Here is a 57671-nt window from a genome sequence, read left to right as displayed (position 1 = left end):
CGATTGCGAGAGCAGTAAAACGAGCAGACATCGAGGACAATATGGACCTAACACGGCTAGACTCCGTTGATACTGATACCATGAATCGCATCGAAAAGTATCACAACTCCTGGAAACTATTACAGGCGGAAGAAAACCCACAAGGTGAAACGTAGCCCACACGAGGCGTCAACCGAGTGCGGAGGGAATTACCGTCCGTTGCGTCGGCAGTGCGGGACGAGACACGGACGCCACGGGTCGGGCGACCCGTGGTACTTCACAGAGAACGGCGGGAGTTCCACTGGTCACCCGACCCGTGGTCGTTCACGTAGTAAACTCGTCGATACTCGACTGTCGATCCCCACGCAAATGTCGCATTATGCTCTCGCCAGCCACTCGAGCTAGCTTTGGCGGCACTGCATTGCCGATCCACCTCCCTATTCTGTGGATACCGACGTCCTCGACCGTTCCTCCCGGAGGGAGGAATTGGTACTCGTCCGGAAACGTTTGTAGAATCGCTCCCTCTCTCAGGCTCAATGCCCTGAGCTGGTCCTCGTCGTAATGTCCGAATCGACCGCTCCCGAAACTGTAAAACTGAGTAGTGATCGTGGGTGCGGGTTTGTCCGGTTGCATGCGACTGTACGGCGCCTTGAAACTGGCACCACTCTCCTTCGTATGGCAATCGGCAACGAGATCTTCACGCCCCTTCTCTACCCAGTCGGTCCAGTCGCCACCTGGTTCCGAGATTCGAATTCGGTCCAGGTTCTGCTTTCTGAGGTTCTGAGTGACGTGAAGTGGGTCGTCGGGATGGTGTTCACCGGCGTCAATCGCCGGAAGGTGTCCGATGAAACTTTCTGCCGTGATTTCTCGATCGACGTCGACCTCTGTCCGGCTCGGGGAGTCCATCTCGATGGGGCCGATTTTCGAGGCCAGTGTAATCCATCGCTTGCGCCGTTGTGGGACCCCATAGGCCAAACAGTCGATGTCCCTGTTCTCCGGTAGATTGACGTAATAACCGGCGTCTCGAAATGTTTCGATCAGTCCTTCGTACTCCGGATCTCGGCTCACACCGGGTACGTTCTCCATCGCGACGATATCCGGTTGAACCCGATCGACGATGGTGGCGAACGCTGAGACGAGCCCGGTTTTATCGTGCACTCCTTCTATGTTTCCCAAATTCGAGTACGGTTGACACGGAGGGCCACCGGCGAGCACCCGAACGTCTGTGTCGTCACTGTAGAGGTCTGCGACCCACTCGGGATTCTCAGTCGCGATTGTAGATAGATCCCGGCGGTAAAACTGCGCGTCGTTGTTACGGAAGTACGGAATCACACAGTAGAGATCCTCGTCAACTCCCGCTACGACGTCTATCCCGGCACGCTGGAGGCCGAGTGTAAACCCTCCGGCACCGCAAAAGAGGTCGACAGCTTCGACAGTCCCCACTCCCTCCGTAGAAGTGGGTTCAGAGCGGGGATCAGTGTAGGACACAAATACACCTCGAGTGCGAGACTAGAAAGTATTTCGAATTTTCTATAAGAGGATCCAGTGTGGTTCCGTCAGGGTCCGCCTAATTTCTGGATGATCAGATCCGAGCGACGGCGTCGAGATGTATTTAAGCGGCCTGTAGTTTTCCGGTTAGCTGAATCGAGGCGCTAAGCCCCCTTCCTCAGCGAGCGAAGCGAGCAGGGAGGGGATACACCGTCCCCAGAAATCAAAGATTTCTGGTGTGTGAAGATGCTTACGAGGAGACCTTCTCGTAAGTCAACTCCGGAGAGTCCCTGTCTGTCCGGCTACGTCGGCGATACACCATCGTTGGGCGAGATGTTCGAAACGGTGTCGTTGTAATATCGAATCGCGTCCTCCGAGATCGCGTCCCCCTCGAGGACAGTGAGTGCCCTCCCGTCCGCTCCGGGGTCGTACGGGTGTCGAACCGTCTTCGTATCGGGTTCGATACGGACGGCACCGTTGTCGAGGTCTGCGTGGTGGTTCGGGCAGAGAACTAGCATGTTCTCGAGCGTGTCCGCCCCGTCCTCGAAGAGTGGACGTAGGTGGTGGACTTCGGAGTAGCCGGTCCCATCTGGTTTCGCTCGTCTCGTCCCACACACCTGGCATCGATCCTTGTACATCTGCTTCAGCCCGCTCACGAGGCCTTCGTCTCGTTCCGTCCGATCGGCGACCGAACCGAAACGGCCCAGTTCGTCCTCGTAGTCGTCGGAGGTGAGTACAATCGAGTCAGGGTATTCGAGAAACTCTACTGCTACCTCGCCGGATGGTTCCCGATATTCGTCGATGTCGTGTTCGTGGTTCGACTCGGGCAGGCGACGGGTAGTGTCCAGTTCGTCGCTCCAGATTTCCTCGAAGTACGCGGGATCGTACTCGCGGTGCCGGAAGGGGCCGCCAGATGCCGTCGCGACGACGTCGAAGCCACGGAGGAGATCGTAGAACCCCTGTTTCTCGTGGTGAGCGCGAGCGTCGAACCTCGGCAGGACGTCTTCGACGAGTGAAATCGAGTGGTCGGCGAGAACCAACAGGTGTGGGAAGACGACGTCGAGGACGCGTCTAATAGCGTTCGCTCCGGTGAACACGAACCACAGCGAATTGTCCTTCGACGAGTCGCCATACGTGAGGTCGTACGTCCGACAGAAATTACGAAAACTGTCGATCATCGCCGGATCGACACCTCCCCGAGTGAGGCGTGCGGTGGGATACATCGAATACCCGATACGATTCTCCGATGATTCCGTGATAGTCGGTCGATATCGGCAAAGTCCGTCGAAGACGCCGGCGATGTACTCGGTTGAGGAGTTCGGAGTCAGACCCTCGGCGGGTAGCTCGGAGGGCGAGACCTCGTTCTCGTCGAGGTCGTACGCGTCTGTGAGTCTGCTGGGACTCCAGTGATTGATTCCGCGTGGTCGCCACTCGTATCGGAGTTCGTCACGCGTGAGGAGAAATCGGTACGCCTCTTCTGGATCCATAATATTGGTGTCGTACCGCTCGAAACCAGGCCCCGTCACGAACTCTAGTTCTCTGATCAGGCTGGTGGAGTGGCCACGTAGGAACTCTTCTAGATCGGCCAGGTCGCTTCGTTGTGAGAGAAGGAAGAACCCGTGTCCCCGCTCTCGATCCACCAGATCGTACGTGTAGTCCCGAGAGTCGAGGAAGGTCCCGACGACCGCTTCGCGCATCTCGGTCTCGTAGGGTTTGATCCGAAGCTGGGGACGAACCGTGAACGTGTCGTCTGGTTGCTCTGAGATGTTGAACCGGACACGTGCTGTCGAGTCGAGGAGGCCTGCTATGTACTCGGGATCGAGCGTAGACGCTCCTTTCTCGGTGTCCATGTGATAACCTTCCCAAACCAATGTGAAGAAAGTAGCGGCCCGTCGGGCGAGGCATTGTAACGAACGAGCCAACGTGCCAACGTCGCGCTCGGTCTCTTGTACCAGGTAGTCGGGGTGGACTGTCACGAAGTGAGGGTCGGCCAAGCGACGATACCTACTCGTTTGGGTCGTACCACTCCCAAATCCACGTACCTTCGTTCTGTCGAACGAGGTTGCGCTCTCCTGCTTCCCGGAGGACCGGGCGGATCGTCTTCTTCCACGCATTTCGGTACGACGGTCCGTCTATTGGCAACCGCTCCGAGACTTCGTTGACGATCTCGTGACCCGTCCCCCGCCACCCGCGTTTGAGGAGGAGCAACGCCTCGATCCCAGCTCGCTCTCTGTCGGTGATCTCTTCGAAATTACCGAGCGGTTCCCACGAGTCGGAGACTTTCTCGACGATCTCAGTGGCCCACTCGGGAGAGCCAACGTCTATATCCGACGCTCTGAGTGCTGCGTCCATCGACCCGAACCGGCTCACGTACGTGGTGGCCGAGTAGTCCGTGAGTTCGTCGACGTTCCGGGTCGTCGGTCGGTGCCCGATCTCGTCGGCGAGATCCTCGAGTGTGGTGAGCAACTCGTCGTCGTAGTCTCCCGGCTGACTCCACGCGTCCCCAAACTCGAGGTCGACAGAGGCCAGCACATCGTCCCACGTGCCGAAGGTGTCGACGTAGTCCGACGGCGAGAACCGGCCGTAATTTTCGACGTCCACTGGTCGCGGGGGGTGGCCGAACTCGCGTTCCAATCGCCGGAGGTCGTCGGCCAGTGCCATACGCCGTTCGATATCGTACTCGGGTCGAACACGGTCGTCGACGACGACCGCTTCGCCATAGTTACTGCCCCTCCTCTCGCTTCGGATTCTCTCACCCTCGTCGAGGTCTCCCGTCTGCTCGTCAGTTTTCGATCCGTCGACGCCCTCTCCCTCGTCAACTGTCTCAGACCTAGCGTCAACCTCGATCGCTTCGAGTTCAGGGAGTGAGTACTCACTCACCGAATCGATGACACTTGCGACTTCGACATCGGGGAGGACTGCCAACACACCGATGGTCGGGTGGACGGTTGGATTCGTCTCGGCTACTTTCTCGAAGAATCGCCTCGTTGCGGCCGACGAAGGATCGAGCGGAGCGGTGGAAGCATCTCCACTCGTCGATACTCCAGTGAGAATTTCACCGACCCTCTGCCACGGGTCGACACCGCTGACGAGGTGAGCGACCGGAACGTCACAGTACTCAGCGACCTCGACGAGGGTGAGTGGTCGCTCCGTCTCCGTGACGAGTTCAGTGATCGCGTCGACGAATTCGTCGTGCTCTGGCCTGTCGTCAGGAACCTTAGTTCGGGACAAGCGGTCCCTCTCGAGCCCCGATTCAACGATGATCTGCTGCCAGTTGCCCAGTGACTCAGTGTCGCTGCTCGCCATCGAGACGAGATCGTAGAATAGTGCCTCAGTCGGTGGGTCGCCGAGGAGGTCCGCAACGAGCTGAACCACGGCTACGACCTCCGAGGGACGAACCACCTGATCGGGATCGTCGGAGAGAGATTGTCCATCTACCTTGAAACCGGCTGCACGTAAGGCGTCTTTGAAGGACCCGAACGTGTACACGTACGAACCGAATGGGTAGCGGGACTCACTGATGACCGTCTCCTCTGTCGGGGGGTATAGCGCGTGGTCACTCAAGTCCTGAAGTTCATTCGTGAGCTTCTCTCTGTTCGTCTCGAGGAGTCGATCCGAGTAGTGGTTGGGAGGCGAGGCACTGTTGAGGCTGTGCTCTTCTTCGTCGTCTTTGGTGTGGTGTCGCTCGTCCAGACTTTCCCGGCCGTCTCCTCCGTCGTCACTTGCGCCGTCAGCTGACCCAGTGGTCTCCGTGTCGTCACCGGACGTGTTGGTGTCGTCAGTATCTAGTCCGTCGATCCTTTCGCGTGCGTCTGGAGAGAGTTTGACGTCACCCATCCCGACGATACGAGCTAGACCACTCATCGAGTCGTTGAGATATTTGTAGACATCCGGTGCTTTGTCGAACGCCCACCCCTCGGTCAGTTTGTCTACATCCACCGGGTCCTCGTCCTGGTACAGATCCAACAGTCGCTGAGCAGTCGTCTGGTCAACGCTGAAGGTGGACTGAACCCTTTCGACGATGTCGTCTGGTGAACGGTCGATATAGACACCGACGGACGAGTTTCGAGTCGTTGTCCCATCGTCGTTCACCGAGGACTTCTCGTCTGCACCCGGGCTCGGAGTGATCGGACGTGTGTCATCGGCATCACCGCCGCTAACATCGTCCGACCCCGACCCGCCGCCGTCGGCTTCGTTGTCGTCCGTCTCCACCTTTCCCCCAACTGGCTCTCTGCCAACGAGGCGACGTCCGAGGTCGGTCGTACAAACGTCTCCGACCTCATTTCGGGTTAGATAGTCGTCTAAATCACCTTTCAGGATTTGTGCTAACTCGATCGGTGAATCCAAGCCCCAGAGTTTGATCAGTTCGTCGTTCGGTATCGGTTCTCGTTCGGCGACCTCTTCGACGCGCTCGACCTCTTCGCTCGATAGATCGGTTCCGATATCGGTTTCGGTAGTCTCGGCCCGTTTTCCGTCGGTATTCATTTCGTTCTAAGTCGTGCCCATAGTCTTTCGATTCCTGTACGATACCACCTTCGCTTTCGTCTGGCCGAAACCGACTCTCGATTGGAACGATGTAACCGCTTGTCGGAAGACCGAACGATCACGTAGATAACCCCAACCGCGGCAGCGGATTGGAGGATCTAAGCCCGTTCGGACTTCATCTGGCGTTTCAACCGACTGACCACCTCGACGCTGTTGTCTTCGACCCAACCTTCAGCTGGCATCATCGAGAGGAGGGTCGACAACCGGTCGGGCATGACGTTGACGAGATCCTGCGACTCGTCGGCGAACTGGTCAACGACGGCGATCACGAGGGGTTTCGACATGTGGAACGCGTTGTCGAGGATACGGTTCGCGAGGAAGTTGAACTCGAAGACCTCTCTCGTCAGTTCGTACTCGTCGTCTACGTCGACAGGTGCCGTCGCTGGGTCTACGTGGGTGAGTTCTGCTAACCACCAGAGTCGACCGATGGCGTTCGTGTAGAGGTTGTTCCCCGTGGTCTCACCCAGGAACTTTTCGAACGCAGCGGTTCTGTTGTTTTCGAAGTCGAAGCGCCAGCGGTACCGGACGAAGTCGTCGAACTTCACCGCCGCGAGGTAGTACCAGATTCGCTCGTCCCGTGCTGTACGGCGGTCAATCCGGATATTCGCGTGGATGGTCGGGGCGAGGGCGGCGTCCATCTTCGCCTCGTACTGCGGGTAGTCGTCGTCGACGAATATTTCGTCGATCTTGGTCTGTATCGCACCGTAGTCAACGTCAGTCCCATCGACGGGCGTCGAGTGTCGCTCGAAGAGGTCGGGATCGACATCCCGCTCTCCCGCGATGAAGTCTTCGTCGATCTCGGAGACGCCCTGGTGTAGTAGTTTGCGTAGTTCGGTCATGATCGGATATTGTCGACGAGTTTCACCATGTCGTCGCTCAATTCGAGGTACTCTTGGATGGCGGTCGACGTCTTGTCCAGGAGTTGGGGCATACTCCCCTCACCCGCGAATTCGTCGTGTAATTGCCGCCCAGCCTCATCAGCAGAGTCGACGTCGTACATTTTCGTCACAACCTGCGAGAGGAGGTCGGTTTGCCAGTCGTGTTCTGAATCCCCGGTCTCGTCGACGTCTTCGGCGGTCCAGAGAACGAGTTCCGAGAGCGCAGGGAGGAGGATGGAGTCGGTGTAGACGTTCATGACACGGCCCAACTTCCCTCGCGGACCGCTGTTCAACGCGCTCGCGATCGAATCGTGGTCACGGTTCACGTACAATTTTGGGGAGTGGAGTTCCGTCTTGTCAACGACGTAGACGGCATCGTCGGGGAACCGATCGTCGTTGTCGCTCTCACCGAAACTCTTGAAGATCGGTGGGAGGAGTGGGCCAGACGTGTCCTCTGTCTCGTCGATGTGTATCTCCCACGACAGCCCGTCCGCGAGTTGGAGTCCGGCGTGGGTTCGGTAGTCGCCGGACGTGTTCGCATCGTCCGTACGGACGATCAGCGGAGTCAGTTCGACGGTTCCGAACACGTGTCGAGAGGAGAACGTGATCTCGAACTCGATGGTCCCCTTTTCGAAACTGTCTACTTCGATCGTCCGTCCCTCGCGGACGTGTGTGTACTTACACTCGACCGCGACGACGACCTCAGCTGGGGCGTCGGTCGGCCACTCCTTGGGAGGGAACACCGGTTCGAGATCGTCTTCGATCGTCAGCGTGCCCTCTAAGGTGAGCGTCTTCCAGTCAGCAGCCCAGTCCTCCAAGAAGACTTGGTTGCCGGCTTTGTCCACCTCGAAGGACTGGTCGTCGTCGTCCAGCGAGAACGTCTCTACGTCGATTGAGAGTGCCTCCGGTGCGTGACGGAGCGGTTCGTCGTCGAACCGCTCGCGACTCGTCTTTCGGCGACTTCGGGTCGCCATCAGGCTTCACCCCCCATTTCGACGTCTCCGTCGATACGCAGTTGTGACTTTCCGAGTCGACCACTGTAGGGGTCAAAGTCGCCGAACGACTCTGAGGTGCCCCCAATATCGATGCTCGTCGTACTCGCGTCACCCTCGATCACGACGACGCCGTCTTCGATCTCGTACGATGTACTCGTTTCGTGCGGATCTACCGACTCTATCGCTATCCCACCGGTCTTGTTGTTCTCCTCGCCGAGCGTGACGATCTCGACCGTTACGTGCCAACTGTCGAAATCGTCGTCTTTCGGGGCTACAGTGGCATCGAACATCCACCGCCCGTCGCGGAAAGTGAAGTCTGCCGAGGTGTCGAACGCCTCGGCGGAGGTGACGGACGTGGACGGAGACGAAGATCGGTTCCGTCCCGTGTCGGATCGGGGGATCTTGCGTTTCATCGAGTCGATCATCCCACCTTCTTCACTAACGTCTGTCGCGACGAGATCTTGGAGGCACTGTCGGAGCTTACTACTCGTAAGTGATTCTACAGTACCTGCACACCCCCACTCGTACGTCGATTGGAGTTTCGAGTTCTTGTACCCTTTCCACTCGTCGTGTGCGGCAGGTTCGGACGTCCTGAGGAATTCCTCGACTTGTCCGTCCGCTATCTCGAGAGAACGATCACCCCAGCCTCGCGCTTCGCCTGCGAGCAGGATTCCGTAGAAGGGGCTTCCGTAAGACGCCGCACCGCTTACGTTGATGTAGTCGACGACCATCCCAGCGCCTCTGAAGATGGCAACTTCGTTGAGTCGGGTTTCGTCGTCACCGGGGCTCGGACTCTTGGCGTAGACGCCCAACCGACCCTTCGGTTCGGTCTGTGTATCGTTGCCGATCTTCTTGTCGGGTAGATCGAACGTGATCTGTCCTTCGACGACGTTGCCACGACTCTCGAGATCGTCGTCTGGGGAGTCACGCTCCCTGAAACAGTCGACGAACGGTCGGACGACGTCGACCTCGTAGGGGTCGACGAGTGTTGGCTCGTCGTCGGGCCCCTCGAGGTACACTCGAAGGTTGCCACGCTCGATGGCGGGCCAGAAGTACTCGGCGACGGAGCGCCGGAACGTCTCGAGCAACTCGTCGACGTCGGCGAACTCCTCCGCTGTGGGATCGCGAAACCCGACGATAGTCGCCGTCGTCCCACTCACGTCGGCCACGTGTTCAGTGTACAGAGCCCGTGCACGCTCTCTCGCCTCGTCGCCCCACGCACTCACGTGTCGGGTGTCTGGGTCCTCAGGATCGCGCCGACCGTACCAGCCGTTGCCCGAGTAGAGTTGGTCACTCTCCTGGTCACGGTGGTCGGGTAAGAGTGTCCGCCCGACGAAGCGAGGTGGGTCGTAGTCTCCAGTGTCCTGAACTGGATAGGAGGTGAAGAGTACGGTCGACATCCCCGAGAATGCCCACAGCACGGTCTTCCCCACGCCGTGGCTCCCACCCTCGGTGGCGTCTTTGTTACTCCGTCCCATGTCGCGGACGAGGGCCGTGTAGTTCGTACCGTCTTCGGTCTCAAGACCGTCGAGACCCTGGGTGTTCCTGTCTTCGACGGAGAGGAGCAAGAGTTCGTCTTCCCTCTCTAAGTAGTCGAGGTACTGGTCCAGTTGTCTGTCGTCTTCTAGCTCTCCGGCAGCACGAAGGTGGTCGTAGAGGTCGACCTCGTCGTCCTCGGGTTCGCACTCGAGTTCGGCGAGGAAACGCTCTAACTCCTGTCCAGAGAGTTTTTCGAACCGGTAGTGTACTTCGACAGGTCCGTCAGCGTCTACGTTGAGTGCGTCGTTCGCGTTCTGGAGCGTCTCGCGAACGAACGTCGCCACGTCGTTCTCGAAGGCGTGTTTCGTGAGGATGTCGGCGTTCTGCTCGGCCTTGTCACCCATCTCCTCGAAGTACCACCCATCGGTCACAGACCTCCACCCCCCGAGTGACGGACGTACATCCGTAGAAGTCTACGCCGGAGTCGAATCGTTACCATGTTGTTTTCACTACTTAACTAGAGGCGTCACTCTTCAAACTATTGTCTGAATCCGTTCGATACCTTCGTCCTTCGTCTTACAGGTGAGATCGATCGAGTCCGGCCGCTCGTCTCCGTTGGTGACGTGCTTGGCGAACATCCGCAACCCCGTCCGGCGACGAAAAGGAAGGGATGGCGGCGTACACTGCCGAGACAGCGGTGAATCCACTCTACCCGGTCTTTGGTACTGGTCCGTTCGCCGTGCAAGGGCGAGCGTACTGGTGAATACGATCATCGTGAAAGTGCAGCTGAGGTTGACTGCCTTCGAACTGGGGTTCGAAACCAGATCCTTCAGAACGCCTCGCTGCCATACATTGAATCCTGTACGAAAAACGCCGTTAGGAGACGAACTCGAGGATTCGATCGAGTTGGTCTTCGAAATCCTCGCGACTTCGAGAGTCCATTTGATACGTCGAGAGCGACTGGTTGAACCGCCGTCCAACAGCGGAAATGGTCGTCCCGGATTCCGAGTGAAGGGTGTCCACGAAGGCGAGTGCAGCGGGCCGGCAACGATTGAATTCACTGTCTAGAACGTAATTTGCGACACGTTGCTTGTTGTACATCTTGTGAGTGCCGTAGTAGTGGTCTGTCGCTGGATCGTAGGTCAAGTGGGCTCCCCACCAAAGCCGAGCCATTTGATTCGAGTAAAGGTCACTTTGTTCGCCGAGGAGCTTCTCTTTGAGATCACCATGTCCGAGCCAACGAATCACGACGTAGTCGGGGAATTCGACGAGTGTGAGGTACTGCCAGACGCCAATCTGACCCGCGACACGCGGGGGTATCTTGTAATACTGGTGCACGAGTGGGGCGAGTACCGAGTCCATCGCCGATCGCTGCGTGTCGATATTTGGATCGAAGACCGTGGTGGCACGTTCGATTGCCTCCTCCAGCGAGTCTATGTCAGTACTAGCCTCCGGGACTGACTCGTATTCGACGTGGTCTTCCAAGTCGGTTCTCAGTGCGAGTACTTCGTCTCGAGAGGTGAATTCATCGTGCTCTTCTACCATATCGCGGCCGGCGTCTGTGAGTCGTGGAATGTCAGTCATGGTCTGAAGTCGGTGATGAATTTGTTGAGTTGTGAGGCTTGATCGAGATACAATTGAACGGCGACGTTGAGTTCGCGAATGAAACTCCGGAGTTCGTCGGGTTCAGACACAACCTCACCGAGATTCTCGACTGTCTCCTCGTACGAGGCGTCCTCGTAGAGGTACGGACCGATCTCTTTGATCAAGCCCTCCTGCCATTCGTACTGTGGTTCGTCGGATTCGGCGATCGTCGTTGCCGTATGAATGACGAGCTGTATCCAGGTCGACGTGCCTAATTCCGCCTTGATAACGTTCTTCAGATATGCATCGAAGCTGTAGAACGTCTTGGTTTCGAGTACGTCCACTATCGGCTGGTTGAGCATATTGACGAGAACCGCCGGCTCTCGTGGATTCTGCTTGAGCAGGTGGACTGCACCCTCTGGATAGTCGCCATCGGAGAAGTCTCTGTACAGGAACGGGAAGCCAGTGCCACTCTCCTCGGGTTCGTCTACGTGGACTTTCCAAACGTCACCACCTGCGATACGCATACCCCCTTTCGGCGCGAACGGTAACCCGCTGGAGACACCGTCCGTCGTAACGATTCGCGGAGTCAGTGTCACGGTATCGCGAAAGAGCTTTGCCTCGAGCTCTATCGGTTTCGTATACGTCCCAGCGGTTAGTGGCTCGTCCTCGACGACTTCTTGGTAACGCAGGTGTGTCGACTTCGATTCGACGACTACGACGAGTTTGGCATCGTACGGGGCGTCGCCCTCACACACGTGGTTCAAGTCTCGGTCAGAGATCGACAGCGACAGCGAGAGTTGTGCCCGCTCCCAGGGCTGGTACTTGTAGAGTGGTAGGGTTGGAGCGTCTGTCTCGGGCTCGGAGGGATCAGTTTCGTCGACGCTGTACTCGCTGATCTGGAGATCTATCGCGTCTTCTCGATAGCGATACGGGAGGTCGTCGGCGTTAGCAGATGCACGTCGGATATCGGTCGGCATACGAGTTATCCCTCCATGATTTCGGCACTGATTTTAACCTTCGTTTGGGTGGCTTCGCCGACATCGAAGAGTTTCTCCGGATCTCGAGAGAGCCCGTCTAGCTTTTTCGAATCTCCTTGGAATGCGACAACGTCGGCCGTCCCATCGGCTTCGAGATGGGCGATTCCGTCGGCATCGAGCGAATCCTTGGCCTCTCCTTCGACGACTTCGAATTCCTCGATCGGGATCGAATCACCCTCGTGTCCTTGACTGTCGAGTCGCAGGAGTTCGACCGTGAGTTTCCAGTCGCCGTGGTCTGGCTCCCTGGGGCCACCTTTAGCGAAGAATTGCCACTTATCGTCGTCGATCCAGACGTCGGGCCGAGTTTCCCACCTGAGGGCAGAGCCCTCGCCATTGACGGTATCTCGGCCGTCCATTATCGGGAGGATGTCGTCCATTCCCGGCACTTCGTCACCAGAATCGATATCTTCCTGAACGATGTCGTTGATCACTGCTTCGAGCCGCTCACCCTTCAACGCGTTAATCTCGGCCGTGATAGTCCCGATGTAATATTCGTTGAGATAGTCGTTGTTAGAGCCAACCCAGTCGTCGTGTTGTGTGGGTTCGGACCTCTTGAGGAATTTTTCGAGAGCCCTCTGTGCATCCGTTACGTCCTCGCCAGGAGAGGTCTGGGCTTCACCGGCAACCATCACCGCAGCGAAGTCTTTGCCGCGGTTGGCAGCTCGAGACATATCGACGTAGTCGACGATCATCTGTGCCCCGCGGAGTCTCGCTACGCGGTTGATCCCCAGTTCGTCGTCGTCGTCCGTTTCGAAATCAGTGCGGTCACTCGGGGTGAGATGACGTACAACGAGGTCAACAGCGGTTTGGTAGCCGCTGTGTGGATCCTCGTCCACAGTGTCTGGGTCTTCGCGTGGGATTTCGATCGGGACTCCTCGTTTCACGAAGCTGCCAGCGCCACTCAGTTCCGTATCGGTGATATCGAAGTATTCGCTGTAGCACTCGACGTACGGTTTGACACCGGGTGCATCGTCGAGTGTCGCCTCCGTTCGGGTACCGTCTGGAGTTTTTACGTGGACCTCCAGTTGGTCTCGCACCATTGCCGGCCAGAAGTATTTCACAGATGCGTGGCGGAACGAGGCGGCTAACTCTTCCATGTCGGGGTCGAATCCCTCGCCCGGAATGCGGAACCCCACGACGCCAATACTCGTACCGTAGTTGTCAGTAGGTCGGCTCACAGAGAGCGTGTCTGCGAGTCTCTCTGCGTCGTCGAGGTCGCCCCAGAGCGAGCTTGGACGACCGATGTCGTCGATGCGGTCGGGGTCGTCTCGACCATACCAGCCGTGATTCGTGTAGTGTGTCGTTTCTGCTTCGTCAGTGTGTGCTGGGACGATTGTACGCCCAACGAGCCGCGGCGGTTCGCTTCCACCATCGGAGGGCAAGGTGTCGGGGTGTGAATTGAACAGAACTGTCGAAAGCCCTGAAAAAGCCCAGAGAACTGTCTTGCCGAGGCCCTTGCTCCCGCCTGAACTGGATCCCGGTTTGTTCGTACTGCCGAAGTCTTTGACGAGAGAGGCGTACGGTTCCTTCGTGTCTGTTTCGCTTCCTCGGAGACCGGTCGTATGTTCGTCGTGAATGGTCAGGACGGTGAGACTGTCGCCGTCAAAGTGATTGAGAAACCGTTTGAGCCCGGGGTCACGGGCCTGGTCGTTTTCGATTGCGCGCTTTATGTGCCACCGGAGATCTTCCGGGCTGTCCCCGTGCTCGTCCCAGATGAGTGTCTCTAAGAATTCCTCGAGGTCGCTCCCTCTGAGTGTCGTAAAGTCGAACGTGACCTTGACAGGCTCTTCCCCGGGGATACCCTGGTCGTTCGCGTTTTGCAGGACTTCACGAACGAACGTTTCGAGAGTGCTGTCCAAGGCGCTCTCGGTGGGATTTTTGTGATATTCTGTTATTCCCGATTTCTGCTCTGGAAATTTCCAGATTGGAGTCGCCATTAGTGTGACGCTATTTCGCGGGCAGCTATGAATATATAACGGCGAGGATAAGACCACCTATATTAAACATCTTCCGTATTAACGGCCGAGAAGGTACGAGATCGGCAACCTCGACCTGTTGAACTCGGATATCGTTAGCACGAGAACGGCTCGGTTATCGGAAGAATTGACGGTTGTTTGATAGGAGGCTTGGATCAAAACGAGGTAGGGAATCAAACGAAGAACTTGAATCGAGGATGTTTAGACGCTGAGACATATTTGGAGTGTGTGGAAAATCTGATCGGATGACGAGGTGAGAGTCACTTTTTAGAACGTGCCGAAATGAATGTGGTGCCTATGTGACGAGACTCTCGTGATCTCTATTTGGAGAGCGTCTGGATATGAGGTTGTACTCAAGAACGTCGATTCTCGACCCTGCGACATCCTGAGTTGATCCGTCGACTTACCTACTCCAGATACGGTAGCCTCACAGTAATTCGGTTCCACCTACTTCGGTGACCTCGTAGCCGATCCCACGGGCCCCGACACGCCTCCGAGACACCAAGCCGAGTTCGCACATACGGCCGATGAGGCCAGATCGAATCGTACTCGCCTGTGCAGACGACCAATCGTCAGATAGTTCACCGACGCGTTCACTCAACGGGTCTGGACGGTCGACTCCCTCTACGATAGCATTCGCCACGAGTTCCATCGCCTCGTACTCGGCTGGATGTTCACTGGCGACGTGGTCGAGATAGAACTGCCGTTCATCGTTAGAGAGGGACGAGTCACTCGCGAGATCCTCGTCGAGGATGGGATTCTCTATTCGAGCAAATTCGAAGCCGGCTTCGGTGATGCCGAACTCTTCGGTGTCGGGATCAATATCGACGAACTGTAGATTCGGGGGGGCACCCGTGAGGTTCCTACTCGAGTCGATCTGACCGACGAAGTGAGTCTTGAATCGGTCTAACGAACGCTCGACTTTGTCTCCGGTCGGGAACGCAGCCGAGAACTTCTCTCCACGACCACGACCCTTCTCGTCGTCTATCTCCTCTAGCCGGAGACCGTACTCACGGGCCACTCTCGCCGTTTCGTTGCGGAACTGCTGGTACGAGACTCCGTCTGACTCGGTCTCGGCCAGGACGACTGCGAGCCGACGAACCGACAACTTCATCGGGAAGATACGGTTGTATTGGCCCCAGAGAGGCCCCATATCTATTCTCTCGGCGTCCGACGGGTCGACCGTAGTTACGTCGAAGTCGAACGTCGAGAGATCTTCGAGATTCGACCGGTCTTCGCTCCATTGTGTCGACTGGGTGAACGACGGTTGTTCGGTGGTTTGCTCGCGCTCGGGCGGGCCTCCTGCCTCTATGGCATCACCGAACGACATCAGGGTCTCTTGCTCGCTCGATTCCAACTTCAGCTGTGTGCGGAGCGCTCGCTCGAGGAACTCCTCGGGGCTCTCGTAGTTACCCTCTTGGACCGCCGAACGGATGTCATCGACGAGCTCTGGCGGGATATCGACGACGACGCGCATCCTACGAACACTCCCTGTAGATCTCTTCGACGATCTCTTTCAACTGAGGGTCCGAGAGGTGTTCTTCGCTCGTCACCGACCACTGGTGGCTCACCGACTTGGCGGTGTCCTCGACGATGTCGGCGTCCGGCTCGGCACTAGCGATACTGCACAAGACGCGCCCAGTACGGGGTCGTCGAAGGTCCATGCGGTCGAAAATCCGGTTCGACTTGTACGCTTCCTTGAGGATCTCCTCTGTCACCGAGTAGTCGTCACCGTCCCGACTGAACTCCGCCATGAACCACAACCGCGAGAACGCGTTCGTGTACAGGTCCTGTGTGGAGCCCAAGAACTTCTCGGTCATCGACCTGTGCGTACGGTTAGCCCCATCACGCGGCCACCGGTATCGCACGAAGTCCGGCCGCCATCCGATCGCGAGATAGTGCCAGATCCGTGGATCACCCGCCTCCCGGAGCGGGATATCGATGAACTCTCGAACGGCCGGGGCCACGGCGGCATCGATTGGTTCGTCACCGCGGTCGAAGTCACTCTCTGGCCCGATGACGTAGTCGATTACCTGTCCGAGTGCGCTGAGGTTCGCGGTCAGATCAGTGTCGGTTCGATACTCGGACAGCTTCTCGTCCGAGAATTCGAAGTCGTCATCTCTCATCAGCTCCTCGGTGACGAGGAGCGAGGCGTCGTCGCTGAGTCGGTAAAGTGTGTCTTGGCTCATAGGCTGAGTTCTAGTACGCGTTCGAGGTCTTCGTGTGGTGTTCGACGTCGCTGTACCGTAGTGGCGATCTGGTTGACGGTCTCCGACAGTGTGCCGGTTTCTAACATCTCCTCGACCTCGTCTGGCGACTTCTCTTCGAACAACTCGTCGCACACTTCGGTCAACATCCGTCTCTGCCAGGGGTACTTCATCTCACTGTGGACGACGTAGAGTTCTGCAGCTTCGAGGACGAACTGCGTCATGATCTGCGTACCCAGTAGATCGACCACCAACTGGCGGACCCTCCCACGTGCGTGTTGGCCCTTGTCCTCGAAGAGTGGAGGAACGAAGCCGTGATCCGAGTTGATGTACAGTTTCGGCTTGGCTTCGTCGCTCAGATCCAGGTACCACATATTCCCGTCGTTGGCTGGGAAGGGTGCATCCGTGAACGACGTTGGAATCGTCGGCAGTTCGTTCGATCGACCGCTGGTCGGCGGGTCTACGTCTACTGTGCCAATCGGGCCGTGAGCGAGTTTTCGGCCAGCTCGTTCGGCGAACGGTGGACCGCTGTGACCTGTGGGCTGACTTCTGAGCGGTTTCGTCCGTACCAGCAGGGGAGTCAGTTCGAGACGGCCCCGGAGATCGTCGTACTTCAGTTCAACCGAGTCTGTGTACTCCCCCGGCGAGAGGGGTGCGTTCTCGATCACGCTCTCGAACCGGTGGTGGTTCGTCGGGCAGTATCCCACGACGACCAGTGCACCGTTGTGAGGGGAGATGCGGGGAAGACTCTCTCGAGGGTACTCTTCGAGACGGATATGCTCACAGTGAGTTCACTCGTCTCCCACTCTTCGTCCTCGTCCGTGAGGTCCAATTCTATCGTATCACCGAGTGACAGTGTTGTCCCGCTGCCGAGTGTACACTCAACGTAGTCGAACTCGAGGCTCTCTCCGGCGTATCTGTAGGGACGGGTATCGACTCGTTTGCTCCCACGGTCGCTGCTCATGCCGAACCACCACCCGTCAGGTCGTACTGGAAGTCCAACCGTGTTCGCCCGGCCAGGATTTCGTCACCGACAGAGTCCGAAGACAGTTCGAACCTCGCACTCGTCGTATCCTGGTCGAACTCGAACGTGATCTCACCGTCGTCCACACTCCTCCCCTCCTGTTGCGGTGAGCTACCGTCCGCGACGTCGATCTGGTCTATCGTCTTGTTCGATCCGTCGACTTCGTCGATCGAGACCGTCACGCTCCACGGGCCAGACGGGGCAGTGTCGAGTTCCAGCTCACCCTCGTACTGGTGGGCCCCATCGAACCAGCTGTCGACCCACACGACGTCGAACGGTAACGAGCCACCACCACCACCACCGCCTCCGCCTCCTTCTCTAGTAGAGCCGTGTTCGTCTTCGAAGAACGGGAACTCCGACCCTAAGGTGCCGACGCGTTCGTCGTCGTCTGTCTTCGCTGCGCCCAGAATTTGCTGGAGTGTCCGTTTGACGTCGGTCTTCAGGAACGAGACGATCCGCTGTGACGGATTGTCGTCCTCGTATGCGTTCGCCAACTTCTGCGTGGGTTTCTCCCACGTGTCGTGTGCCTCCGGTTCGGCATCGCGGAAGAAGGACTCGATGGCTCGGTCTGCAGCGTCGGGCAGGTCGTCCGCTTCCAGACCTACCTCGTGTTTGGCCCCTCCTGCGAGTAGAAGAGCGTGGAAGTCCTTTCCGGTCGTCCGGGAGACGGAGCCGTAGTTCCGATACTTCACTACGTGTCGTGCCCCGCGGAACATCGCGACTTTGTTTCGGTGCTTGCTGAGGTCGGTGTCGTCGTCGGCCAGCCTGACGACTAGTACGAGCTCTCCCGTTGTGCCAGGCTCAGATTCCGTCGGTGGCACCTCGAACTCCACCGTCTCTACGGCAACGGTCCCCGGTTCCCCGAAATCGGGGTCCGGGTTCTCCCGGGACTCGTACCCTTTCACGTACGGGGCAGCCCTGTCGACACCCTCGGGTTCGACAGTGCGGGGAGACGTGTCGCTCGGACCTTGCACGGTGACGTCGATTCCGTCGTCGACGATGAGCGGCCAGTAGTACCTCGCCGCGGCCTCGTAGAGCCCGTCGACGATCTCTTCCGGGTCTCTCGTCGCTCGCGTCGGCTCTCTGAACCCGACGATGAGGGCCGTTGTTCCGCGTTCGTCGGGACGGTCGACACGAAGCGTCTCGGCCAGGCCATCGGGAATCTTATTCATCGCGACCGGTCGGTCGTGACCACTGTCGTGGATACCGATCCACCCACCACCCTTGTACTCCTGGCCGCCCAGTTCGTGATCGGGGAGATCCAGCCGTCCGACGAGTTTCGGGTCGTCGCCTTCTGGTTGGCTGTGGAACAGGACCAATTTGAACCCGGAGAAGGCCCACAGTACCGAGGCGCCTACTCCGTGGACGCCACCGCCCTGTTTCTTGGTCGAGTCCCCGAAGTCCTTGACTAGTGATGCGTAGTTCGTCCCACGACTATCCTCGTTCCCTTCGAGCCCGACGGCGTTCACGTCTTCTACGCCGAGGATCCACAGTTTACCCCCGTCAATTTGGTCGATCATCTTCTGGACGCCCAGTTTCTCGTCGTCATCTGCTACTGCCTCGAGGTGGGGTTTGAGAGTGGGCCAGTCGATCGCGTCTTTGAAGTCGTCCAGCTCCCCTCCCTCCTCCAGTATCTCGAGGAAGAAGTTGATCCCTGGCTTCTCTCCGTCTTGTCGTGCGTCGTAGACGTTTTGGATTAATTCGCGGGGGAGTGTCTCGAGCACCGAATCCAACGCGAAGTCGGTCTGAGGCAACCCGACGAACGAGTCCTCGGACTTCAGCTCTTTGAACGCCGCGTGTAGTTGTCCTGTTCCCATGTGTATGTGCGTGTTCTATGTGTATGGGGGGCGAATATATAAGGTTTTCTTCAGTGGCGCACGCTAACCGATTCGGCCATCAGGTCGGACAACGTTGGGATAAACGCCACCTAATCTACTAGCTTCCGGCGCTCATCACCCAACTCGTGCGAAGATGGTATTTACTTCTCGCACGCTCGTTCCTGTGTGTGATGTGTGTATGGATACGACCGCGTGTGCATAGGGTTACAGAACATCGAGGAGAAAGCCAACGACTGAAGTCGTGTGGAGGATGTCAAGGTGTAACCGTCGTACGATCCACGTGGTTCCCTCCTGGTCGACGTACCGTCGTCAGTCGTCAACGATGAGCTCTCCGTCACCCACGTTCTCGTCACGGTTCCGCCCTCGCCCCGGTGTCGAAGAGCGAGTTTTTTGGACGAATTCCCGTACCCTGTTCGAGGGCGCCCTAATCTCCTATGCAGGACCGACGATCGAAGTTCGAGGCGTTTCGACGCCCACCTTCTCGCAGATACTCCTTCCGGCTAACTCGGCGAGTCGAGGTGGGACTGCGTTCCCGATCAGCCGACCGAGATTATTGATCCCCACGTCGTCCCACTCGTCGTAAAAGTCGTAGTCCTGAGGGAACGTCTGTAGGAGGGCACCCTCGAGGATGGAGAGCGCGCGATCCTGATCGGTGTCGTAGTGGCCGAAGCGGCCGCTCCCGTAGTTGTAGAACTGCGTGGTGATCGTCGGAGCTGGTTCGTCTGGTCGCAGTCGACTGTAAGGTGTCTTGTACGACCGACCGCTATCTCGTTTGTGGCAGTCCGCGAGTAGGTGATCGAGACCGTTCTCTTCCCAAACACTCCAGTCTTGGCCGGGTTCTATGTTTCGTATTCGCTCGAGGTTCGTGTCTGATAGATCTCGAGCCCTGTGTAGCTCTAACTCAGGATGAGCCTCGCCTGCATCGATCGGAGGGAGGTGACCGATCGTTTCACGTACCGTTGGATATTCATCCTCGTCTTCGTATATCGGACTCGGTAGTTCGATCGCCCCCTCTTTCGACGCAATGAGTACCCACCGCTTCCGTTTCTGTGGGATCCCGTACTCTGGACAGTAGACGTTCTTGTTCTGATCGGAGTTCAGTGCGTACCCCAATTCCTCGAGACGTTCTTCGAATTCTTCGTAGATCCCGTCGTTGCGTACCTGCAGCACGTTCTCGGTGACGAGGACGTCCGGTTCGACGTACTCCACGATCTTCTGTACCGAGTTGAGAAGGCCCCACTTGTCGTGGTCCTCTCGGCCACCGGCTCTCGAGTGTCCCATCGTAGAGTACGGCTGGCACGGGGCACAAGCAGCCAGTACGGTCAAGTCGGACTGGAAAGGGTACATTCTCGCGACTCGCTCGGGATTGTGTGCAAGTGCCTCGACGTCTGCATCTACGAACTCTGCGTTAGTATTCTCCGTATAAGGATAGCGACCCGCTCGCGCGTTATCGATGCCTGTCGTTACGTCGATTCCGGCGCGTTCGAGACCATGTGTCATACCACCAGCACCACAGAAGAGATCGACTGCGGATATATTCATAGCAGCCACTTTCGCCAGGAGCTACATTAAGGTAGTGACAACGGAGACGAGTGGACGATAGTGGGAAGTATCATATGGCTCGAGGCTACAACTCACGAGATAGATTCAGACGGCTACTTCGAATACACATATATGACAACAGTGAAAAATGTTCCTGACACCGTTTCTGAGTGGTTCTTCTTCAGTGGTGGACCAGGTGCGCCGCGGTACGGTGACGACCCGACGAAACACGCTGTGGACCACGACACGGAGAGTTTCGTCAGGGAAGTGATCCAGAACGCCAACGACCAGCGACTCGACAACGACGAGCCTGTCGAGATCCGATTTCGCTTTCTCACTCTCACCGGAGATGAACGCGAAGGTTTTCTGAAAAGGATCGGTTGGGAGACGGGTCTGCGTGACCGTCTCCAGACCGTCTCGGATAGAGATACAGGGAGAGGTTACGATCGATTTCTGGAACGACTCGCCGATTCCGACGCCGAACTCCGTTTACTGGTGATCGAAGACCGAAATACGACTGGCCTCACGGGACGATGGTCCGAGGACTCGAATTACGCCGCGCTCGTGCGTGACGAGCTCTACAGTAGCAAGCAGGGAGATACTGCTGGTGGGTCGTACGGACTCGGTAAATCTGTCTTGTGGACGTTCTCCGGTGCTTCGACAGTACTGTTCAACTCGTCACCAGTCACCACTCCCGACGAAGTGGTCCCGCCCCGATTCGTAGGCCGAACGAAACTCCCGACCCACGAACTCGGAGACGTGACCTACCAGGGCGCGGGATGGTTCTGCAATCCACTGGAAACTGACGAGGGGATCCGTCCTGCGTCGATCTGGGGAGCGGACGCAGTGAATCTGGCTAATCGACTCTACCTGGAGCGGCCAGAGGGGAGCGGCACCAGTATCATGGTCGTCGGGTACCGGGATCCGACCCGGGACACCAGACCGGAGATCGAAGATCTGGCAGACGAGTTCGTAGAGGCCGCAGTCAAGTACTTCTGGCCGGCAATGCAGAGAGGAGATCTGCGTGTCACGATCGAGACGCCGGAAGACGAGTTCGAGGCGAGTGTCGAGAACGTACCCGCTATCCAACCCTTCGTGGAGTGCTTCGAGCAGAGGAACGAGGGCCAGGGTACCTTGGACCAACCCGGAGACGTCGCCGGTGTAGACGTCCCGATGAACCTTCCAGCTCGAGCAGACGAGACCGAGACTCCGGACGGGAGTGTCAGACTCGCAGCCCGTCTCGCCTCACCTGCCGACGACGGCACCTATCTCAACAAAGTCGCTCTCTTTCGGGGAGCGGGAATGGTCGTCAAATATCACGACCAAAGCCGTGTTGCATTCGGAGATCGAGACTTCCACGCCGTACTCGCGTGTGGTGAGGCACGACACGACGGTTTATCGACGAGAGCAGACCAGGAGATCGACCGTTTCCTCCGCTACGCAGAACCACCCGAACACGACGAGTGGATCTCCACCGAAAACCTACGCGAAAAGTACAGGCGAGGGTTCCGAACAGCACTGGACGACATGTTCGGTACGCTCCGTGATGGGCTTCGACACCTGATCGCTCGGAGCGACGGTAGTGGGGAGTCACTCTCTCGACGAGTGCGCAAACGATTTCCTATCCACGACGTCAGGAACCACCGCCGATCCGTCAGCGAGCCCACTACAGTCTTCGACATCGACAGCACCTCGTCGTTCGAGGACGGCCGGTGGACCTTCGAGGGCCGAATCGAGGTCACCGAAGACGAGTTCGAAGGGTGGAGTGTCGACATCTCGATGAAAGGGGTCGGTGAAGACGGCGGGACCTACGGGCAGGTGCCGATCGAATCGGTCTGGACGTCCGACGACGCCGTCACGAAAGAGTACGAAGATGGAATTGCCAGACTCGTAGCAGAGAACGGGGCTGCAGAGATCGACTTCGAGGGCGAATCTTACCCGGTCGGGGACGGAGACTCTTCGACAGTTACGGTGGGAGAAACGCGGTTAGACATTCGAGCCGAACTAAGAACTCGGAGAGGTGAGTGACCGTGGAGCGATTGTCACAACGTTACCGTACGACTTCACTCCCCCACGCCTATCTCGGCAACGGGTTGAGTTTCGAACTCGACGAATACTCGATTGACGGGAGTGAAAAACGGTCCTTGGAGCTCAAGGCAGGTCAGACGACGATCCCGATTCCACCGGACGAAGACCGAGACGAGTGGGAGACGGTAGAACTGTTCGGTTCAGTGGAGCTGACGGAGTCTACCGTCGAGAGCCTCTTTCCACCGGATGAGAGATCTGCGCCGCCTGCGAGGCTGTTCGTGGTGATCCAGTGCCACGAGACGATTTACCGCGACAAAGTAGTGGTACGAGAACCACCAGTAGAGCCACAGAGCTACGGTTTCGGGATCGAACTCGACCGTGACGAATTCCGGGACAAGGTGGAACTCCGGCCACATCTCGTACGGACAGAGTCGACGGATCACGACGGGAAGTACGCGACAGAAGAGCATCTACGCGTGGCGAGTGGAAAGACGTTCACTGCGTTGGTGGACCCCATTGAAGACGAGGGAGAAGCGTGGATCGACGGTGAAGAGGTCAGTTTCTCTCAGACACCTCACCTCCCCGATGGTGAGAAAATCTACTACCTCGACTTCCGAAACGAAGCACGGCCGAAACTGTGGCTCAACACGGACTACCCTCGTATCACGGACATCCTCCAATCGGAGGGGTCCGTCGGCGCAGAACCTCGTATGCGAGACGTGCTTCTGGACCAGATCGCTAACCCCGTGTGGACCCAACTCATATTACGCGCAGGGTGTGCAGTCGACGACAGCGGAGAGGTAGAACATCAGTGGCAACAGACCGTCCTCGAGTCGTTCGCCCGTGATATTTACGAGACCGACGATACCACGGAAGCAGCACTCGCGCTCCGCCGGGACGTTCGTGATCCGGACTCGCTCCCAGAAGTGATGTCACGTATCGACCGTGAACTGCAAGATTACCTCGAACCAAGGACTCAACTGATCAATCTCATGGAAGAGGGCCTCAAGATCTAAAATGACCGATCGTATACTCCACCGGTTGACCGAGGACGGACGGCGCCTAGTAGGCGAGCCGTTCTTGAGAGGCGAAGAAGAGATCGACGAGGAAGAGCTCTCGGGGTACGTCGAGCCGATGCCGGGAGAACCGACCGCCGACTTAGATACTCTCGACGAGAAGGTCGAGACTGTCGTCGACGAACACTCCCGGTTCGACACTTCGATGGACAAAGCACTCGCAGAGGACATTCACCGGTGTCTAGATTTGAGCTATCGAACCGCGGGTGATCCGGGTCTCTGGCACTGGCTGGCAATCTGCCAGCACCCCGAGTTCGTTTGGCAGCGGTGGGAGTACCGTTCGGAGAAGGCGATGCGGGAGAAGTTCCTAGGCGCGGGGTCGGACCTATATTCGAACGCGTTGCATCGACTGTGGTGGATCGCCGAACTCACCTACGACGAGGAGACAGACGATTACTCGCTGACGGAGAGCGTCTTCTCCAACCAGACGATCGTCAACAAGGTGTTCGACAGGTGGTTCGCTCGGTACGACCCCGCAGTTGTAGCAGTCTGTGAGGTGCTCAAGGACGAGCCATCTTCAGTAATCGACGAGGCGACCAATCAGTTCAATCACTCGCTGACGAGTGTGCAACTCGAGGGACTGACTCAGGCCGACGTCGAGCAGATGATGCGTGAGATCGTCTGGGACGTGCGGTAGGGTTCGAGATAGGCAACCCGATTGGCGCCGCTCGAGGTGGCTACTCGCCCTCGGTGCTCGAACGGTAGTACGAACAGTACTCGTTCGCGAAACAACTTGCACAACGTGGTGAACGCTTCGTACAGACGAGAGCCGAAGTCGAGCAGTGCGAGGTTGTAGGTGCGAGCGACACTCCCGTCTTCGGGCAGCATCTCGGTAGCGAATTCCCGTCGCTCGCTCTCTTTCTCCGGGAACTCTTCTCTGAAGACTCTATCGTAGACCCTCACTACGTTCCGGTCCGCGATCACACGTGGTTGATCCAGAGCGAAACAGAGCGTCGCATTCGCGACGTAGGGGCCAACTCGAGGGAGCTCCAGTAACTCGTCTTCGTCTGCCGGGAGTGTGTCTACTCGATCGGCTATCCTTGTGAGTGCCTCGGCGCGCATCCGCTGAAATCCCAAAGGTTCAATTACCTCCTCTATCTCGTCTTGAGGGGCTTCTTCCAGTCTCTCGATAGTAGGGTACTTCGAGAGAAAATCGGGATAGACACTCCTTACGTTCTCGGCTGGTGTCTGCGTGAGAAAGAACTCGGCAACGAACACCTCGTACAGAGTCCTATCTGGTTCCCGCCACGGAAAATCACGGAGGTTGTCCTCGGCCCACTGTAGGATCCCCTGCCGAAAGCGTTCACGAGTCGGATCAGCCACAACTCAAATTCAGATTGGAACCCTATTGAATTTGTCTCTGCATTGTAGGCTACCGCAATTATCGAGAATCAGCCCTACGCTACGTACAACAACCGCTTGTGTTAGAAGCCACACTATGCACGATATCGAGAGTGCTGGACGCCCGCCGTGTACACAGGACGGATATCAGCTGAGGATGATTTCGAGAAACGTGTTGTTGGCGGCGGTAGCATTAACTCCTGACCGGCAGATTCGTAAGAACGATGAGTGGGAGCGACATTGAAAATCACATGTCTGTTGAGGATCCCGACGTATTTGCTGTCGATCTCTTCTGCGGTGCTGGGGGATTCACCGAGGGTCTCGAACGAGCCGGCATCGACGTTGTCGCAGGTGTCGACGTTGATCCAGACTGTGAGGCCCCGTACGAAGCTAACCACGACGCAGAATTCTATCACAAGGACCTGAAGCAGGTCGCACGCGACGAACCTGGGTGGGTCGGTGAGTTGTTCGACGAGTCTGCGGACGTTCACGTCATCGCCGGTGGACCACCGTGTCAACCCTACTCGACTCTCGTCGATTCGGAGGTTCCCCACGAGAAGGCGGGTCTCGTCACCGCATTCGCCGAAATCGTGAACGAGGTGCAACCGGACATCGTCGCCATGGAGAACGTTTATGGCGTTCGAGACGACGGCGAGTACCACGACCTCGTCGATACGCTCGAGAACGCTGGCTACTACTTCAACGAGATCGACGAACGAGGTGTCTATTGTCCGGAATATGGAATCCCACAACAACGAAAACGGTGGATAACGCTCGCATCGAGAGCGGGCCCTATCGAACTCAATCCGCCAAAGAGAGCTAACGTCGATCCGGAGTCTGACCTTACGGTAGCAGATCGTATAGACCATCTCCCGCCGATCGAAGCCGGTGAACAGCACGAAGACGATCCGTTACACAGAGCTCGCAATTTGGAGGAGAAGAACATCGAACGAATCGAGATCTCGAAGCCCGGTGGCGATTGGACGGACTGGGAGGCCCAGGGACGGGGAGACCCAGTAGCCGATTGCCACCAAAAGGACAGTGGGATCACGTACAAGGCACCGTACAGTCGCATGGAAGGTGACGAGCCAGCACCGACGATCACCACGCAGTTCTACAACTACGGGAGCGGCCGCTTCGGCCACTACGACACCGATCAAGATCGTGCCCTAAGTATTCGTGAGGGCGCGATTCTACAGACGTTCCCAGACGATTACCAGTTCTTGAACGGGAAAGATGCTGACGAGATTGGTCTCAACAAACTCGGTCAGTGGATCGGGAACGCCGTACCGCCGAAACTTGCGGAGGTTGTGGGTGGGAGTATCCTCCGACACGCGAAAGGCGAACGACAGATGACAGTATCGGAATACGTGGATTGATCGTCTCCTGACCGTTTTATCGGAGACGGTGGAGTCGAGAAACTGCTGGATTTGCTAGACCGAAAACACGGGTTGCTCCTCCTCGAGCATCACCTCGCGGACGTCATCGCCCGGGTTGAGATCGGGCGACCAGATCCTTGTATGCGAGCTCGTAGCTACAGCCAGCTTAGTCAGTGACGCCTTGGATGCCGGCCATGCCCCATCGTTGCGGTCGTCGACGGAACCACTTCCACTAGGGTTCGTCTATAACCAGCGGCCAGGCTTACGTCACGACCATCCACGCCAGCCTTCAACCCCACCAAGGGTACATCTGAAACTACAGTCGGTACATGAGCACGAACGCCGCGATAGGGCTTCAACCTCACGTGGGGTTCGTCTGGAACACGAGCATGTGTGAGTTGCGCCGAGTAGAGGTAAACTAGGAAATGTCGCTAGGCGAGAAATCTTCTTCGAACAGCTCTTCAATAGGCGTTTTCCCCTCCATCTTCTCAGCATCGTAGTACTCGATTCGCTCGCGCTCGTGGCGGGGTATGGGCTCGCCGTCGTCATCGAGGAAGTGGAGACTCTGTTTCGAAGAGATCACTGCAAACGGATCGATAGACTTGTCCTCCTCGTAGGGGACAAGATCGGTGAACGTTTTCTCCAGGAACGTCTCGTCAAGTGGTGCGTCGACTTCACGCGTGATCAGTCCACCGAATGCGACGATACTCCGGTGACTCTCGAACTCCTCGTGGTAGCTCGCAACAGTTGCTGCGATTGCCAGCGACATCGCGATCTCTGTCAACTCACCCACAGTGAAGCGCATCGTGTGCGCTGGATTGCTGTCCAGGTGCCTGCGCTCAATCTCAAGTCGCGCAGCGGAATCGTATTCCTCGATCTCGTGAAGAAGCGGGATGATCTCTGCGAACTCGTCGGCACCGAATAACACATCCTCTGGGTCGATGTGTGGAGGGAGGTCGCTTGGATCGGCATTGAACGCAGTGATCTCGACGATGACGTAACCAGAGTCCGTCTCGGTTCCAAAATCCGTTACTGTGAGTTGGGGGCGCGACATAGTATACCGCACGGATATACTGTTCAAAAACTTACTGGAAGTGACCACAAACTGAGGGCGGGCCCAGCCGCTCTTCTGGCCGTACATCACCTTAAGCACCCTTCTCGGTGTGCTGGATACGAGCCCAACGCTCGTCATCGTTGTTGCGGGTGCCACTTCAACCTCACGAGAGTTCGTCTGGAACCAAGAGCTCGGAGACCGTGTCGAGATCCATCACGTGGCTTCAACCCCACGAGGGTGCATCTGGAACGAATCTACCTCCGCCGAACTCGGGCTGGCCCAGGCTTCAACTCCCCGAGGGTGCATCTGGAACTTACTTCAACGCCAAGTGACTCAACGGCTCGACGATTGGTTTGTGGAGACCCGATATTTTGTGCCAGCAATCGAGTAACGTACTTTGAAGTACGATACTTTAGAGTATGATTATGAGAAGTACTATATTCGAGGATACGGTATTGGAGACTATGCCTGGGTTCGTGAACCGAACGGAGGAACTCTCGCGCCTTCACAACCTCTACGAGTCGGATGAGGCGGAGTTGGCAGTGATTTTCGGGCGACGACGACTCGGGAAAACCGAACTCGTCAAGCAGTCTCTCAAAGGATGCGACGAGGCCATCGTCTATCAGGCGAAGCAAAAAACGAGTGCGTTACAGCTCCAGCAGTTCGTTGAGGTCGCTTCGGACGTGGACCCAGGGATTACGCGGATCCGCGAAGAGTGGGAGTCTATCCTCGGGTATCTCGCAGATCAGGACGCGATCGTCGTCCTCGACGAGTTTCCGTATTTGGTTGAACAAGACGAAAGCCTCCCCTCCGTTCTGCAAGCGATGTTCGATCACGAACTCGACGACTCCAGTGCGACGTTCGTCATCGTCGGTTCGTCGATCAGTATGATGGAGGAAGCCGCGCTGCTGGGAAACAGTCCACTTTACGGTCGTTCGTCACTAAAACTAGATGTTAGACAGCTTCCGTTCGATGCGGCGATGGAGTTCTTCTCGGGGAGCTACACCGCTAACGAGCAGGTGTTCACCTGGGGCGTCTTCGGTGGCGTTCCGTACTATCTCGAAGAAGTGGATCCGACGGGGAGCCTCGGAGAGAACATTCAACGGACGATCCTCTCCCGGCACGGGACGCTGCACGACGAACCGGACTACGTTCTCCGAATGGAACTCACGGAGCCGACACGATACTTTTCAATTCTGGAAGCGATCGCAGGCGGAAGTACGAGTCGAAACGAGATCTCTGGAGCGACGGGTATCGATTACAATCAACTATCAAAATATTTGAATCGACTTTCTCGGTTGCGACTGGTCGAGCAACACGTTCCGATTACCGAACGAAAGGAGCGGACCAAGCGAAGCCGCTATCGCATCCGTGACCAGTTCTTCCGATTCTGGTTCCACTTCGTCTACGGGAGCGGTGACAGGTACGAGGATTTCGGAGACGACGCGTACGAGATGCTCATCGAACCGGAACTGGCGAATTTCGTAAGCGACTCGTTCGAAGATCTCTGCGGTTCCGCTCTTCGAACGCTGTATCAAGAGTATACGATCACGGACGTCGGTCAGTGGTGGTATCAGGAGCACGAGGTCGACGTCGTGGGTCTGACGAACGAGGACGCGTTGATCGCTGGAGAGTGCAAATTCCAGCGGTCACCGTTGGATTACGACGCGTTCTCGAAGCTTCGAACTCACGTGGATGAACTTCGATGGGCGCCATCCGGTGGTGGAGAACGGAAGCACGAATACGCGTTGTTCTCTCGAAGCGGCTTTACCCAGACCGTAGAGGACGCTGCCGAGGAACGAGACGATCTGCGGTTGTTCACCGTGGACGAAGTCGTAACAGCGCTGAAATCATAGCTGCATGCCGCTGCATTCGTGCCTCTACGAGGCAATAATCTCTAAATACCTTCGTCGTGATTCCGTTTTCGTGTTTTTGCTCTACTGGCGCAGTGAATTTCGAGGACTCGGGTACTGAGTGCGTGGTTGAGTCACACCATCTTCCGGAGACGGCTGACTTTCTAAGTATGATGGAGGGACCAGGGACTCGTATGTGCGATGGTGGCGGCAACGAAATTGTCGATATCCTACTGGAGTGGTACGCTGACAATGGACGCCACGATCTCCCGTGGCGTGATCCGAATACATGCTCCAACAGACGACCGTGGAACAAGTTCTCGGCGTTTATCCCGCCCGACTAACCAGCTGAGCTCCCCGAGTCAGCTGCTCGGGAGTGGCAACACTGTTTAACAGCGCAAGAACCTGTGCAATTCCTCACGTCTATTCGATAGCTACGCCCATGAAGGTTCGATATCGACCCTTTTCAGGTGAGAAGAACTACGAGCCGACGGAGATGTGACCCAAAACTAGCCCATCCTCCGAAACTCTGTGAATTCGATCGGGATGGAAAGCATATCGCGTCATAGAGTTTATTACCCGAACACACTATCTCCGCCGTTTTGGCGTGGGTTTAGCAGACTCTGCCAGTCAGCCGAACCCACAAATTAATAAGAGATTCAACTAATACGCTAAGCAAGCTGAAAATGTCACTCTTAGAATCGCACTACCGGACCGCGAGAAGGCTTCTAGCCAATTTCTTCTTCAGTACGGTCACGAGCAGTCGACACTCACAGAGAACGCTCCAATGAGCCAATTAGATGCCGATCAGGAGAGGGAGACCGATGTGGTTCGGGCACCTTCATTCGACGACATTCGATGGACGTCGTGTTCGCTCAAGGACTTCACAGACCTGTACTGGGAGGAGATCGCCCCATGCCTCGAGGCAGAGGGGATCGATCCGACGTGCGAGAAGCCGGCCCATAAGTGGTTTCGGGATCACGACGCACGGGCGTTCCTCGCAGCTCTCCGACGCCATCACGACCGTTCCTTCGGGGAGTTCTGGAAAGAGGATCTCGGGCTTGGTAATGATGACGAGGGCTACTCGTGGGCAACCGCAGACGAAGCAACAATCGACGCTCTCGAAGAGTTCCTCGACCGCCGAAAATCCCGATACAGTCTGGCGGAGTCATCCGTCGACGCGCTCCGAACGCGGCTGAACCTCTACGTCCGTGCCTACAGGAAAGCGAACGACACAGACGACCTACTCACACCGATTCAACGGGATCGAGAGACACCAGCCTACGAAGCCGTTGACGCGTGTTATGCAGCGTTCGACTGGTTGAACGAGGGAGCAGAACACGAATACAGCGGCCAGACCCTGCAGCGTGTGCGACGGGTCGTCGACGCCTGGTACCAGCATCTTGTGGGACGTCGGATTGCCTCGATAAATCCGGCGAGCGGTCTCTACGACGAATTCAAATGGGAAGCCGAAGAGTCCTCGACCCCAGCTCTTTCAGCAGACCATATTCGGAAACTGATGCAGGAGGCAACGTCGACGCGAGAGCAGCTGTTACAGTGGCATTAGCGGGCTGGGGACTTCGAGCAAGCGAGGTCGCCGCACTCCATATCTCGCAGTTCCATCGTAACGTCCCTGCAGACGACGTCCCCTTCATCGCGTTCGAGAACCGCAAGAACGGACCTGGTGAAGTGTCTCTACTCTTCGGGTTAGACCTGCTCGACTCCCGAATCGATGAGCTAGCGGACGATGAGACGTGGACAGGGTACCTGTTTCCATCTTCACAGGGGAAAACACCACACGTAACGCGGGATACGATCCGGAACTGGTTCCAGACTCTTGCATCGAAGGCGGGTCTCCCTGACCGAATCGAAGAAGAACGGCCGAGTCCGCAGCTCTGTCGTCGTTTTTGGTACGATACCTATACAACGGTCCTCAAGGGCGTTCTCGAGGGTGTCGACGAAATCGCTTCAGAGCAAGGTAGTAGCGATCCTCGGGTGGTTATGCAAAATTATCTTTCCGATTCGCGGTCTCGTCAAGTGCGCAGAGAGTTCATGCAGGAACAGTTGAAGGCAGCCTTCAGAGGGAGATAATCGCTTCTGATACTCTCGACCAATAAGTCTCTGCTGGGATATTGAATTAGTGAGCCGTGAATTGATGAATCAGTGATTCAGTGATTCAGTGATTCCTCGAACCCACGAATAGTGGAAGGTGAGTGAATGGATCGAGGACCCTCGGGAGGAGTAAATGCTATAGCAAACCCCTACTGGCCATTAGTCCATGAAGTTGTGACTCAGGGAATCAATGATTCTATGATATCTTGAATAACAGAATCATAGACTATTTGATTCCAGGATAGCTGCAGCACTATAGCAGTATCACTGAATCAATGATTCAATGAACCGATGAAGCAGTGATTAAGGGACTACATGATATCTTGAACAGCTGAATCACAGAATCACTGATTCCAAGAATCGAATAACCATTCACTGGATTCACCGAGTCCATGAATCACTGAATCAGTGACTCAACAATTCCCAGAGATCGTGAATAACTGATTCACAGAGCATCTGACTTTGAAAATCCAATAGCTTACGCCAAACTTATTGATTCCATGAATCAGTGAGATTGTGGATCGAGAAAGGCGTGGAGCCATAGATCGAGAGCTCAGCAATCTCCAGGGATACAGATCGGGGAGTAAATGAGTACGTGATGTAATGAGTTCAGGAAGCCATGGATCACTGAATCAATGAATCAGTGAGGTACGTCCAGTTCCCGAATTTACGGCATACAGCACCTGTATCCACGACATACAACAGAAGAGGCAGAGCTGAAACGTAGCGAAATGTCTGACGTGGATTTATGAGTCATTGATTCAATGATCCAATCATGTCCGAATTACCTCGCGGATGGGGTGTTACGCCATCGACTGGCATCCCGACGATTGCCTTCGGGAATCAGAAAGGTGGAACCGGAAAAACAACGGCGACGATTAACAGCGCAGCGGCGCTGGGCACTCGTGGCCACGATGTCCTTGCAATCGATATGGACCCACAGGCCGACATGACGAAGGGACTTGGGTTGGGGCCGGGCGACGAGAACGACCCCTCGAGTCCGAAGAATGACCTTCCAAACACGCTTGTTACCGATGATTCGAACCTCCTGGACGTTCTCGTCGACAATCCGCGTACGCACGATACGAGCCTTTCAGAGATCGTGATTGAAGCCGACGAGTACGACCACCTGAACTTCGACCTCGTTCCGAGCCACAAGGACATGGGTCTTGCTCGAGATTGGATGGACGATGCGAACGCCCGTCTCTCATTGAAACTCGCCCTCGAGGGACTGGTTGAGGACGGATTCGATTACGATTACATCCTCATCGACTGTCCGCCTGACCTCTCGGTCTTGACGGACGCAGCGTTCATCGCAGCGCAAAACGTCTTCCTGGCTGCACAGACCCAGGCTACGTCACGTGATGCCCTAGACGACCTGTGGGATCAACTGGAATCGATAGAGGACAACCAGCAAATAGAGATCGCAATCGTCGGACTTCTGGCGAATATGTACCGGGACGACGGTCAGTCACAGAAATTCCTGGATGAATTCGACGAGTCCTTCGCATCGATGGCCCCGGTTTTCAAACTCCCGATGCGAGTGGCAATCCAGCGCGCCTGGGACAATGGGCAAGATATTTTCGAATGGGAGGACGCGAACGACCAACAGGTAGAGCGCGACCTCTTCGTAGAGGTTGCAGAGACCATGGAACGGGCATTTGACAAACCGCAGGTGGAGGTGTAAATATGCCTCGAGGAATGGATGAGCGATTCGAGGATCCATCAGATGAAGAAGATGATGGTGTTACTGAGGAAGAGACCACGAGGACGTCGGAATCAGAAGGACAAGAGCGCGAAGTAATTGCGGCATCCGAACAAGAATCGAAGCAGGAGGAGACCGCTTCCACGGCAAAGACAGACTCCTCAGCAAGTGAGATAGAAGAAACAGACGACGAACCGCTGAACATCCGCAAGGATTGGGATTCAGCCACGATCTATGTTGAACCTGAGCAAAGCGAGGACATCGAGATCACGTTCACCCGCCTGAAAAAGCAGCTCAAGCGAGAGGACATCACTCTGGAGAAGAACAAACACTTCTACCGCGGCGTCTTCGAAGTGGCATTCGGCGAGCATCGAGACGAAACGAAGGAAAAAATACGCGAACTCGCGAAGCAAGACGTCGATCAGTGAATCAATGATTCGTTGAATTTTGAGTGCCATATTGATGCAGCGTCGGCTAAAAATCCCCAACATACCCTTTCCTATCCCTTTGGAGGAGATAAACCGTAATTCACTATACTATCGAGCCGTTCGCTGAACGAAACCGACTTCTGAGATGATACGGCTTAAAGAGAACTCGAAGAAAGTCTGTGTAGCCGTAGGCTGCAATTGATTATAAGTCCACTGCCAAAACTGAGGAAGCCAAGTCGAAGATGTTCATCGCGGCTACTTGGCGTTGACAATCTCAATGCGGCCAGGTTCACGGTGTCCTTGACCTTTCGCCCCGCTGGAGCACGTGGCCGACTCGTCCATCCTGACGAGGATGTCACTGATGAACTCATCTCTTTGAACGAACTGATGAAGTCACTAACACGAAAATAACCCACTGGTATCGAACATTACTGGAATTGCTCGATCAGTGCGGGGACCACGTCGAAGAGGTCGTCGTGAATCGCGTAATCGGCGATGTCCATGATCGGCGCGTTCGGGTCCGTGTTGATCGCCACGATGGTATCGGAGCCCTTCATCCCGGCGACGTGCTGCACCGCCCCGGAGATGCCGATGGCGATGTAGACGTCGGGCGTGACGACCTTCCCGGACTGGCCGACCTGGCGGTTGGCGGGCAGCCAGCCCGCGTCGACGATCGGTCGCGACGACGAGAGCGTCGCGTCGAGCGCCTCCACCAGCTCGCGGATCAGGTCCAGGTTCTCCTCCTCCTCGATCCCGCGGCCGATCGAGACCAGCAGGTCTGCCTCGCTGATGTCGACGTCGCCGCCGGCGACCTCCTCGAATCCCGTCACCGTCGAGCCGATGGCGTCCTCGTCGATGTCGGCGTCGAAGGCCTCGACGGTGGCGTCACCCGCCGCCTCGGTGGGTTCCCACTCGGCGCCGCGGATGGTGACCGCGACCTGGTCTGCGTCGACCTCGGTGGTCGTCTCGACCTTCCCGCCGTACATCTCGCGCGTGCCGACGAGCGTGTCGCCCTCGGTCGCGAGACCGACGGCGTCGGTGACGAGCGGAACGTCGAGTCGCGTGGCGACCGCGGGCGCGTAGTCCAGCCCGTTGACGCTGTTGGGCATCACCAGGTAGCCGGACTCGAGTTCGCCCGCCAGCTGGGTGACCGCCTGGGTGTAGACGTCGTGGTTGAACTCCTCGCCGTAGGCGACAGTGTGGACGGTGTCGACGCCCTCGAGGTTCAGCGCGTCGGCGAAGGTCTCGACGTCGCCGCCGACGACGGCCACGTGGAGGTCGCCGCCGGTTTCGCCGGCGAGTTCGGTGCCCGCGGTGACGACCTCGCGACTGACGTCGCGGAGGTCGCCCTGGCGGTGCTCGGCGACGGCCAGAATATCGCTCATTGGGCCACCCCCTTCTCCCGCAGGAGATCAGCGAGTTGCGCGGCCGTCTCGTCGGCGCCGCCCTCGAAGACGGTGGTGTCGCTCTCGCTCTCGGGTTCGTACATCGCGGTCAGTCGGAGGTCGCCCGCGACGGCGTCGGCCTCGACGCCCAGGTCGGCGAGCGTCTGGTGGTCGAGTTCCTTGCGCTGGGCCATCCGGATGCCCCGGAGACTGGCGTAGCGGGGCTCGTTGATCCCCGTCTGGATCGTCAGCACCGCGGGGACGTCGATCTCGGTCAGCTCCTCGATGCCGCCCTCGAGCTCGCGGTGGACCGACGCGGTCTCGTCTCCGGCCTCCAGATCGAGCTGGTTGACGACGGCGCCCCACTGGTAACCGACGGCTTCGGCGAGGGCGACGCCCGTCGCACCGAAGCTGTCGTCGCCCGACTGGACGCCCGTCAGGACGAGGTCGGGGTCCTCGGCTTCGACGACCGCCTCGAGGATGGCGATCTTCGCGCCGACGTCGAGGAGGTCGACGTCCTCGAGGGCGTCGTCCCAGACGCGGATGGCGCGGTCGGCACCCTTCGCGAGCGCCTGGCGGATGGTCTGTTCGGTCTCCTCGTCGCCGATGGTGACGGTGACGACCTCGTCGACGACGCCGTCTTCCTCGAGCTGGACGGCCTCCTCGATGGCGTAGTCGTCCCACTCGTTGAGATCGGCGCCGAGATACCGCTCGTCGATGGTCGTCCCGTCGATTTCGAACTCGTCTTCGACGGTGGCAACCTCCTTGACCGGTACGAGTACCTTCATCATCGTTGGTTGTGCTCCCCGGGCGTAAGTGTTTGCGAAACCGGGAGTATTCACCAGGCGCTACAACGTTTTGATAACTTCTGCTGTTTCGTCAGCCATAGAGGCTGTTTTTCTTGTGTCAAATTTTCTATTTGGTTAATATTCACCGGTATAAACGTCTCCATCAGATTCTAATCTTCTATTTCGTATTATTTCATATCAAATATGACTTCGACTCGAAAACTGCAATTTCTACGTACTGTTATTATATCAGTTAAATTGGGCCTCTTTCCTGTCGCGAGCGACGGCTGCAGAGCGGTATGAGAGACGACCGAGCGATCAGGATCTGGTCGTGACGCTACCACCGCCCTCGGGTAACGGGATCGATGGACCGAGGCGGACCGCCATCAGTACTGGCCCTCGAACCTGACGACCACGACCGTCCGAACCGGTCGTTGACGCAGCGAATCGGTCTATCGGCGATCAGTTGATCAGTCGATATGCTCCTCGAGTCGAGGGATGACTTCGTCGCGCAATCGATCCATCTGCGCGTGATCGTAGTTGAATGGGGTGAAAATGAACCGATCAACCCGGGGAAGTTCGGAGACATTCTTTGCGATCCTGTCGGCGACTTCCTCGGCGGATCCGATCGGATACGTCCGCTTTGCCTCCTGGTACGTTCCGTCGAACCAGCCGGAAACGGCCTCGTAGCACTCCTCACGTTCCGCGTCCTCGTCTTCCATCACGTACGGCCATACCGAGTAGATAATCTCGATCTCCTCGGGATCGCGATTGCTGTCGCGAGCGCCGTCCACAATCCGTTCCCAGGCTCGTCCCAATTTCTCGGCGTCGATCATCTCCTTTGCCTCGGTCGAGTACACGAGCGGTGCCCAGCCGTCGCCGAGACGGCCGATACGGCGGAGAACTCGATCGATTACCGGAGTGAACTCGTCGACCTCGGGACCGAACGAGCCGAACCAGATAGGCGGATGCGGATCCTGTACCGGTTTCGGGTCGATCGACACATCCTCGAACGACCAAATGTCGCCGTCATGATCGACGTGATCTTCCGTCCAGAGGCGTTTTAACACCTCAACCCCTTCCTCAAGCCGCTTCCCGCGTTCTCGACGAGGGACCCCAAGCGCTTCGAACTCGTGAGCGTTCCAGCCAGCACCGACGGCGAACACCAACCGACCGTTGGAGGCGATGTCCATCGCCGCGAACTGCTTCGCCACCTGGATCGGATTGCGATACGGCAGGATGTACACCAGCGGTCCCAGCTGGACGGAGTCGGTGTGCGCCGCGTACGTGGTCAGTGCTGTCGTCACCTCGTAGGCAGTCGTCTCGTAGATCGGCGGCACCTTCGAGAGCATCCGATCGACAGCGTGGACGGAGTCGAATCCCCGTTCTTCCGCGCGGACGACCCACTCGACGATCTCGTCAAACGATTCCTCGGCCGAGATCCAGTTGTGCGGACGAATGCCGTGTTTCGTACTGTCGTTACTCATGAACACACCGTCGTACTGCTAGTATTTATTACCACCTCCAACCTGATCCGATCGATCCACGGAGCAGTGTGCGCAATCGACGAGCTGGACGTGACTGAGGCGAAGAATTATTGAATCGACTGTCACAGTATGGGGCATGCCACACATAGGCGTAGACATCGGTGGGACGTTCACCGACACCGTACTCGTCGACGGGGACGCCGTTCACACGGTCAAAACGCCGACGACCGAGGACCTCGTCTGCGGGGTCGTCGCCGGCGTTGACGCGACGACGACCCGAGCCGGAATCGAACCCGAAACGATCGAGAGTTTCAATCATGGGAGCACCGTGGCGGTCAACACGCTCATCGAGGGAACCGGCGCGAAGACGGCTATCGTTACGTCCGACGGGTTTCGGGATGTCTTCGAGATCGGCGAAGCGTACCGGGACGCGTCGCTGCTGTACGACCCGCGCGGCGAGCACCACCCGCCGCTCGTCCGCAGGCGATTCCGGTTCGAAGTGACCGAGCGGACGGCTGCCGACGGCTCTATCGTGACGCCGCTCAACGAGGACGCGGTCGCGGACGTGGCAGCCGCGCTTCGCGAGCGCGACGTCGAGAGCGCGGCCGTCTGCTTCCTCCACGCGTACGCCAACCCGAAACACGAGCGACGCGCTCGCGAGATTCTGGCCGACCACGCGCCCGAGATAGACGTCAGTCTCTCCACGGACGTCTCCCCCGAGATACGGGAGTACACGAGGACCGCCACCACTGCCGCGGACGCCTACGTCAAGCCGGCCGTGAGTACGTACCTCTCGCGGCTCGTCGACGCGCTTGGGACGGCGGGCGTCGAGGGAACTATCAATATCATGAAGTCAGATGGCGGTCTCGCGCAGCCGACCGTTGCCTCGCGGCGACCGATCACGCAGGTCATCTCCGGTCCCGTCGCGGGCGTGAAAGCGTCCCAGTCCGTGGCCGCGACCGCCGATTTGGGCGACGTGATAACGTTCGACATGGGTGGCACGTCGGCCGACGTCGCCCTCATCAAGGACGGCGCTCCGGTCGAGGAATCACGCCGCATGGTGCGCGGTCTCAAGATCAACGGTCCGTTTGTGAACATCAACACCGTCGGCGCGGGCGGGGGATCGATCGCCTGGCTCAACGACGTCAACGCACTCAAGGTCGGACCACGGTCCGCGGGTGCGCGCCCGGGGCCGGCCTGCTACCGGCGGGGCGGCACCGAACCGACCGTCACCGACGCAAACCTCGTACTCGGCGTCCTCAACCCATCGAACTTCGCGGGCGGCGAGGTCGCCCTTGACGTGGACGCCGCGCGGGAGAGTCTGTCAACGGTCGCGGAGCAGCTGAGCATGAGCGTCAATGAGACGGCGGTCGCAGTTCGCGAGGTCATCGACAGCAAACTCGCGAGCGCGATCCGCGTCGTCACCGTCCAGGAGGGGAACGATCCGCGCGAATTCGCGCTCATGGCCTTCGGCGGTGCAGGCCCGGCCCACGCCTGCGACATCGCGACCGAGCTCGGTATCGACAGGGTAGTGTTCCCGTCGAACTCCGGACTGTTCTCCGCTACGGGGCTGCTCGAGTCGGACATTCGCCACGAGTACGTCCGATCGCTGGTGACAACGATCGAAGACGCCGATCCGGACGCCATCACGGACGCCGTGGAGCGCCTCCTCGAACGCGCGCGAGACGAACTTGACACCGAGGGCGTGCCCCCGGCGGGCCGATCGTTCGAACTGTCGTTCGACGTGATGTACGAGGGGCAGGCTCACTACCTGACGATCCCAGTGTCCTCAACGTCGGTCGACCGATCGGTGCTCGCCGAACTCGAGACGTCGTTTGAGCGCGCTCACGACGACCGCTACGGCTTCCGGGACGACGCCAATCCGATCGAACTCGTCAATCTCCGGCTAACCGCGGCCGGCGCAGTGGGGGCCTGTGCAGGCGCCAACCGCGATGCCGGGACCGGCGGCGACGCTAACGGGGGAGACGCGGCCGACGCACGACTGGGCGAGCGCGAGGTTCGCGTGGACGTCGACGAGACGGTCGACGCCCCCTTCTACGAGTGGGAGTCGCTCGGCACTGGCGCCTCGGTGTCCGGACCGGCGATCGTCGAAGCGCGGAACACGACTGCGTGGATCGCCCCGTCGTTCGATGCGACGGTCGACGACGATGGCCACCTCGTCGCCCGGAGGGCTGAGCGATGACCGACGTCGATCCGGTCACCGTCGAGGTCGTCCGGAATCAGCTGCTGGACGTTGCAAGGGAGATGCAGGCGACGGTGATGAACGCGGCATACTCTCCGCTCTGGCAGGAAGCCGGCGACCTCTCGTGTGCGCTGCTGGGTCCAAACCTGGAGATCGTCGGACAGGGCGAACGCGTCATCCCGTTGCACGTCGCCACGATGGTCGACTCGACGACCGCCGCAATCGAGCGCACCGGCGGTCTCGACTCCTCCAAGAGGGGGACGTCCTCGTTCAGAACGACCCGTACTCCGGCAACAACCACCTCCCCGACTTCCTGCTGGCCGCTCCGGTGTTCGTCGACGATCTACTCATCGGCTTCTCGGCGGTTCGGGGACACTGGGTCGACGTCGGCGGCACCGCGCCGACGAGCTACGCGATCGACGCCGGCCACATAATCAAGGAAGGACTCAGAGTGCCCCCCGGAAAGCTGTACGCTGCCGGGGAGCGCAACGACGCGCTCTACGAGACGATACTCGCCAACGTCCGCGGACGTGACGAACGCGCGGGTGACATGAACGCCCAGTTGGCCGGCGTCCGTCGAGGCCGAAAGCGCCTTACCGAGATCGCCGAGACCCACGGCGTCGAGGCGACAATCGCCGCGATGGACCAGATTCTCGCGAACGAGGAGTCGCGGATGCGAAGCCGAATCGCCGACCTGCCGGACGGCAAGTACGCCGCGGAGGACTACATGGACGGCGACGGCGTCACCGACCGGCAACTTCCGATTCGCGCGACCCTGACTGTCGAAAGTGACGAACTGACGGTCGACTTCGCCGGCACGGCGGACCGGGTCGAGGGGGGGATTAACACCTCGATGTCGTGTACAAAGACGGCCACCTACTACGCGTTTAAGGTGACGCTCGATCCAGGAGCGCCCGGCACGACCGGGGCCTTTCGACCGATCGACGTCGTCGCCCCGTCCGGGTGTCTCGTCGACGCGAAGTATCCTGCGCCGGTTGTCGCCGGCAACCACGAAACGACGTACCGGATCTACGATGTCGTCGTCCGAGCGATTGCCGAGATTGATCCCGAACTCGCGTTCGGTGCCGGCGAGGGGAGCACCAACGTCCTCAATTACCAGGCCGTTGATGACGAGTCGCTCAACTACACCGTCATGGCTGGGGGGATGGGCGCGCTGCCCGATCGTGACGGGATTGACGCGATCCGCAACGGCGTCGGCAACACCGGTCTCCAGCCGATCGAACGGATCGAGCAGGACTACGAGTACGTGACCGTCGAGTCGCTCACCATCGCCGAGGACACGGGCGGCCCCGGACGGTACCGAGGCGGCTGTGCCGCACGTCGGGTCCTGCGCTTCGATCGAGAGACCGAGATCATTCTGGCCGCCGAGCGGGACACCACGCAACCGTACGGTCTCGACGGTGGGCGACCCGGTGCCGCCGCTGAGTACCGCCACGTCGACGTCGATGGCGTGGAACGGTTGATTCCGTCGAAGACGACGCTGACCGTCCGGCCGGGGGAAAAGATCGTCATTCAACCCGCCGGCGGAGGCGGGTTCGGTGATCCAACCGAGCGCGACGCGGACGCGGTCCTCGCGGACGTTCTCGACGGCTACGTCGACGCGGACACCGCACGCGAGGCGTACGGCGTCGTCGTTGATCCCGACGCGAAAACCGTCGAAGCAATTGCGGCTGAACACGAAGACGCGGAGACCCCCGACGGTCGACGTGAAACTGCCGGATCGTCCGGTGACGAGTAAGCGACGGGTTCGGTCAACATTCTTTACCGGTGCGTACGAATCGCGACCATGGGAGACGCCGACGCGCTCAGACGCCTCCATCTCGCTCAGGAACCGCAAGTTGAAGACATACCGGGGCCGAACTCGAGGCGTCTCATCGAGCGCCAGCAACGGGTGGAGAGCGGTGCCGTGCTCTATCCGAACCGGGTGCCGATCGCCCTCGACGAGGCGAAGGGGGCGACGATTCGGGACGCTGACGGCAACGTCTTCCTGACTTCTTCGCGGGTGTCGGGGTGGCGAACGTGGGCCACTCGAACCCGCGGGTCGTTGAGGCGGCGGCCGAACAGACCGAACGACTCGTGCACACGCTCGACTTTCCGACGGAGACGCGTCTGGCGTTCGTCGAGAAGCTGACGGCGATCGCGCCGGGGAATCTCCGCGACGACGGGACGGTGATGTTCGGTGGCCCGACCGGCAGCAACGCAGTTGAGGCGACGATCAAACTCGCGAAACACGCGACCGGGAATCGCGGGCTGTTGACGTTCACCGGGGACTTCCACGGTTCGACGTCGGGTGGGCTGAGCCTGTCGGCCAAGCGCAGCGCCAAGCGGGAGTACGCGCCGTTGCTGCCGGACGTCACGCACCTACCGCACCCGCGGACGCTGGCGATGGACGGGTCGATTGAGGACGCGGTCGACGCGTCGCTGGCCGCCGTCCGCGAGGCGATCGAGGACCCGTACGGCGGGATGGCCGATCCGGCGGGCATCTGGGTTGAACCGATACAGGGCGAGGGCGGCGTTCAGCCCGCCCCGAGGGATTCCTCGACGGACTAGCCGAGATCGCCGCGGAGAACGACGTCCCGCTCGTCGTCGACGAGGTGCAGACCGGATTCGGTCGCACCGGAAAGTGGTTCGCCAGCGACTGGTACGACGTCTCTCCCGACGCGATGCCGGTGGCCAAGGCCGCCGGCGGGAGTCTGCCGCTCTCCGCGACCGTGTACGACGAGCGCATCGACACGGTGGAGCCGGGCGCCCACACCGGAACGTTCCGCGGCTACCTCCCTGCGATGGCCGCCGGACTCGCTGCGATCGAATTCGTCGAGGAGCACGACCTGCTCAGCCATGTCGTCCGGACCGGCGACCTAATCCGCAGTCGGCTGGCGGAGTGCGCGAGTGAGCACGACGCCGTCGTCGACGTCCGGGGGAAGGGGCTGTTCATCGGCGTCGAGTTCGCGGGCACGGGCGATCGAACCGCGGGAGAGGTCGTCCGCACGGTACAGACCGCCGCGCTGGAGCGCGGCGTTGTCATTTGGACCGCCGGTCGGCGTGGTGACGTCGTTCGCCTGTTGCCGCCGCTGGTCATCACCGAACAGCAGGCGGAGGTCGGCGTCGAGCTCATCGTTGAGGCGATCGACGACGTGCTCGGCTGACCGGACTGGCTTACGGGACGCTCCCATTACTGCGGCGGGAGCCGACTCACTCGACGTGTACGATTTCTCCTCCGGCCACCCGAACGACCTCCGCGACGAAGTTGTCAAGGTCGTCGACGGTTCGCAGACCTACCTCCGAATCGAACGCCTCCGATACCGTCGTCTCGTCGTCGAACTCCAGTATCGCGACGCCGTCGTATCGGCTGTCTCCGGGGTCGTCCGGTACAATCGTCGCGTACCGTTGCAGGCCCGGTAATTGGCTGTCGAGCGGTACGTGTTCGTCCATCCAGTGTTCAACGAACTCCTCCTGAGTCAGATCGTCTTTTTTGACGAGTGAAACTGACGAGCGTTACCATGGCTCAAAGAAGTTCGATCTCTATAACTATAATTGTTCGTCGAAACGTTACTCGTCGAGGTCCTCGTGGGCCTCGATGCGTCGGCGCCATTCCTCGGGCAGCGGACGCGACGACCCGGTTTCTGGGTCGACCGCGACCTGTACCGTCTCGGCGGTTGCGGTGACGCCGTCTTCGTCCCTGATTTCGTATGCCATCGTCATACTCGACTCGCCGAGGTCATCGACGCGCATGGCGACGGTCACGTCTCCGCCGCCTTCGATTGGACGCCGATAGTCCATTGTCAGTGTTGCGAGGACCGTCGAAACCTCCTCGAGTCGTACGTCGAGGATGTCGGCGAAGTATTCCATCCGTGCGTGCTCGGTGTACGTGGCGAATACTGCGTTGTTGACCATCCCCATCGGGTCCATGTCGCGATACCGGACCGGGTGGCTGATTTCGTACGAATAATTACCCATACAGGCCGACTCGGACGGGATCGAAATAATCCTACCGCCTGTCCTAATGCTATCGACCGTCCGATTATCGTACGCTCGTCGAATCAGATCACGCCGTTCTCGGCGAGGGACTCGATTGTTTCCGGCGAGTAGCCGAGGTCCCGGAGGTACCGCTCCGTCGACGCGCCGATCGCCTCCGGCGCCGATGGGTCGTCGAGGTCGCCCGAGAACTGGACGGGGTACGCGACAGACGGTAACTCCTCTCCAGCACGGTCGCCTGGGAGCCACTGCAGCAGTTCACGGTGTTCAACGTGCGGGTCGTTCCACAGTTCGAGGGTGTCGTACACTGGCCCGACGGGGACGCCGTGGTCGCGGAGTCGTTCCACCCACTCCGTCGTGGACCGGCGTTCGAAGATCGGTTCGAGATGTTCGTACAGCGCATCCTGGCTGGCGCTCCGATCCGCGTTCGTCGCGAAGCGCGGATCATCGATCAATTCCTCGTGATCGATCGCCCGACAGAACCGCGGCCAGAGGCTTTCGGCGGCGACGCAGACGACCACGTGGGAGTCGGCCGTCTCGAACCGGCGATACGGCGCGAACTCCTCGTGGGCGGTTCCGGTGCGCGGATACGGTTCGTCCAAGACGACGCTCCTCGCCGCCCGCGGACCGAGCCAAGAGATCATCGCGTCGAGCATCGAGACCTCGATTCGTTCGCCGCCGACGTCGCCGACGTCGCGGGCGTACAGCGCCGCGAGGATCGACTGGACGGCGAACATCGCCGGAGCCACGTCGCCCATCGGAACGTTGCTCCGGACCGGCGGCCCATTCGGCTCCCCGGTGACGCTCATCGCACCGCCCATCGCCTGGACGACCATGTCGAACGCGGGCGTGTCGGCGTACGGTGAATCCTCGCCGAAGCCAGTGATCGTACAGTAGACGACGTCGTCGTTGACGTCGTGAACCGAGTCGTAGTCGATCCCGAAGTGCTCGGTGACGCCGGGTTTGAAGTTCTCCAGGACGATGTCGACTTCAGCGGCCAGTTCGAGGAAGATATTGCTTCCCTCGTCAGTCGCGAGATCGAGCGTGAGACACTGCTTGTTCCGGTTGAGCGAGGCGAAGTACGCGCTCTCGCCGTCGACAAACGGACCGAACTCCCTAGTCAACTCGCCACGGCCGGGCTGTTCGACCTTGACCACTTCCGCGCCGAGGTCGCCGAGGTACATCGACGCGAGCGGACCGGCGATCATCCGGGTCGCGTCCAGCACGCGGACACCCTCGAGGAACGTCATGCACCGACGTATCGATTCCAGCCACATAGCGTTTTGTGCCGCGTACCGGATCGGATTCGACGCGCTGCTGGTTTAGCGTCGAATCCGCGATTCGCGATATCTACCGATCGGCAGACGCGTCGGGATCGTCACCGGCGCTAAGGTTTTAAATACTACTGCTCTAATTGATCTGCCATGCGCCCGCTCAAGGACCTCGTCGTCCTCGATTCTACGCAGGCCCTATTTGGGCCACTGGCGACGCAAATCCTCGGTGACCTAGGAGCTGAAGTGATCAAAATCGAGCGACCGTCGACCGGCGATCTGACCAGGAACTTCGCGACGCGGTATGGAGACTACTCTGCGTACTTCACGAGCCTTAACCGAAACAAGAAGAGCATCACGCTCAATATGACGACGGAGCGCGGACAGTCGGTGCTCCACGAACTCGCCGCCGATGCGGACGTGTTCGTCCACAACTTCAGTCCCGGAAAGGCGGAGACGTTCGACGCGAAATACGAGACTCTCGCGGCGGAAAACGAGGAACTGATCTACTGTTCGCTCTCGGGCTACGGCGAAGACAGTCCGTACGCTGATCGGAAGCTGTTCGACATCATCGCACAAGGGGAGTCTGGGCTGATGAGTGTCACCGGAACCGAAGACGGCGAACCGGTTCGCATCGGGGTCTCGATCGCCGACATCTCCGGGGCAATGACCGCCACCTACGCCATCCTGACGGCACTGTACCACCGGGAACGGACCGGTGAAGGGCAGTATATCGACATCGCCCTCTTCGACACCGCCTTCTCCTATATGCTCTACCACGTGACGAACTACTTCGCGACGGGGGAGACGCCAGGGATGCTGGGAACGAAGCACCCGAACCTCGCCCCGTATCAGGCCGTCGAGACGGCCGACGACTACCTCGTAGTCGGCGTCGTCAGCGAGAGCCTCTGGCCGAAGTTCTGCCGGGCGGTCGATCGCGAGGAGTGGATCGATCACTCACAGTTCGGCACGTTCGGCGGCCGGACCGAGAACCGGGAGGCGTTCGATCGAGAACTCGAGGCGCTGTTCGCCGAGCGACCGGCCGAGGAGTGGATCGATCGACTCCAGGACGCCGGTGTCCCGTGTACGCCCGTCAACGACGTCGAGGACGTGGTGAACGATCCCCACGTCGACGCGCGCAACATGATCGAGGAGATAGAACACCCCGACGGCGATCGGCTCAAGCTGCCGGGTATCCCAGTAAAGTTCTCGGATCTGGAGGTCGACGTTCGCCTCCCGCCGCCGAAACTCGGCGAACACACGACGGAGGTGCTTGGCGATCGACTCGGATACGACGAGGAGGATCTCGACGAGCTGGCCAAGCGAGATATCATATAGTCGACGCCGGTCGAAACGGGGGGGGTCACAGGTAGTCGGCCGACTCCGTCCAGGATGTCGGATAGTTGTGCTCGAGACCGGGCGTGAAGTACGTCGGGACGTCGCGGTCGATCACAGCGTCAACCAGGAACGGCACGTCGGAGTCGAGACCCTCGCGGACGGCGCTGGCGACTTCCTCCGAGCGTTCAACCCGGCGCCCCGCTGCGCCGCAGGACTCGGCGAAGGCGACCCAGTCCGGGTTGTAGAGATCGTCCTCGTTCCCGAACGATCCCCATTCGTGGGCCTCGCCCCAGATGTTGCGCTGGCCCTTCCGCTCGATGTTGGGGCCGTAGTTGTTCAAAAGTACCCACGTTACCGGGATGTCGTGTTCGACAGCGAGGGGGATCACACTCATATTCTGTGTAAGCGCGCCGTCGCCGACGAGACAGACTGCCTCACGGTCTGGCGCGGCGAGCTTTCCGCCGAGCACCGCTCCTGCACCCCACCCCATTTGGAGCATTCCACCGTTGAAGAAGTACGTGTCTTCTTCGTAGACGCGGGCGAACGGCTCAGCGTACTGGATCACGTCGCCGACGTCAACGAACAAAAGGTCGTCGTCCGCCATCGTCTCCTTCGTGTCGTGTACCAGCCGGTGGGGGTGGACTGGCGATCCCTCGTGACTCGTCGTCTCGGCGACCCAGCCGTCCCAATCGGCCTTCCAGGTGGCCGTTTGTTCGCGCCAGTCGTCCGTCCCGACCGTCTTGACCCCGTCGGCGGCGAGTCGATCACGGAACTGTTCCGCGAATGAGGTGGCGTCACTGACGATGCCGACCTCAACCGGGACGCTTTTGCCGATTTCGTTCGAGTCGATATCCGCGTGAATCACCTTCGTTGGTGGGACGTTGTACACCGCGCCCTTCTCGTATCCCATCGTGTTCCCGTCCGAGAACCGGCAGCCGATCGCGAGGATGACGTCGGTGTCGCGCGTCGCCTGGAGCGAACACTCCCAGCCGGACCGGCCGACCGGGCCAAGACAGAGGTCGTGGTCCTCGGGGAACGCCCCCTTCCCCATGTGGGTGGTCACGAACGGAATCTCGAACGCCTCGACGAGATCTATAAACTCGTTGGTACCGCCGGAGAGCCTGACACCGCCGCCCGCGATCGCGAGCGGCCGATCGGCCTCGGCGAGGACGTCGGCCGCCTTCGAGAGCGACTCCGCTGCCGGCTCTGGACGGGAGTCGGCCCGGGAGTCCGCGGGGTCCGGCACGTTGACCTCGACCTCGGTGTTCTGGACGTCGTAGGGAAGCACGATAGCTGTCGGACCGGGCCGCCCCTCGAGGGCGGTCTTGAACGCCCGATCGAGGAAGTCCACTGCCGTATCGGGCCGGTAGCCGTTCCAGGTCCGCTTCGTCACCTCCTCATACACGTCAAGCAATCCTTCCTGATTGTGGTAATCGAGCGCCTCGAAGGCCAGCTTTCCTTTGTGCTGGGTCGACACGCCGCCGCTGACGACAACGGTTGCGGTTGAGTCGTGTATGAGGTTCGCGACGCCCGGGAGGGCGTTCAACGCGCCGGGTCCCTTCGTGACGACCACTGGTGCGATCTTCCCGGAGACGCGGAAGTAGCCGTCGGCCATGTGCGCGGCCTGAGCTTCGTGTTTCACCTGGATTCCCTCCGCCGAACAGTCGCGAAGGCCGTCGAGGAGAGGCCAGACCGATCCGCCGTGGTACCCGAAGTAGTACTCAACGCCGCGTCGTTCGAAGTACTCGCTCACCTGATCTGCAACTCGCTGTGTCATGAGGACTCGTACGACAATCGCTCTCATACACCATAACTTCGTGGGACTAACCAGCACCGTCGCAGGCCTGGTTCGCCGTCGGCAGGTCCGGATAGACGACTTTTATGTCGCTGACCTTCCTCTATCCTGGTATGTGGTACGATCTCACACAGCCGTTTCACGGCGAGATGCCCCACTCGGCGATGCTCCCCGAACCGGAATTCGAGACGGTGTTCGACGTTAAGAAGGACGGTATCAACGTCCAGTGTTACTGCGCGCCGACCCACGTCGGCACGCACGTTGACGCGCCGTTGCACTTCGATCCAGACGGACGGACGATCGACGAATTACCGATCGAACGATTCCACGGAGAGGGGGTCGTCCTCGACGTGCGACAAGACGAAGCCCGCGAAATCCAGCTCGAGGAGTTGCAAGCCGCCGAGGGCGAGGTTCAGGCGGGCGACACCGTCGTCCTCTACACTGGCTGGTATCACAAGTACGGCGACGACGACTACGATCCCTACCCATGGCTCGCACCCGAGGTCGCCGACTGGCTGCTCGAAAAGGAAGCGGGGATGCTTTGTGTCGACACGGTCAGTCCGGACATCTCCTACTCGATCCGGCCTGACGACTGGGACGAATACCCGATCCACAAACCCCTTCTACAAAACGATGTCCTCATCGCTGAACACCTAACGAACCTCGAACCACTGCTTGGCGAACGGATCGAGATCCGAGCGTATCCATCGAAGATCAGGGGCGGCGATGGTGCCCCAGCGCGAATCGTCGCTCGGCCGATCTGACACCCGATTGAGCTGGCTCCCTAACCGACCTGACGCCGCCCAGGTGTACGGCGGAAGGCACGCCTCGTCCGCAGGAAACGAGAACGGCAGACAACCAGTGAAGATGGATCACTCGACGACCCGTAGATTCGGTCCGTTGACCGGCACAATTCTTATAGCCGTCTGACCGAATTGCCACCGCATGGACCGGATCACCGGTCTGGATCACGTCGGTATCGCTGTCCGTGATCTGGACGAAGCCGTCGAAACGTTCGGGAAACTCCTTGGTGAGGACGCCGAGTCCCACCGCATCGATCCTGGCTATGAGTACGACGAAGACGGAAATCTCGTCGAGGAGATGCGCTTCGCGTATCTCGAAACCGGAAACGGCGTGCAGATCGAACTCCTGGAACCGGGCGAGGTCGGCTCCGGAGCGATTGGCAGCTACATCCAGAAGTTCGGCGAAGGACTCCATCACATCAGTTTCTGGATCTCACCGAAGAGCGAGTTCGGCGAACTGTTCGCGACCCTCTCTGAACTCGGATTCACGACCGTCGGCGATCGACCCTGGCGATCCGATCCCGAGGCCGATCGCGACAACGTCTACACGTACATCCACCCCAGTTCCGCTCACGGGACGCTCATCGAACTCATCACACCGTTCACATTCGAGGACGGTGAGATGAAAAGCGCTGACACCGCCGAGGAAGCCGACCCCGGTCCCTGGACGGACTCAGACGAGTAGGCGTTCGATCTTCCCCGGGAGGTGCTCCCGAATCAATGCTTCCGGTAAGTACTTCTGGACTTCTTTCCGCTCTCGGTGTGTTCGATCTCGTCGACAAACTCGTACGATCGAGGCCGCTTGTAGGCCGCGAGATCGGCCTCGTCCCGGCAGAAGGCGTCAAGTTCGTCCGCGGTCACGTCGCCGTCCGGGTCAACGAAGGCCGCGACGCGTTCCCCACTCGTCGTCACGTTCGCCGACGACGACCGCTTCGTAGACGGCTCGGTGCCTCTCAAGAATCTCTTCGACCTCCGCCGGTGCGATCAGTTCGCCGCCGCTGATGATGACGTCGTCGACACGGCCAGTGATCTTCAGGTAGCCGTCATCGTTCACGAAGCCCAGGTCGTTCGTATAGTACCACCCTTCGCGAAACGCCTCGCTCGTGGCAGTGGCGTTCTGGAAGTACTTGTCGAACAGCTGGTCCGACTCGATAATCACCTCACCCTCTTCGCCTCGCGGAACGGTCCGAGAGGGATCAGCTTGACCGTCAACGTCAAGGTCAATGACGCGAATCCGCGTACCGAGGGTGGGCTTGCCAACCGTCCCGGCCTGCTCAGTGAGCGCATCGGAACGGAGGACCGTGATGAATCCGCCCTCCGAGGAGCCGTAGGAATTGATCACATTCGGGGTGAGTTCGGACTGGAACTCTCGTGCCCGATCTTCGAGCATCACTTCCCCGGTGTGGTACCAGCACTCGATCGACGACAGGTCGTACGCGTCGACGTCTCCCTGTTCGATCATTCGCCTGCTCACCGTCGGAATGCCGACTACGTGAGTCACGCCATGGCGATCGATCGTATCGAGCGACAGATCGGGGTCCGCGTACGCCGAGGAGACAACGAGCCCGCGCCGACCGTCAACGACGAACGGAGCGCCGCGTCCAAGCCACCGCCGTGAAAGTACGGGAGTTGGGAGAGAACGACGCTGTCGGGATCGATGTCGAAGGAGATGATCGCCGCGAGCGTCCGCTCCCGGGCCGACGAGACCGTGTGTACGACCCCCTTCGGGCGGCCGGTCGTCCCGCTGGTGTAAATGAGGTACGTCGGCTCGTCGGGCCCCTGATCGATCGGCGGCGGCCGCTCGGTCGATCCCGATTCCAGGACCGTCTCGTAGGATTCCGCCTCGCCGGAGCCACCTACCCTGATCGGCGCCCTCTCACGAATCGAGTCGTTTGCGGCAGGCTCTACGGTGTCGGCGAACGCCGCGTCGTAGATTACGGCTGCAACGTTGGCGTCGTCGAGGATAGTTTGGACCTCTCCAGCGGAGAGACGATAGTTGATCGGAACTGCGACGAGACCGAGTTTGTGACAGGCGTACATCGTCACCAGGAACTCGACGGTGTTGTGTAGTGCCATCGCGACGCGATCACTCGGCCGCAGTCCTCGTTCTCGGAGGCCATTCGCCAACCGGTTGACCTGCTCGTCGAACTCACCATAGCTCAGCGTTTCGTCGGCGTCGACCGATCGGATCGCTGTCTCATCGGTCCGCAGGTCCGCATTCTCCTCGAGGAACGCGCGCTGTGGTAACACCATTACTGGAAAAAGGTGCGTAGATTACTAAACTGTGGGGGTAGCGTCGGTCTGCATATGTCGATCGTTCGACGCGCAAAACGACGCACAGGCCGCAATTGTACGGCAGCCTCCGGAACTATACACAGTGAGCCTCGACGGTGAACCGCGACACTATGTATCTTCCCGCACGAACGACTAAGAACGTTCGTTGACAACGTCGGAGTATGACGCGCGAACAGCTGTATCTTGAGGACATCGAGATCGGCTCGGTCTGGAACGGGCCGTCACAAACGATCTCCGAATCCCACTTCCGGGACTTTGCCGGATTGACGGGTGATTTCAACCCAATCCACATAGACGAAGAGTACGCAAGCGAGACGCAGTTCGGACGTCGGGTGGCCCACGGAATGCTGATCACTTCGCTTACCGTCGTCGGAGCGACCGATCTCTCCCCGCATCTGCACGAGTCGATGATCGCCTTCCTAAGTCAGAAGTCGACGTTTCATGAGCCAGTGTTCATCGGCGATACTGTCTTCCCGCAGTTGACAGTCACGAACGTCGAACCCAAGGCGGGGACGGGAATCGTCACTCTGAAATCGGAAGTGCACAACCAGGACGACGATCTCATCTTAGACGGAGAGTTGCGATTGCTTGTCGAGTCACGTTCCGGTCGGTAACCTGCCGGCATTACTCGACTTTTGGTCGTAAGATCTGGACCGAACAGCAGGTTTAATATAGTGGTAGAGGTGTTAGCATACCATGCTAGGAGTGAAAAGCCCATGATCAGTGTTATCGCAAACTGGCTACTGCTGAGTGCACTGTACGCGCTTATCGCAATCGGGTTCACGATGATCTTCGGCGTTGGGAATGCGATCAACCTGTTTCACGGTGCCTCAATCACGATCGGCGCGTACGCCGCACACTACTCGTACGCGTCGGGGGTACCGGTAGCAGTAGCATTATTGATCGGGCTGGCCGTTCCAGGGGTCGTAAACGCTGCATTATACCTCGGGATGATCAGACCGATTCAGAAGAAACCGATCGTAATCATGGTGATGACACTCATTCTCGCGGTCGTCGTCGAGCACATCGTTTTGATCTCGATCGGAAGTTCACCACGAGTCGTACCTGCGCTGATCCCCGGAACGACGGAGATTCTGGGTGCGAGAGTCCAGATCAACCGGATCATCGTATTCGTCCTCTCCTGGGTTATCATCGGCGGGTTAATGGTGTTCATCAAGTATACTGCTCGGGAGGGCGATCACTGCCACGAGCATGGACACGAAGGGTGCCGCCGTCGTGGGGATAAACAGCGGGCGGATGTTCCTCTCTGTTTGGATTCTCGCAGGCGTTCTTGCGGGTGTTGCGGGGGTGTTCCTCGCTTCGTTCCAGACGGCGACCTACAACATGGGACTTACGCCACTGATTCTCGCGTTCGCCATCGTCGTCATCGGTGGTCTCGGATCGATCAAGGGCAGCATTATTGGCGCATACCTAATTGGTGGAGTTGAGACAGCGATGGTCTCCTTCGTCAGCCCGCGGCTCAACGGATTGGGAGGGATGGTCATCCTCGTTCTTGTGATCATGTTCAAACCGAAGGGAATGTTCGGGCGTGAACTCATCATGGAGGAAGAATAATGAGCGACACAGCGAGGACGTCAAGTATGATGCACCGACTTTCAGAATTTCCCTTGCCGCTCCGGCGAAAGATCGGCGTGGTACTGTTCGTAGTAATCGGACTACTGCCGTTCGTCTTCGATACGATCACGGTGTTACGAATGACCGGTGCCCTGTATCTCGCCACGTTCGCGATGACCTGGGACTTCCAGTCCGGTTACACCGGAGAGATCAGTTTCGGCCATGCGTTCTTCTTCGCGGTCGGGGGATACACGTCGGGAATTATGAACCTTCACTACGGGCTCGATCCGGTACTGGCGATTCCAATCGGAATGGTGGCCGCGACTCTCGGCGGCCTGCTACTCGGCATCCCGACACTGCGGGTTCATGGACCGTACCTCTCGCTCGTGACGATGGCAGCACCGCTAATCTTGCTGCAGGTATTCATCTACTTCAGCGACTTCACCGGCGGCGAAGTCGGTCTCACCGGTACAGAAAACATCACGTCTGAGCCGATGGTCAACTACTACATCGCGTTCGCCCTGTTCGCCGCCATGTTCGCGCTGTTTTACGCGATCACCCGTTCCGATACTGGGGAAATCCTCACCGCGATTCGCGAAGACGAGGACGCGGTCGTCGCCGCGGGTATCAACCCAGCGAAGTACAAAATCTACTCGTTCGTGCTCTCCGGGACGGTAGGCGGTCTCGCCGGAGCGCTGTTGGTACACAGCAACGTCGGATCCGCAACGCCGGGTCAGTTACTGGAGCTGTCGGTTAACATCAACATCATCACAGCCACGGTCATCGGCGGCATGGGAACAATCATCGGTGCCGCTGGCGGCGGCATCTTCTTCTTCATGCTTCGCGAACAACTCGCGAACGTGGGGACGACGATCCCGACGACCGACGTCGCGATCTCTCACATTGATCTTGTCCTCTTCTACTCGATGGCCGTACTAATCATGTTCTACCAGCCGCAAGGGTTCATTCCATGGTTGATCGAACGCGGACGGAAACTCATCGGAGCAGACGAAGAGAGCGTGTCGGACGAGAACGATTCGCCGCTGCGCCAGTCCATGGACAAGTTGCGTAACGGATTCCAGGATGCGTTCAACAGAGGTGGTGAGAAATGAAATCAGACACGTCTCAAACCAAATCAGCAGTCGATTCCGAGAGCTACTCGTCCGAGGACGGGCTGCTCGTGTTGCAGAACCTCACCAAACGGTTCGGCGGGCTCGTCGCAGTCAGCGACCTCTCGTTCCACGTCGAAGAGGGTGAAATCCTCGGCTTCATCGGTCCCAACGGAGCCGGGAAGTCAACGACGTTCAACTGCGTGACGAAGATGTTCCCGGCCACGGAGGGAACCGTCTGGTACGACGGCGAGAACATCACCGACCTGCCAGCCCACGAGATCGTTAATCGGGGGATCAGCCGCACCTTCCAGTCGTTTCGACCGCTCAACGATCGGACCGTTCTGGAGAACGTGATGCTGCCGCTGTCGACGGACAAGCTGTTCACGGTCTCCGGGCTGTTAGGCCAGACGCAAGACCGAGCGATCGAACTCTGTGAGCGGGTCGGACTCAACGACCGTATCGACCAGGAGCCCAGCGAATTGCCCCACGCCGAGATGATCCGCCTCGAACTGGCGCGGGCGTTGGCGAACGATCCGGATCTGATTCTGATCGACGAACCCTTCGCAGGGTTGACCAGTACGGAGGTCGCAGAGCTCTCTCACTGTTTTCGGAACTCCGGGACGAAGGATACACTCTCGTCGTCATCGACCACAACATGCGGGGGCTACTCACGTTGGTCGATCGGGTGATCGTCATTCGATTCGGGGCGAAGATCGCAGAAGGAACGCCTGAAGAGATCAGAGAGAACGAAGAAGTCCAGAACGCGTACCTCGGATCGCAGGGATAATCCGGTCGCTGATTTTCCTCTCGCTTCCAGCGGAGAGTTTTATACCGTCAAGGAGAAAGCACCGTACATCAATGACTGATACGACTGTGAGTACACCCGGACAGGAGACGCGCCGTCTCGCAGCTTTTTGTTCCTCGCTCGACGGGGACGAGATCCCTGAATCGGTCCGAACGGAGATCAAAACGGCAATCGTGGATACGATCGGTGCCTGCGTAGCGGGCGTCGACACGCCCGAAAGCGAGCGCATGCGAGCGTACGTCCGGACGGCCAGCCCAGACGGTGGAGCGGCGATTCTGGGGACGAACGAGCGGGTGACGCCCGAGTTCGCGGCGCTCGCGAACGGAACGGCCGCGCACGCACTCGAAGTCGACGACGGCCACCGGGGGGCCTCAGCCCACCCCGGCACCGCCGTCCTGCCGGCCGCTCTCGCAGTATTACCGATCGCTGGACAGGTTACGGGCGACGACCTCGCAGCCGCCGTCGTCGCGGGATACGAGGCGATGCTCAAAACGGGGATGGCAGTACAGCCGTCCCACCGGGAGCGACACTTCCACGCGACAGCGACGCTCGGTTGTTTCGGGGCCGCCGCGGCCGCCGGCCGTTTGCTCGAACTCGACCGACGGGATTTCGCGTACGCGCTCGGACTGGCAGGAACCCAGGCCGGCGGTCTCTTCGAGTTTCTCACCGACGGTTCGATGGCCAAGCGGTTCCATCCAGGACGGGCCGCCATGGCGGGAATCACCGCAGCGAGGCTCGCAACGGAAGGCTTCGACGGGCCGGAGACGATCCTCGAAGGGGAGGACGGCTTCGCGGCCGCGTTCGCCGACGAATACGACCCGGCGCCGCTGGCAACCCTCGGAGACCCCTTCGAGATCACCCGCACATACCAGAAACCGTATCCATGCTGTCGACATCTTCACGCAGCGATCGACGCCTGCCTCGCGATCCGAGATGCCGGCTTAGAGCCGTGGGCGATTGAGCGCGTCGAAGTCGGCACGTACGCAATTGCGGCGCGCCACGACAAAGCTGCCGTCGAGACAATACTCGATGCCCAAATGAGCATGCCTCACGCAGTCACGACGGCCCTGTTCACCGGTACCGACGACCGATCGGCGTTCTCCGATCCTGACGTCGACGCCGATCTCGCCTCGTTGCGAGACCGAATCGTGGTGACGGCAGACCCTGAGATGGATGCACGGTACCCGGAGACGCGTGCCACCTGCGTCGTCGTCGAGACGGCCGACGGCGATCGGTTCGAGGAAGCGGTCGACTACCCGCTCGGATCGCCGGAGAATCCCCTGTCGGCGGAGCGTTTGGAGTCGAAATTCCACGACCTGACCGAATCGCGACTGTCCGAAGAGAAACGCCAACGGTTACTCGAGACCGTGACCGATCTCTCGACACTCGATGACGCGCAGACGATCGTAGACGCGGTACAACCGTAAGAAGGTGGACGCAATTCGATCGATTACTCCGATTCGAGGATTTTCGCGAGTACCGGCTCCAGATACTCCTTGAAGGCGTCGGGATTCTCGACGGGTGGAAAGTGCCCCATCTCGTCCATGATTTCGAGGAGGCGCCGTCTATCTGTTCGGCGACGCGCTCGGTGTCTTCCGGCCGGCCAGAGAAGTCGTACTCGCCCGTGAGGAAGTAGACGTCGCACTCGTCAGTGTCGATTTGATCGAGACGGTCACGAGCATCCCAGTCGCGAGTGTAGAAGTAGATGTCGCCGGCATAGACGCCGTGACCCGCCTGACTGTAGATCCACCAGGCCTCGCGCTTACAGGCTTCGGGGTTCTGGGGCGCCTGGAGTCCGTAGATCCATTCGGGTCGAAACACTTCCTGGTTTACCTGAGGGTGGTCGAGGAAGTCGACCACGTTGTCAAGGTAGCCAGTCTCGCTCGCGGGGACGTATTCCGTCGTCTCGAGACCGATGATCGCGCGGACCCGATCGTCGTGATTGATGGCCAGTTCAAGGACGATCTCGCCGCCCATCGAACAGCCCATAACGACCGGATCGGCCAGGTCGAGCGTCTCGACGAATTCCATGATGAAGCCAGCGTAGAACTCGGTCGTCAGCTGGTAGGTCGACTCCCACCAGCGCTTGTCCGTCGGTGGATAGGAGCGGCCGTGCCACGGCATGTCGAACGCATAGACAGTGAAGTCCTCGAGGATGTCGTCGTCGTTGAGCAGGTGTCGGTACTGCCGCGAATCGGCACCAGCTGTGTGGAGACAAACGAGCGGAACATCGCCGTCTCCGGCGACTTCGTAGTACGTTCGGAACTCGGAATCAGCGTGATTGATCCAGACGTAGCGCCCGGCGACCTCTTCGTGCTCGCCGTGCTCGAAGTTGTCGGTGTTCATCGGCTCACCTCCGCGAAGGCGGTTACCATCCGCTTGAGCGGCCGCCAGTGCTGAATGGCACGTTTCAGATCGCCCTCGATCTCGAGGTCGTACTGGAGCCAGACGCTCCGTAGATCGTTGTAGAACGGCGGTGGCGACTCCGACAGCAAGTTTTCCCACGTGTCGACGGGTGCACGAACCGCGAAGTCCCAGCCGACAAACATCGGTTCGGTGTGGACCGCGTCGATCTCCCCGTCGCTTAATTCAACGACGTAGCCGTCGTCGCCAAACTCGAACAGCACCGTCGCGTCAAAGTGTACGCTCGTTCGATCGAACTGAGCGTCGTTGGCAAGCCAGTCTACTGCCGCTTCGAACCACTCTTCGCTCGGGAATGTCGACATACAGAGTAAGCGCACGGTGTAACGGCATAATGATTGTGGTTCTGTAGCACGGCCGACGTCGGCAACGTGAGCGGAGTACGACGGTGAATCAGATCCTGATTCGAAAGCGAGTGCTGCCAATCCACGCCTCCGAGCGAATACATCGACAGAACGGACCAGACGTTTATATCACTGTATCCGTAATACGGTAATTGAGCGCATGTACACCGTACACCCCATCAAGTCCGGGGTCATCGAATCGCCTATCACGAAAGGCGGACTGACGTACCTCCACGACGACGAGCCGCCCGTTCCCATTCCGGTGATTACGTTCCTGATCACGGCGGACGATCCGGACGACGACACGGTGATATTCGTCGATACCGGCGTTGAGCAACACGAGCCGGGTGAGACCATTGCCGGAGGGCGGACAATCAGGAACGGCGGTCGCGAACCGATCGTGGACGGTCTCGCCAAACGCGGCCTCAACCCGGCGACGTTGACTACGTCGTCCTCACCCACCTCCACTACGATCACGCCTCGAACAACGACCTGTTTCCGG

Annotated in this window: 45 protein-coding genes and 8 pseudogenes (1 of these 53 running past the window's edge); 24 read left to right on the top strand and 29 right to left on the bottom strand. The window is 58.9% G+C overall.

Features of this window, described 5'->3' with window-relative positions; all coding sequences use genetic code 11:
* Positions 1 to 155, top strand: partial view of a GTP pyrophosphokinase gene (locus tag ACFQS4_RS01425; protein ID WP_497903314.1) — the end only. It extends 415 nt beyond the left edge of the window; the window shows 155 of its 570 coding nt (coding positions 416–570); its start codon lies beyond the left edge, outside the window; it ends in the stop codon at positions 153 to 155.
* Positions 156 to 303: 148 nt separating this feature from the next.
* Here the strand turns inward: ACFQS4_RS01425 and ACFQS4_RS01420 are convergent, their stop codons facing one another.
* The 16 genes and pseudogenes from ACFQS4_RS01420 to ACFQS4_RS01345 form a co-directional block, all read right to left on the bottom strand.
* A complete protein-coding gene (locus ACFQS4_RS01420; protein ID WP_497903313.1) occupies positions 304 to 1467 on the bottom strand; it encodes a DNA cytosine methyltransferase in 1164 nt (387 codons plus the stop codon).
* 302 nt (positions 1468 to 1769) lie between these two features.
* Complete coding sequence (locus tag ACFQS4_RS01415; protein ID WP_497903312.1) at positions 1770 to 3317, bottom strand: HNH endonuclease; 1548 nt, start codon at positions 3315 to 3317, stop codon at positions 1770 to 1772.
* 154 nt (positions 3318 to 3471) lie between these two features.
* Positions 3472 to 5406: a homing endonuclease associated repeat-containing protein gene (locus ACFQS4_RS01410; protein ID WP_500191997.1), complete on the bottom strand. Its 1935-nt coding sequence runs from the start codon at positions 5404 to 5406 to the stop codon at positions 3472 to 3474.
* Between the two features lie 273 nt (positions 5407 to 5679).
* A pseudogene (locus tag ACFQS4_RS01405) lies at positions 5680 to 5952 on the bottom strand (DUF5797 family protein); the annotation flags it as partial.
* Between the two features lie 158 nt (positions 5953 to 6110).
* Entirely contained in the window at positions 6111 to 6851 is a 741-nt protein-coding gene (locus ACFQS4_RS01400; protein WP_497903310.1) for a DUF6339 family protein, read from the bottom strand.
* Positions 6848 to 7864, bottom strand: coding sequence for a hypothetical protein (locus tag ACFQS4_RS01395; protein ID WP_497903309.1), 1017 nt, complete (start codon positions 7862 to 7864; stop codon positions 6848 to 6850). The genes ACFQS4_RS01400 and ACFQS4_RS01395 overlap by 4 nt, the downstream gene beginning before the upstream one ends.
* Positions 7864 to 9795: a hypothetical protein gene (locus tag ACFQS4_RS01390; RefSeq protein WP_497903308.1), complete on the bottom strand. Its 1932-nt coding sequence runs from the start codon at positions 9793 to 9795 to the stop codon at positions 7864 to 7866. Before ACFQS4_RS01390 ends, ACFQS4_RS01395 begins: the two co-directional genes overlap by 1 nt.
* 445 nt (positions 9796 to 10240) lie before the next feature.
* A complete protein-coding gene (locus ACFQS4_RS01385) occupies positions 10241 to 10948 on the bottom strand; it encodes a DUF6339 family protein (RefSeq protein ID WP_497903307.1) in 708 nt (235 codons plus the stop codon).
* Positions 10945 to 11928, bottom strand: coding sequence for a hypothetical protein (locus ACFQS4_RS01380; RefSeq protein ID WP_500191904.1), 984 nt, complete (start codon positions 11926 to 11928; stop codon positions 10945 to 10947). The genes ACFQS4_RS01385 and ACFQS4_RS01380 overlap by 4 nt, the downstream gene beginning before the upstream one ends.
* Positions 11929 to 11933: 5 nt before the next feature.
* Positions 11934 to 13925 carry a hypothetical protein gene (locus ACFQS4_RS01375; RefSeq protein WP_497903305.1) on the bottom strand — a complete coding sequence of 664 codons (1992 nt, stop codon included), beginning with the start codon at positions 13923 to 13925 and terminating at the stop codon, positions 11934 to 11936.
* Between the two features lie 466 nt (positions 13926 to 14391).
* The gene (locus ACFQS4_RS01370) at positions 14392 to 15441 is read right to left on the bottom strand and encodes a ribbon-helix-helix domain-containing protein (protein ID WP_497903304.1); all 1050 of its coding nucleotides are present in this window, start codon (positions 15439 to 15441) and stop codon (positions 14392 to 14394) included.
* 1 nt (position 15442) lies between these two features.
* A complete protein-coding gene (locus tag ACFQS4_RS01365) occupies positions 15443 to 16153 on the bottom strand; it encodes a DUF6339 family protein (RefSeq protein WP_497903288.1) in 711 nt (236 codons plus the stop codon).
* Positions 16150 to 16878: a hypothetical protein gene (locus ACFQS4_RS01360; RefSeq protein WP_497903303.1), complete on the bottom strand. Its 729-nt coding sequence runs from the start codon at positions 16876 to 16878 to the stop codon at positions 16150 to 16152. Before ACFQS4_RS01360 ends, ACFQS4_RS01365 begins: the two co-directional genes overlap by 4 nt.
* Positions 16836 to 17135: a hypothetical protein gene (locus ACFQS4_RS01355; RefSeq protein WP_500191897.1), complete on the bottom strand. Its 300-nt coding sequence runs from the start codon at positions 17133 to 17135 to the stop codon at positions 16836 to 16838. The genes ACFQS4_RS01360 and ACFQS4_RS01355 overlap by 43 nt, the downstream gene beginning before the upstream one ends.
* Entirely contained in the window at positions 17132 to 19012 is a 1881-nt protein-coding gene (locus tag ACFQS4_RS01350; RefSeq protein WP_497903302.1) for a hypothetical protein, read from the bottom strand. The genes ACFQS4_RS01355 and ACFQS4_RS01350 overlap by 4 nt, the downstream gene beginning before the upstream one ends.
* Before the next feature lie 453 nt (positions 19013 to 19465).
* Positions 19466 to 20575 (bottom strand): DNA cytosine methyltransferase, encoded by a 1110-nt coding sequence (locus ACFQS4_RS01345; protein ID WP_500191895.1) that lies wholly within the window; start codon positions 20573 to 20575, stop codon positions 19466 to 19468.
* A 132-nt stretch (positions 20576 to 20707) separates the two neighbouring features.
* On the opposite strand from ACFQS4_RS01345, the gene ACFQS4_RS01340 reads away from it, so the two are divergent.
* From ACFQS4_RS01340 to ACFQS4_RS01330, 3 genes are read left to right on the top strand one after another with little or no spacing between them, the layout of a single operon-like run.
* A complete protein-coding gene (locus ACFQS4_RS01340; protein ID WP_497903283.1) occupies positions 20708 to 22603 on the top strand; it encodes a hypothetical protein in 1896 nt (631 codons plus the stop codon).
* On the top strand, positions 22600 to 23619 hold the full coding sequence (locus ACFQS4_RS01335) for a hypothetical protein (RefSeq protein WP_500191893.1): 1020 nt from the start codon (positions 22600 to 22602) through the stop codon (positions 23617 to 23619). The genes ACFQS4_RS01340 and ACFQS4_RS01335 overlap by 4 nt, the downstream gene beginning before the upstream one ends.
* 1 nt (position 23620) lies before the next feature.
* A complete protein-coding gene (locus ACFQS4_RS01330; RefSeq protein WP_497903300.1) occupies positions 23621 to 24316 on the top strand; it encodes a DUF6339 family protein in 696 nt (231 codons plus the stop codon).
* On the opposite strand, the gene ACFQS4_RS01325 is transcribed toward ACFQS4_RS01330, so the two are convergent.
* Positions 24265 to 25002 (bottom strand): endonuclease III domain-containing protein, encoded by a 738-nt coding sequence (locus ACFQS4_RS01325; RefSeq protein WP_497903299.1) that lies wholly within the window; start codon positions 25000 to 25002, stop codon positions 24265 to 24267. The genes ACFQS4_RS01330 and ACFQS4_RS01325 overlap by 52 nt on opposite strands.
* Before the next feature lie 269 nt (positions 25003 to 25271).
* On the opposite strand from ACFQS4_RS01325, the gene ACFQS4_RS01320 reads away from it, so the two are divergent.
* A complete protein-coding gene (locus ACFQS4_RS01320; RefSeq protein WP_497903298.1) occupies positions 25272 to 26399 on the top strand; it encodes a DNA cytosine methyltransferase in 1128 nt (375 codons plus the stop codon).
* Positions 26400 to 26817: 418 nt separating this feature from the next.
* Here ACFQS4_RS01320 and ACFQS4_RS01315 read toward each other — a convergent pair whose 3' ends face one another.
* Complete coding sequence (locus tag ACFQS4_RS01315; protein ID WP_500191890.1) at positions 26818 to 27609, bottom strand: hypothetical protein; 792 nt, start codon at positions 27607 to 27609, stop codon at positions 26818 to 26820.
* Between the two features lie 308 nt (positions 27610 to 27917).
* Here ACFQS4_RS01315 and ACFQS4_RS01310 point away from each other — a divergent pair, with 308 nt between their 5' ends.
* From ACFQS4_RS01310 to ACFQS4_RS01295, 4 genes and pseudogenes are all read left to right on the top strand, one after another.
* Positions 27918 to 29309, top strand: coding sequence for an ATP-binding protein (locus tag ACFQS4_RS01310; RefSeq protein ID WP_497903276.1), 1392 nt, complete (start codon positions 27918 to 27920; stop codon positions 29307 to 29309).
* A 784-nt stretch (positions 29310 to 30093) separates the two neighbouring features.
* A pseudogene (locus ACFQS4_RS01305) lies at positions 30094 to 31397 on the top strand (tyrosine-type recombinase/integrase).
* A 796-nt stretch (positions 31398 to 32193) separates the two neighbouring features.
* Complete coding sequence (locus ACFQS4_RS01300) at positions 32194 to 33105, top strand: ParA family protein (protein ID WP_497903274.1); 912 nt, start codon at positions 32194 to 32196, stop codon at positions 33103 to 33105.
* A 14-nt stretch (positions 33106 to 33119) separates the two neighbouring features.
* Positions 33120 to 33551, top strand: a complete 432-nt coding sequence (locus ACFQS4_RS01295) for a DUF8160 family protein (protein WP_497903352.1) — start codon at positions 33120 to 33122, stop codon at positions 33549 to 33551.
* Between the two features lie 428 nt (positions 33552 to 33979).
* Here ACFQS4_RS01295 and ACFQS4_RS01290 read toward each other — a convergent pair whose 3' ends face one another.
* The 3 genes from ACFQS4_RS01290 to ACFQS4_RS01280 form a co-directional block, all read right to left on the bottom strand.
* Entirely contained in the window at positions 33980 to 34936 is a 957-nt protein-coding gene (locus ACFQS4_RS01290) for an electron transfer flavoprotein subunit alpha/FixB family protein (RefSeq protein ID WP_497903273.1), read from the bottom strand.
* The gene (locus ACFQS4_RS01285; RefSeq protein WP_497902496.1) at positions 34933 to 35724 is read right to left on the bottom strand and encodes an electron transfer flavoprotein subunit beta/FixA family protein; all 792 of its coding nucleotides are present in this window, start codon (positions 35722 to 35724) and stop codon (positions 34933 to 34935) included. The genes ACFQS4_RS01290 and ACFQS4_RS01285 overlap by 4 nt, the downstream gene beginning before the upstream one ends.
* 470 nt (positions 35725 to 36194) lie before the next feature.
* Positions 36195 to 37211 (bottom strand): LLM class flavin-dependent oxidoreductase, encoded by a 1017-nt coding sequence (locus ACFQS4_RS01280; RefSeq protein ID WP_497903272.1) that lies wholly within the window; start codon positions 37209 to 37211, stop codon positions 36195 to 36197.
* A 136-nt stretch (positions 37212 to 37347) separates the two neighbouring features.
* Between ACFQS4_RS01280 and ACFQS4_RS01275 the strand changes: the two genes are divergently transcribed.
* From ACFQS4_RS01275 to ACFQS4_RS01260, 4 genes and pseudogenes are all read left to right on the top strand, one after another.
* The gene (locus ACFQS4_RS01275; protein WP_497903271.1) at positions 37348 to 39414 is read left to right on the top strand and encodes a hydantoinase/oxoprolinase family protein; all 2067 of its coding nucleotides are present in this window, start codon (positions 37348 to 37350) and stop codon (positions 39412 to 39414) included.
* A pseudogene (locus tag ACFQS4_RS01270) lies at positions 39411 to 39635 on the top strand (hydantoinase B/oxoprolinase family protein); the annotation flags it as partial. The gene ACFQS4_RS01275 and the pseudogene ACFQS4_RS01270, both read left to right, overlap by 4 nt.
* The gene (locus tag ACFQS4_RS01265; RefSeq protein ID WP_497903296.1) at positions 39539 to 41173 is read left to right on the top strand and encodes a hydantoinase B/oxoprolinase family protein; all 1635 of its coding nucleotides are present in this window, start codon (positions 39539 to 39541) and stop codon (positions 41171 to 41173) included. The pseudogene ACFQS4_RS01270 and the gene ACFQS4_RS01265, both read left to right, overlap by 97 nt.
* A gap of 48 nt (positions 41174 to 41221) precedes the next feature.
* Positions 41222 to 42581 (top strand): annotated as a pseudogene (locus ACFQS4_RS01260) (aspartate aminotransferase family protein).
* Positions 42582 to 42627: 46 nt separating this feature from the next.
* On the opposite strand, the gene ACFQS4_RS01255 reads toward ACFQS4_RS01260, so the two are convergent.
* From ACFQS4_RS01255 to ACFQS4_RS01245, 3 genes are all read right to left on the bottom strand, one after another.
* Positions 42628 to 42897: an EthD family reductase gene (locus tag ACFQS4_RS01255; RefSeq protein WP_500191994.1), complete on the bottom strand. Its 270-nt coding sequence runs from the start codon at positions 42895 to 42897 to the stop codon at positions 42628 to 42630.
* An 87-nt stretch (positions 42898 to 42984) separates the two neighbouring features.
* A complete protein-coding gene (locus ACFQS4_RS01250) occupies positions 42985 to 43392 on the bottom strand; it encodes an acyl-CoA thioesterase (protein ID WP_497903269.1) in 408 nt (135 codons plus the stop codon).
* A gap of 83 nt (positions 43393 to 43475) precedes the next feature.
* A complete protein-coding gene (locus ACFQS4_RS01245) occupies positions 43476 to 44660 on the bottom strand; it encodes a CaiB/BaiF CoA transferase family protein (RefSeq protein WP_497903295.1) in 1185 nt (394 codons plus the stop codon).
* A 174-nt stretch (positions 44661 to 44834) separates the two neighbouring features.
* Between ACFQS4_RS01245 and ACFQS4_RS01240 the strand changes: the two genes are divergently transcribed.
* Complete coding sequence (locus ACFQS4_RS01240; RefSeq protein WP_497903268.1) at positions 44835 to 46019, top strand: CaiB/BaiF CoA transferase family protein; 1185 nt, start codon at positions 44835 to 44837, stop codon at positions 46017 to 46019.
* 25 nt (positions 46020 to 46044) lie between these two features.
* Here the strand turns inward: ACFQS4_RS01240 and ACFQS4_RS01235 are convergent, their stop codons facing one another.
* Positions 46045 to 47796, bottom strand: a complete 1752-nt coding sequence (locus ACFQS4_RS01235) for a thiamine pyrophosphate-binding protein (protein WP_497903267.1) — start codon at positions 47794 to 47796, stop codon at positions 46045 to 46047.
* Positions 47797 to 47927: 131 nt separating this feature from the next.
* On the opposite strand from ACFQS4_RS01235, the gene ACFQS4_RS01230 reads away from it, so the two are divergent.
* Positions 47928 to 48578, top strand: coding sequence for a cyclase family protein (locus ACFQS4_RS01230; protein WP_497903266.1), 651 nt, complete (start codon positions 47928 to 47930; stop codon positions 48576 to 48578).
* Between the two features lie 181 nt (positions 48579 to 48759).
* Positions 48760 to 49302, top strand: coding sequence for a VOC family protein (locus ACFQS4_RS01225; RefSeq protein ID WP_497903265.1), 543 nt, complete (start codon positions 48760 to 48762; stop codon positions 49300 to 49302).
* A gap of 32 nt (positions 49303 to 49334) precedes the next feature.
* Here ACFQS4_RS01225 and ACFQS4_RS01220 read toward each other — a convergent pair whose 3' ends face one another.
* A complete protein-coding gene (locus ACFQS4_RS01220) occupies positions 49335 to 49529 on the bottom strand; it encodes an AMP-binding enzyme (RefSeq protein WP_497903294.1) in 195 nt (64 codons plus the stop codon).
* Positions 49492 to 50870: pseudogene (locus ACFQS4_RS01215) on the bottom strand (class I adenylate-forming enzyme family protein). The gene ACFQS4_RS01220 and the pseudogene ACFQS4_RS01215 overlap by 38 nt, the downstream one beginning before the upstream one ends.
* A gap of 203 nt (positions 50871 to 51073) precedes the next feature.
* Here ACFQS4_RS01215 and ACFQS4_RS01210 point away from each other — a divergent pair.
* From ACFQS4_RS01210 to ACFQS4_RS01180, 7 genes and pseudogenes are all read left to right on the top strand, one after another.
* Positions 51074 to 51526, top strand: a complete 453-nt coding sequence (locus ACFQS4_RS01210; protein ID WP_497903263.1) for a MaoC family dehydratase — start codon at positions 51074 to 51076, stop codon at positions 51524 to 51526.
* 102 nt (positions 51527 to 51628) lie between these two features.
* A pseudogene (locus tag ACFQS4_RS01205) lies at positions 51629 to 52036 on the top strand (ABC transporter permease subunit); the annotation flags it as partial.
* A gap of 88 nt (positions 52037 to 52124) precedes the next feature.
* Positions 52125 to 52487 carry an ABC transporter permease subunit gene (locus ACFQS4_RS01200; protein ID WP_497903293.1) on the top strand — a complete coding sequence of 121 codons (363 nt, stop codon included), beginning with the start codon at positions 52125 to 52127 and terminating at the stop codon, positions 52485 to 52487.
* Between the two features lie 26 nt (positions 52488 to 52513).
* Positions 52514 to 53599: a branched-chain amino acid ABC transporter permease gene (locus ACFQS4_RS01195; protein WP_497903261.1), complete on the top strand. Its 1086-nt coding sequence runs from the start codon at positions 52514 to 52516 to the stop codon at positions 53597 to 53599.
* The gene (locus tag ACFQS4_RS01190; protein WP_497903292.1) at positions 53596 to 54288 is read left to right on the top strand and encodes an ABC transporter ATP-binding protein; all 693 of its coding nucleotides are present in this window, start codon (positions 53596 to 53598) and stop codon (positions 54286 to 54288) included. Before ACFQS4_RS01195 ends, ACFQS4_RS01190 begins: the two co-directional genes overlap by 4 nt.
* Positions 54255 to 54386, top strand: a complete 132-nt coding sequence (locus ACFQS4_RS01185; protein WP_497903291.1) for an ABC transporter ATP-binding protein C-terminal domain-containing protein — start codon at positions 54255 to 54257, stop codon at positions 54384 to 54386. Before ACFQS4_RS01190 ends, ACFQS4_RS01185 begins: the two co-directional genes overlap by 34 nt.
* A gap of 71 nt (positions 54387 to 54457) precedes the next feature.
* On the top strand, positions 54458 to 55831 hold the full coding sequence (locus ACFQS4_RS01180; protein WP_497903290.1) for an MmgE/PrpD family protein: 1374 nt from the start codon (positions 54458 to 54460) through the stop codon (positions 55829 to 55831).
* Between the two features lie 304 nt (positions 55832 to 56135).
* Here the strand turns inward: ACFQS4_RS01180 and ACFQS4_RS01175 are convergent.
* Positions 56136 to 56750: pseudogene (locus ACFQS4_RS01175) on the bottom strand (alpha/beta fold hydrolase); the annotation flags it as partial.
* Positions 56747 to 57130 (bottom strand): hypothetical protein, encoded by a 384-nt coding sequence (locus ACFQS4_RS01170; protein WP_497903258.1) that lies wholly within the window; start codon positions 57128 to 57130, stop codon positions 56747 to 56749. The pseudogene ACFQS4_RS01175 and the gene ACFQS4_RS01170, both read right to left, overlap by 4 nt.
* 489 nt (positions 57131 to 57619) lie before the next feature.
* Here ACFQS4_RS01170 and ACFQS4_RS01165 point away from each other — a divergent pair.
* Positions 57620 to 57671, top strand: a pseudogene (locus ACFQS4_RS01165) (hypothetical protein); the annotation flags it as partial.

The sequence above is a fragment of the Saliphagus sp. GCM10025317 genome (assembly GCF_042663665.1).
Classification (GTDB): Archaea; Halobacteriota; Halobacteria; order Halobacteriales; family Natrialbaceae; genus Natronosalvus.
The sequence above is the reverse complement of the archived record's forward strand: the minus strand, read 5'-3'. Positions and strand labels throughout refer to the sequence as shown.

Coding starts and splice junctions, on each gene's coding strand:
- ACFQS4_RS01415 (WP_497903312.1), bottom strand. CDS start 3,317: ATGGACACCGAGAAAGGAGCGTCTACGCTCGATCCCGAGTACATAGCA.
- ACFQS4_RS01400 (WP_497903310.1), bottom strand. CDS start 6,851: ATGACCGAACTACGCAAACTACTACACCAGGGCGTCTCCGAGATCGAC.
- ACFQS4_RS01395 (WP_497903309.1), bottom strand. CDS start 7,864: ATGGCGACCCGAAGTCGCCGAAAGACGAGTCGCGAGCGGTTCGACGAC.
- ACFQS4_RS01385 (WP_497903307.1), bottom strand. CDS start 10,948: ATGACTGACATTCCACGACTCACAGACGCCGGCCGCGATATGGTAGAA.
- ACFQS4_RS01380 (WP_500191904.1), bottom strand. CDS start 11,928: ATGCCGACCGATATCCGACGTGCATCTGCTAACGCCGACGACCTCCCG.
- ACFQS4_RS01375 (WP_497903305.1), bottom strand. CDS start 13,925: ATGGCGACTCCAATCTGGAAATTTCCAGAGCAGAAATCGGGAATAACA.
- ACFQS4_RS01370 (WP_497903304.1), bottom strand. CDS start 15,441: ATGCGCGTCGTCGTCGATATCCCGCCAGAGCTCGTCGATGACATCCGT.
- ACFQS4_RS01365 (WP_497903288.1), bottom strand. CDS start 16,153: ATGAGCCAAGACACACTTTACCGACTCAGCGACGACGCCTCGCTCCTC.
- ACFQS4_RS01355 (WP_500191897.1), bottom strand. CDS start 17,135: ATGAGCAGCGACCGTGGGAGCAAACGAGTCGATACCCGTCCCTACAGA.
- ACFQS4_RS01350 (WP_497903302.1), bottom strand. CDS start 19,012: ATGGGAACAGGACAACTACACGCGGCGTTCAAAGAGCTGAAGTCCGAG.
- ACFQS4_RS01345 (WP_500191895.1), bottom strand. CDS start 20,575: ATGAATATATCCGCAGTCGATCTCTTCTGTGGTGCTGGTGGTATGACA.
- ACFQS4_RS01340 (WP_497903283.1), top strand. CDS start 20,708: ATGACAACAGTGAAAAATGTTCCTGACACCGTTTCTGAGTGGTTCTTC.
- ACFQS4_RS01330 (WP_497903300.1), top strand. CDS start 23,621: ATGACCGATCGTATACTCCACCGGTTGACCGAGGACGGACGGCGCCTA.
- ACFQS4_RS01320 (WP_497903298.1), top strand. CDS start 25,272: ATGTCTGTTGAGGATCCCGACGTATTTGCTGTCGATCTCTTCTGCGGT.
- ACFQS4_RS01310 (WP_497903276.1), top strand. CDS start 27,918: ATGCCTGGGTTCGTGAACCGAACGGAGGAACTCTCGCGCCTTCACAAC.
- ACFQS4_RS01300 (WP_497903274.1), top strand. CDS start 32,194: ATGTCCGAATTACCTCGCGGATGGGGTGTTACGCCATCGACTGGCATC.
- ACFQS4_RS01295 (WP_497903352.1), top strand. CDS start 33,120: ATGGATGAGCGATTCGAGGATCCATCAGATGAAGAAGATGATGGTGTT.
- ACFQS4_RS01290 (WP_497903273.1), bottom strand. CDS start 34,936: ATGAGCGATATTCTGGCCGTCGCCGAGCACCGCCAGGGCGACCTCCGC.
- ACFQS4_RS01285 (WP_497902496.1), bottom strand. CDS start 35,724: ATGAAGGTACTCGTACCGGTCAAGGAGGTTGCCACCGTCGAAGACGAG.
- ACFQS4_RS01280 (WP_497903272.1), bottom strand. CDS start 37,211: ATGAGTAACGACAGTACGAAACACGGCATTCGTCCGCACAACTGGATC.
- ACFQS4_RS01275 (WP_497903271.1), top strand. CDS start 37,348: ATGCCACACATAGGCGTAGACATCGGTGGGACGTTCACCGACACCGTA.
- ACFQS4_RS01250 (WP_497903269.1), bottom strand. CDS start 43,392: ATGGGTAATTATTCGTACGAAATCAGCCACCCGGTCCGGTATCGCGAC.
- ACFQS4_RS01245 (WP_497903295.1), bottom strand. CDS start 44,660: ATGACGTTCCTCGAGGGTGTCCGCGTGCTGGACGCGACCCGGATGATC.
- ACFQS4_RS01240 (WP_497903268.1), top strand. CDS start 44,835: ATGCGCCCGCTCAAGGACCTCGTCGTCCTCGATTCTACGCAGGCCCTA.
- ACFQS4_RS01235 (WP_497903267.1), bottom strand. CDS start 47,796: ATGACACAGCGAGTTGCAGATCAGGTGAGCGAGTACTTCGAACGACGC.
- ACFQS4_RS01230 (WP_497903266.1), top strand. CDS start 47,928: ATGTGGTACGATCTCACACAGCCGTTTCACGGCGAGATGCCCCACTCG.
- ACFQS4_RS01225 (WP_497903265.1), top strand. CDS start 48,760: ATGGACCGGATCACCGGTCTGGATCACGTCGGTATCGCTGTCCGTGAT.
- ACFQS4_RS01210 (WP_497903263.1), top strand. CDS start 51,074: ATGACGCGCGAACAGCTGTATCTTGAGGACATCGAGATCGGCTCGGTC.
- ACFQS4_RS01200 (WP_497903293.1), top strand. CDS start 52,125: ATGGACACGAAGGGTGCCGCCGTCGTGGGGATAAACAGCGGGCGGATG.
- ACFQS4_RS01195 (WP_497903261.1), top strand. CDS start 52,514: ATGATGCACCGACTTTCAGAATTTCCCTTGCCGCTCCGGCGAAAGATC.
- ACFQS4_RS01190 (WP_497903292.1), top strand. CDS start 53,596: ATGAAATCAGACACGTCTCAAACCAAATCAGCAGTCGATTCCGAGAGC.
- ACFQS4_RS01185 (WP_497903291.1), top strand. CDS start 54,255: ATGCGGGGGCTACTCACGTTGGTCGATCGGGTGATCGTCATTCGATTC.
- ACFQS4_RS01180 (WP_497903290.1), top strand. CDS start 54,458: ATGACTGATACGACTGTGAGTACACCCGGACAGGAGACGCGCCGTCTC.
- ACFQS4_RS01170 (WP_497903258.1), bottom strand. CDS start 57,130: ATGTCGACATTCCCGAGCGAAGAGTGGTTCGAAGCGGCAGTAGACTGG.